55 protein-coding genes and 6 pseudogenes (1 of these 61 running past the window's edge) are annotated in these 56951 nt (G+C 59.1%); 39 read left to right on the top strand and 22 right to left on the bottom strand.

Annotated features, from left to right (window positions below; genetic code table 11):
• The first annotated feature begins 337 nt into the window (after positions 1–337).
• Positions 338–727: a DUF7344 domain-containing protein gene (locus ACFR99_RS01220; RefSeq protein WP_390283537.1), complete on the top strand. Its 390-nt coding sequence runs from the start codon at positions 338–340 to the stop codon at positions 725–727.
• 150 nt (positions 728–877) lie between these two features.
• Here the strand turns inward: ACFR99_RS01220 and ACFR99_RS01215 are convergent, their stop codons facing one another.
• On the bottom strand, positions 878–1675 hold the full coding sequence (locus ACFR99_RS01215) for a DUF429 domain-containing protein (RefSeq protein WP_390283534.1): 798 nt from the start codon (positions 1673–1675) through the stop codon (positions 878–880).
• Between the two features lie 393 nt (positions 1676–2068).
• On the opposite strand from ACFR99_RS01215, the pseudogene ACFR99_RS20285 reads away from it, so the two are divergent.
• Positions 2069–2198 (top strand): annotated as a pseudogene (locus ACFR99_RS20285) (DUF8053 family protein).
• Positions 2199–2279: 81 nt separating this feature from the next.
• A complete protein-coding gene (locus ACFR99_RS01205) occupies positions 2280–3236 on the top strand; it encodes a hypothetical protein (RefSeq protein WP_390283531.1) in 957 nt (318 codons plus the stop codon).
• Between the two features lie 125 nt (positions 3237–3361).
• Here ACFR99_RS01205 and ACFR99_RS01200 read toward each other — a convergent pair whose 3' ends face one another.
• Positions 3362–4675 (bottom strand): S8 family serine peptidase, encoded by a 1314-nt coding sequence (locus ACFR99_RS01200; RefSeq protein ID WP_390283528.1) that lies wholly within the window; start codon positions 4673–4675, stop codon positions 3362–3364.
• Between the two features lie 304 nt (positions 4676–4979).
• Between ACFR99_RS01200 and ACFR99_RS01195 the strand changes: the two genes are divergently transcribed.
• The 5 genes from ACFR99_RS01195 (at position 4980) to ACFR99_RS01175 (ending at position 8232) form a co-directional block, all read left to right on the top strand.
• Positions 4980–5789 (top strand): helix-turn-helix transcriptional regulator, encoded by an 810-nt coding sequence (locus tag ACFR99_RS01195; RefSeq protein ID WP_390283525.1) that lies wholly within the window; start codon positions 4980–4982, stop codon positions 5787–5789.
• 308 nt (positions 5790–6097) lie between these two features.
• Positions 6098–6661, top strand: a complete 564-nt coding sequence (locus tag ACFR99_RS01190; RefSeq protein WP_390283522.1) for an OsmC family protein — start codon at positions 6098–6100, stop codon at positions 6659–6661.
• On the top strand, positions 6661–7437 hold the full coding sequence (locus ACFR99_RS01185; RefSeq protein WP_390283519.1) for a methyltransferase domain-containing protein: 777 nt from the start codon (positions 6661–6663) through the stop codon (positions 7435–7437). Before ACFR99_RS01190 ends, ACFR99_RS01185 begins: the two co-directional genes overlap by 1 nt.
• A gap of 31 nt (positions 7438–7468) precedes the next feature.
• Entirely contained in the window at positions 7469–7633 is a 165-nt protein-coding gene (locus ACFR99_RS01180; protein WP_390283516.1) for a hypothetical protein, read from the top strand.
• Positions 7588–8232, top strand: a complete 645-nt coding sequence (locus ACFR99_RS01175; protein WP_390284161.1) for a class I SAM-dependent methyltransferase — start codon at positions 7588–7590, stop codon at positions 8230–8232. The genes ACFR99_RS01180 and ACFR99_RS01175 overlap by 46 nt, the downstream gene beginning before the upstream one ends.
• Positions 8233–8590: 358 nt before the next feature.
• Here ACFR99_RS01175 and ACFR99_RS01170 read toward each other — a convergent pair whose 3' ends face one another.
• The gene (locus ACFR99_RS01170; RefSeq protein ID WP_390283513.1) at positions 8591–9499 is read right to left on the bottom strand and encodes a helix-turn-helix transcriptional regulator; all 909 of its coding nucleotides are present in this window, start codon (positions 9497–9499) and stop codon (positions 8591–8593) included.
• Positions 9500–9648: 149 nt separating this feature from the next.
• Here ACFR99_RS01170 and ACFR99_RS01165 point away from each other — a divergent pair, with 149 nt between their 5' ends.
• The 5 genes and pseudogenes from ACFR99_RS01165 (at position 9649) to ACFR99_RS01150 (ending at position 14225) form a co-directional block, all read left to right on the top strand.
• Entirely contained in the window at positions 9649–11082 is a 1434-nt protein-coding gene (locus ACFR99_RS01165) for an FAD-binding oxidoreductase (RefSeq protein WP_390284159.1), read from the top strand.
• The gene (locus tag ACFR99_RS20280) at positions 11075–11320 is read left to right on the top strand and encodes a DUF7512 family protein (protein WP_465260882.1); all 246 of its coding nucleotides are present in this window, start codon (positions 11075–11077) and stop codon (positions 11318–11320) included. The genes ACFR99_RS01165 and ACFR99_RS20280 overlap by 8 nt, the downstream gene beginning before the upstream one ends.
• A gap of 2 nt (positions 11321–11322) precedes the next feature.
• Positions 11323–12312, top strand: a complete 990-nt coding sequence (locus ACFR99_RS01160) for a sulfite exporter TauE/SafE family protein (RefSeq protein WP_390283510.1) — start codon at positions 11323–11325, stop codon at positions 12310–12312.
• Between the two features lie 308 nt (positions 12313–12620).
• Positions 12621–13010 carry a hypothetical protein gene (locus tag ACFR99_RS01155; protein WP_390283508.1) on the top strand — a complete coding sequence of 130 codons (390 nt, stop codon included), beginning with the start codon at positions 12621–12623 and terminating at the stop codon, positions 13008–13010.
• 392 nt (positions 13011–13402) lie between these two features.
• A pseudogene (locus tag ACFR99_RS01150) lies at positions 13403–14225 on the top strand (IS5 family transposase).
• Positions 14226–14345: 120 nt separating this feature from the next.
• Here ACFR99_RS01150 and ACFR99_RS01145 read toward each other — a convergent pair.
• Complete coding sequence (locus tag ACFR99_RS01145; protein WP_390284157.1) at positions 14346–15122, bottom strand: formate/nitrite transporter family protein; 777 nt, start codon at positions 15120–15122, stop codon at positions 14346–14348.
• Between the two features lie 243 nt (positions 15123–15365).
• Here ACFR99_RS01145 and ACFR99_RS01140 point away from each other — a divergent pair, with 243 nt between their 5' ends.
• Positions 15366–15659 (top strand): hypothetical protein, encoded by a 294-nt coding sequence (locus tag ACFR99_RS01140; protein ID WP_390283505.1) that lies wholly within the window; start codon positions 15366–15368, stop codon positions 15657–15659.
• 71 nt (positions 15660–15730) lie between these two features.
• On the opposite strand, the pseudogene ACFR99_RS01135 reads toward ACFR99_RS01140, so the two are convergent.
• A pseudogene (locus tag ACFR99_RS01135) lies at positions 15731–16188 on the bottom strand (transposase); the annotation flags it as partial.
• Between the two features lie 202 nt (positions 16189–16390).
• Between ACFR99_RS01135 and ACFR99_RS01130 the strand changes: the two are divergent.
• Positions 16391–17785 (top strand): FAD-binding oxidoreductase, encoded by a 1395-nt coding sequence (locus tag ACFR99_RS01130; RefSeq protein ID WP_390283502.1) that lies wholly within the window; start codon positions 16391–16393, stop codon positions 17783–17785.
• 271 nt (positions 17786–18056) lie between these two features.
• Positions 18057–18691: pseudogene (locus ACFR99_RS01120) on the top strand (alpha/beta fold hydrolase).
• 234 nt (positions 18692–18925) lie between these two features.
• On the opposite strand, the gene ACFR99_RS01115 reads toward ACFR99_RS01120, so the two are convergent.
• Both ACFR99_RS01115 and ACFR99_RS01110 read right to left on the bottom strand, forming a co-directional pair.
• Positions 18926–19066 carry a BBE domain-containing protein gene (locus tag ACFR99_RS01115; RefSeq protein ID WP_390283493.1) on the bottom strand — a complete coding sequence of 47 codons (141 nt, stop codon included), beginning with the start codon at positions 19064–19066 and terminating at the stop codon, positions 18926–18928.
• 332 nt (positions 19067–19398) lie between these two features.
• A complete protein-coding gene (locus ACFR99_RS01110) occupies positions 19399–19692 on the bottom strand; it encodes an amphi-Trp domain-containing protein (RefSeq protein WP_390283491.1) in 294 nt (97 codons plus the stop codon).
• A 372-nt stretch (positions 19693–20064) separates the two neighbouring features.
• Between ACFR99_RS01110 and ACFR99_RS01105 the strand changes: the two genes are divergently transcribed.
• The 5 genes and pseudogenes from ACFR99_RS01105 to ACFR99_RS01085 form a co-directional block, all read left to right on the top strand.
• Entirely contained in the window at positions 20065–21072 is a 1008-nt protein-coding gene (locus tag ACFR99_RS01105) for a DMT family transporter (protein WP_390283489.1), read from the top strand.
• A 200-nt stretch (positions 21073–21272) separates the two neighbouring features.
• A complete protein-coding gene (locus tag ACFR99_RS01100) occupies positions 21273–21824 on the top strand; it encodes an HD domain-containing protein (RefSeq protein WP_390283486.1) in 552 nt (183 codons plus the stop codon).
• Between the two features lie 557 nt (positions 21825–22381).
• The gene (locus ACFR99_RS01095) at positions 22382–22999 is read left to right on the top strand and encodes a peptide-methionine (S)-S-oxide reductase MsrA (protein ID WP_390284156.1); all 618 of its coding nucleotides are present in this window, start codon (positions 22382–22384) and stop codon (positions 22997–22999) included.
• Between the two features lie 86 nt (positions 23000–23085).
• Complete coding sequence (locus tag ACFR99_RS01090) at positions 23086–23394, top strand: hypothetical protein (RefSeq protein WP_390283483.1); 309 nt, start codon at positions 23086–23088, stop codon at positions 23392–23394.
• A 259-nt stretch (positions 23395–23653) separates the two neighbouring features.
• Positions 23654–23758, top strand: a pseudogene (locus ACFR99_RS01085) (TRAM domain-containing protein); the annotation flags it as partial.
• A 44-nt stretch (positions 23759–23802) separates the two neighbouring features.
• On the opposite strand, the gene ACFR99_RS01080 reads toward ACFR99_RS01085, so the two are convergent.
• The gene (locus ACFR99_RS01080; protein WP_390284154.1) at positions 23803–24066 is read right to left on the bottom strand and encodes a hypothetical protein; all 264 of its coding nucleotides are present in this window, start codon (positions 24064–24066) and stop codon (positions 23803–23805) included.
• A gap of 251 nt (positions 24067–24317) precedes the next feature.
• On the opposite strand from ACFR99_RS01080, the gene ACFR99_RS01075 reads away from it, so the two are divergent.
• Positions 24318–24593, top strand: a complete 276-nt coding sequence (locus tag ACFR99_RS01075; protein WP_390283480.1) for a PadR family transcriptional regulator — start codon at positions 24318–24320, stop codon at positions 24591–24593.
• 45 nt (positions 24594–24638) lie between these two features.
• On the opposite strand, the gene ACFR99_RS01070 is transcribed toward ACFR99_RS01075, so the two are convergent.
• The 5 genes from ACFR99_RS01070 to ACFR99_RS01050 form a co-directional block, all read right to left on the bottom strand.
• A complete protein-coding gene (locus tag ACFR99_RS01070) occupies positions 24639–25313 on the bottom strand; it encodes an ABC transporter permease (RefSeq protein ID WP_390283477.1) in 675 nt (224 codons plus the stop codon).
• 2 nt (positions 25314–25315) lie between these two features.
• Entirely contained in the window at positions 25316–26389 is a 1074-nt protein-coding gene (locus ACFR99_RS01065) for an ABC transporter ATP-binding protein (RefSeq protein WP_390283473.1), read from the bottom strand.
• Positions 26386–27096 carry an ABC transporter permease gene (locus ACFR99_RS01060; protein WP_390284152.1) on the bottom strand — a complete coding sequence of 237 codons (711 nt, stop codon included), beginning with the start codon at positions 27094–27096 and terminating at the stop codon, positions 26386–26388. The genes ACFR99_RS01065 and ACFR99_RS01060 overlap by 4 nt, the downstream gene beginning before the upstream one ends.
• A 2-nt stretch (positions 27097–27098) precedes the next feature.
• Complete coding sequence (locus ACFR99_RS01055) at positions 27099–27983, bottom strand: glycine betaine ABC transporter substrate-binding protein (protein WP_390283470.1); 885 nt, start codon at positions 27981–27983, stop codon at positions 27099–27101.
• A 440-nt stretch (positions 27984–28423) separates the two neighbouring features.
• Positions 28424–29194, bottom strand: coding sequence for a carbon-nitrogen hydrolase family protein (locus ACFR99_RS01050; protein ID WP_390283467.1), 771 nt, complete (start codon positions 29192–29194; stop codon positions 28424–28426).
• A gap of 477 nt (positions 29195–29671) precedes the next feature.
• Here ACFR99_RS01050 and ACFR99_RS01045 point away from each other — a divergent pair, with 477 nt between their 5' ends.
• The 4 genes from ACFR99_RS01045 to ACFR99_RS01030 are packed head-to-tail and all read left to right on the top strand — an operon-like array spanning position 29672 to position 33288.
• Complete coding sequence (locus tag ACFR99_RS01045) at positions 29672–30754, top strand: amidohydrolase family protein (protein ID WP_390283464.1); 1083 nt, start codon at positions 29672–29674, stop codon at positions 30752–30754.
• 4 nt (positions 30755–30758) lie between these two features.
• Complete coding sequence (locus ACFR99_RS01040; protein WP_390283461.1) at positions 30759–31226, top strand: Rieske (2Fe-2S) protein; 468 nt, start codon at positions 30759–30761, stop codon at positions 31224–31226.
• Positions 31226–32536 carry an MmgE/PrpD family protein gene (locus ACFR99_RS01035; RefSeq protein ID WP_390283458.1) on the top strand — a complete coding sequence of 437 codons (1311 nt, stop codon included), beginning with the start codon at positions 31226–31228 and terminating at the stop codon, positions 32534–32536. The genes ACFR99_RS01040 and ACFR99_RS01035 overlap by 1 nt, the downstream gene beginning before the upstream one ends.
• A 56-nt stretch (positions 32537–32592) precedes the next feature.
• Entirely contained in the window at positions 32593–33288 is a 696-nt protein-coding gene (locus ACFR99_RS01030; protein ID WP_390283456.1) for a helix-turn-helix domain-containing protein, read from the top strand.
• A 300-nt stretch (positions 33289–33588) separates the two neighbouring features.
• Here ACFR99_RS01030 and ACFR99_RS01025 read toward each other — a convergent pair whose 3' ends face one another.
• Positions 33589–33885, bottom strand: a complete 297-nt coding sequence (locus ACFR99_RS01025) for a VOC family protein (protein ID WP_390284150.1) — start codon at positions 33883–33885, stop codon at positions 33589–33591.
• A 113-nt stretch (positions 33886–33998) separates the two neighbouring features.
• Positions 33999–35639: an MFS transporter gene (locus ACFR99_RS01020; protein WP_390283453.1), complete on the bottom strand. Its 1641-nt coding sequence runs from the start codon at positions 35637–35639 to the stop codon at positions 33999–34001.
• Positions 35640–36042: 403 nt separating this feature from the next.
• Here ACFR99_RS01020 and ACFR99_RS01015 point away from each other — a divergent pair, with 403 nt between their 5' ends.
• Positions 36043–36588: a DUF1684 domain-containing protein gene (locus ACFR99_RS01015; RefSeq protein WP_390283451.1), complete on the top strand. Its 546-nt coding sequence runs from the start codon at positions 36043–36045 to the stop codon at positions 36586–36588.
• 102 nt (positions 36589–36690) lie between these two features.
• Here the strand turns inward: ACFR99_RS01015 and ACFR99_RS01010 are convergent, their stop codons facing one another.
• From ACFR99_RS01010 to ACFR99_RS01000, 3 genes are all read right to left on the bottom strand, one after another.
• Positions 36691–37260, bottom strand: a complete 570-nt coding sequence (locus ACFR99_RS01010; RefSeq protein WP_390283448.1) for a VIT1/CCC1 transporter family protein — start codon at positions 37258–37260, stop codon at positions 36691–36693.
• Positions 37261–37271: 11 nt separating this feature from the next.
• Positions 37272–37565: a DUF211 domain-containing protein gene (locus ACFR99_RS01005; RefSeq protein WP_390283445.1), complete on the bottom strand. Its 294-nt coding sequence runs from the start codon at positions 37563–37565 to the stop codon at positions 37272–37274.
• A 269-nt stretch (positions 37566–37834) separates the two neighbouring features.
• Positions 37835–40411: a calcium-translocating P-type ATPase, PMCA-type gene (locus tag ACFR99_RS01000; protein WP_390283442.1), complete on the bottom strand. Its 2577-nt coding sequence runs from the start codon at positions 40409–40411 to the stop codon at positions 37835–37837.
• 149 nt (positions 40412–40560) lie between these two features.
• Between ACFR99_RS01000 and ACFR99_RS00995 the strand changes: the two are divergent.
• Positions 40561–41620: pseudogene (locus ACFR99_RS00995) on the top strand (CNNM domain-containing protein).
• A gap of 172 nt (positions 41621–41792) precedes the next feature.
• Here ACFR99_RS00995 and ACFR99_RS00990 read toward each other — a convergent pair.
• Positions 41793–42986 carry an MBL fold metallo-hydrolase gene (locus ACFR99_RS00990; RefSeq protein ID WP_390283440.1) on the bottom strand — a complete coding sequence of 398 codons (1194 nt, stop codon included), beginning with the start codon at positions 42984–42986 and terminating at the stop codon, positions 41793–41795.
• Positions 42987–43217: 231 nt separating this feature from the next.
• Between ACFR99_RS00990 and ACFR99_RS00985 the strand changes: the two genes are divergently transcribed.
• From ACFR99_RS00985 to ACFR99_RS00960, 6 genes are all read left to right on the top strand, one after another.
• Entirely contained in the window at positions 43218–43463 is a 246-nt protein-coding gene (locus ACFR99_RS00985; protein ID WP_390283438.1) for a sulfurtransferase TusA family protein, read from the top strand.
• 220 nt (positions 43464–43683) lie between these two features.
• Entirely contained in the window at positions 43684–44103 is a 420-nt protein-coding gene (locus tag ACFR99_RS00980; protein WP_390283435.1) for a hypothetical protein, read from the top strand.
• A 342-nt stretch (positions 44104–44445) separates the two neighbouring features.
• On the top strand, positions 44446–44682 hold the full coding sequence (locus ACFR99_RS00975) for a DUF1641 domain-containing protein (RefSeq protein WP_390283432.1): 237 nt from the start codon (positions 44446–44448) through the stop codon (positions 44680–44682).
• A gap of 122 nt (positions 44683–44804) precedes the next feature.
• Positions 44805–46229 carry a cytochrome ubiquinol oxidase subunit I gene (locus tag ACFR99_RS00970; protein ID WP_390283430.1) on the top strand — a complete coding sequence of 475 codons (1425 nt, stop codon included), beginning with the start codon at positions 44805–44807 and terminating at the stop codon, positions 46227–46229.
• On the top strand, positions 46222–47223 hold the full coding sequence (locus tag ACFR99_RS00965) for a cytochrome d ubiquinol oxidase subunit II (RefSeq protein ID WP_390283427.1): 1002 nt from the start codon (positions 46222–46224) through the stop codon (positions 47221–47223). The genes ACFR99_RS00970 and ACFR99_RS00965 overlap by 8 nt, the downstream gene beginning before the upstream one ends.
• Positions 47223–47558 carry a hypothetical protein gene (locus ACFR99_RS00960; protein ID WP_390283425.1) on the top strand — a complete coding sequence of 112 codons (336 nt, stop codon included), beginning with the start codon at positions 47223–47225 and terminating at the stop codon, positions 47556–47558. The genes ACFR99_RS00965 and ACFR99_RS00960 overlap by 1 nt, the downstream gene beginning before the upstream one ends.
• A 153-nt stretch (positions 47559–47711) precedes the next feature.
• Here the strand turns inward: ACFR99_RS00960 and ACFR99_RS00955 are convergent, their stop codons facing one another.
• Complete coding sequence (locus tag ACFR99_RS00955) at positions 47712–47846, bottom strand: rubrerythrin-like domain-containing protein (protein ID WP_465260881.1); 135 nt, start codon at positions 47844–47846, stop codon at positions 47712–47714.
• A gap of 287 nt (positions 47847–48133) precedes the next feature.
• Between ACFR99_RS00955 and ACFR99_RS00950 the strand changes: the two genes are divergently transcribed.
• On the top strand, positions 48134–48763 hold the full coding sequence (locus tag ACFR99_RS00950; RefSeq protein WP_390283419.1) for a metal-dependent hydrolase: 630 nt from the start codon (positions 48134–48136) through the stop codon (positions 48761–48763).
• Between the two features lie 84 nt (positions 48764–48847).
• Positions 48848–49408 carry a DUF2238 domain-containing protein gene (locus tag ACFR99_RS00945; protein ID WP_390283416.1) on the top strand — a complete coding sequence of 187 codons (561 nt, stop codon included), beginning with the start codon at positions 48848–48850 and terminating at the stop codon, positions 49406–49408.
• 13 nt (positions 49409–49421) lie between these two features.
• On the opposite strand, the gene ACFR99_RS00940 is transcribed toward ACFR99_RS00945, so the two are convergent.
• Together ACFR99_RS00940 and rdfA are read right to left on the bottom strand one after the other, a co-directional pair.
• Positions 49422–51359, bottom strand: coding sequence for an archaea-specific SMC-related protein (locus tag ACFR99_RS00940; protein ID WP_390283413.1), 1938 nt, complete (start codon positions 51357–51359; stop codon positions 49422–49424).
• A 148-nt stretch (positions 51360–51507) separates the two neighbouring features.
• Complete coding sequence (rdfA, locus tag ACFR99_RS00935; protein ID WP_390283410.1) at positions 51508–52134, bottom strand: rod-determining factor RdfA; 627 nt, start codon at positions 52132–52134, stop codon at positions 51508–51510.
• A 442-nt stretch (positions 52135–52576) separates the two neighbouring features.
• On the opposite strand from rdfA, the gene ACFR99_RS00930 reads away from it, so the two are divergent.
• From ACFR99_RS00930 to ACFR99_RS00920, 3 genes are all read left to right on the top strand, one after another.
• Entirely contained in the window at positions 52577–54832 is a 2256-nt protein-coding gene (locus ACFR99_RS00930) for an NADP-dependent malic enzyme (RefSeq protein ID WP_390283407.1), read from the top strand.
• Positions 54833–55411: 579 nt separating this feature from the next.
• Positions 55412–56422, top strand: coding sequence for a Gfo/Idh/MocA family protein (locus ACFR99_RS00925; RefSeq protein WP_390283404.1), 1011 nt, complete (start codon positions 55412–55414; stop codon positions 56420–56422).
• 360 nt (positions 56423–56782) lie between these two features.
• Positions 56783–56951, top strand: partial view of a hypothetical protein gene (locus ACFR99_RS00920; protein ID WP_390283401.1) — the 5' portion only. It continues 47 nt past the right edge of the window; 169 of the gene's 216 nt are visible here — the first part of the coding sequence; its start codon is at positions 56783–56785; its stop codon lies off the right edge, out of view.

The raw sequence follows: 56951 nt of genomic DNA, 5'->3' as shown, positions 1-56951 counted from the left end.
AGATCTCGATCGGCGAGTAAAATCCACTCGCATTTAGTTAGTACTTAGAAATACAAGCGCTTTTTATGATTAGTCACCCATCGAGAGGTAGCGCGGTCGTCCCAAAACGGGCCCGGCGCTTAGGACGCCGGAGCGCCGCGCTGCCAAACCATGACAGCAATCGAATCTACACAAGCCGAGAGTGATAACTCTGTCCGACTGGTGGATAGAGGACTACCGCTCGGCTTCGATGAAACCGAACAGACGATCCTGGATAGACTCGCATATCAGAACTCCGGAACGATCTCGGTCGGGCTTCGCCCGTCGACGATTCGCCCCGCAACTGGAGGTGCCAGTAATGAATAGCGATGTGGATGCTCTCCTGGACCTCCTGAAGGCAGAACGCCGCCGGATCGTGCTCGAACTGCTCCACGAAATCCAATGTGAGTACGACAGTGACGAGGTGACCGTTCAGGTGCCGGACCTGGTTCGACAGGTCGCGGCGATCGAAGCAGCCGTCGATTCTGCAACCGTCGGCCACACCGTCAAACAGTCATCGGAAGTCGATCTCCATCATACTCATTTGCCGATGCTCGATGACTACGGCGTCATCGAGTACGATACAGCTGCTAACGAAGTGTCGACGACGGACCGGACACGTCCCGTCGCACAGACAACGCGGAGCATCGTAGATACTGTTGAGGATGCGGAGATCGGGTTCGTCCAGTCACCGGGTCTGGATAGCTGACTCACCGCGTCCTCCCTAGGCAGCTACTTAACACCATTTCTCTGAAGAGAACCGATCAGACAAAGTCCACAGGAATATAGAGTGATTGGCTCATATCGTGACCATAGTCCAATGCAATGCATCTAAAGCAGTCTTACACGGAACCGTTGTCTACTTATAACTGAGTTCGTTCTCACTTCGGTAGACCATTTGCATCGGTAGCTCCTCCGCATCACGATAGAGGGAGTTCGAAGGGAGTCGATGGAGTTCTTCTTTCGGCGCACAGGCTGTGAGTGCAAGTGCAAACGCATCTAGCACGTCATCGAGACCGACTCTGTGCTCTTCTCTTCCAAGCTCTTGGGCAACCGTGCGCCAGTCGCCATGTGTGTATTCATCGACGTTCCGGAGTACAGCCAATCGCTCCGCAACTCCAGCTGCCGTGTGTTTGCTGTGCTCGAGTGGCGTTCCGCTCAGTGCACGAAAGCACACTTCCGGATGTCCCTCAACCAGAACCTCCGGGTCGCCATCGCTCTGGAGGAGGTTGTCTACCTCAACGATTCCCTCTGCGATACCGGCTGCCTGTTGCGTCAGCCGTTTCCCAGTCAGTTCTTCGTTCTTGTCGCTTATTTCGCTATGATCTGCACCGGCTGCGGCTAACTTCGCAGCCTCTCGTGCCGGCGCAGTAAACACCGACCTGTATTGCGATCCAATGACGTTCCTAGCGAGATCATCACATTGTCGAGAAAGTTCTCCGTCTTCCTCGACACACGAACACGCATCTGATTCGAGCGACTCACAGAGTCCGATCGGGACATCGACCACGATGCGGCGTGCGGATGTGCTGTAGTGATCCCAAACCTCCGTGATTTCCTCGAATACCGCAACTGATGGAGACTCCGACTCGTCTGTATACGCTATCGAAACCCACTCGCCGGACGACCAGTCAACCCCAACGTATTGTGAACACATCCGTAACCTGGTTTTAGGGCTAACTGACTTTTATCTATCGTGGAGCAACAATATCACTCAGATCAGTATAGACCTGGACCCGAATCCGCCGTGTTAACGGTACGACCTAGTTTCAAGCATGATAGGTTAGAATAGAGTGATGATGGACGAGGCGATCAATGGGGAGGATGAGACGACCGACATCATTGGTTGCACGGCGGACATGTGTTCGTTCGAGGGATCAATTTCGGAGGTTGCGGATCACGTAACAGAGAGCGACAAAGGACATACGTGGGAAGCGCTCGGTCACGAAAGTGCTGACGAGTTCTGTTATTTCTGTTATGACGCTCATTTCGCGGAAGGACAGCAGCTGGTGGGACTCTGTCAGCAACTCGGTGAGTCGCCGGTGTCACACTGCCGAAAGACGATCTCTGCCTCGAGGGCCTGCTCGACGAAGACGGTTGAGATCGACGGTGAACACCACATCCGCCACGTTGACGACGGTCAGTGGATACTTGGGCTCGTCGAGAGTATCGACACGTAATTGAAACCGTTGGGCGTGTTGAACACTCTATCCACTGGACACCTACACAAGACACTTATATTTCTCCTAACACTCGACGGTATGTACCGCCGAACGCTTCTCGCAAGTCTCCAAGTCGGAGCAGTGTCCACGGTTGCCGGTTGTTCTGACTGGACAACTTCCTATCACTCAGTTTCCCTCGATCCCGTAGATCACGCCGAGATTGCGGACGACGCAACGAAAACAGCAGCCGACCTCGTCCCATCTCTGCTCATTGACGATCTTATCGCTACTATCCTTGAGGGAGATGCAGTCGAACTCGAAACAATAACAGAACTCAAAATCCTCACTGATCCTTCTTCTAACGATGGATCGTTTTACTACCGAGATGAGAGTTCAGTCTATGAGATCTCCAGAGAGAGGCTCACAGCGGGGGGAATTACTGGGCCGGAATACAGAGCATCTCGGAAAACGAAGCTTCCAGACGATGTGTCGCCAACAGAGGAAGACGAGGTACTTCCATTTGCGGACCTCCCAGCACATGACCAATGGCGAATTCACGAGACGTTTGAATTTTACGAGGGTAGATTGATTTCCTTTGAGAATACGACTACTGTTGGATACTTGGAATCAGACCGGGAGACGGATTCACGTCTCTTCGGTGGTATTCGACAACGGTTCCTCGAGTACAACGGCAAATATATCGAACTTGCAAAACTGAAGGAAGGAACAGCAGTTGCCGAACACGTTCGTGTCTCAGCAGAGCAGATTGCATCGAATGAGAAGGCATTCGCAGAACACCTCCTCGACCGGCACGCTGTTGATGCGACATCACTGAACGAAGATACACGGGAACTGCTCAACGAAGTTCAGGAAAACGGCGGTTCAATCTCCGCTTCGGACGAAGATGACGGGTTCGAGGAACGCGAAACCGTTCTTGCGCAACTCCAAGCGGAACGTAGAGAAATGGATATGCCAATTGCAGGGGAGAATGAGATGTATATTTTATACGAGGACGACTACTATCGTTTCCATTGGTCATCCCATACGGCTCCGTAACCCGATTTCGTGTGTTGTTATCAGATCTAGACTAACAAATATAAGTGATATTTGTTCGAAGTTGAAGACACGTTGAGTCGGTTCAGACAAGGTTGAATAGCAAACGAGATCAAATCAGGTAGATTTCACTGGTCAAAAGCTGCTGCTGGATTTAGGAAGCCAGCCCCGTAGTACGTCTTATTGTACTCCTCGATAGACTCAGCCGTATTTTCCAACGTCTGACGGACCTGGTTCGCGTTGAACTCCGGGTTCTGGCTCTTAACAAGCGCCGCAGCCCCCACTACCTGTGGACAAGCCATTGATGTCCCGGCAGCCCACCCATAGTCGTAGTCTGCACCCTGATAATTGCCATCATCATCGAACACAGGTTCGGCGATAGTGTTGTAGACGAGGTCAAGGTACCATGGGACGCCGGTACCAATAGCCCCGAGGTCAGCGTCGCCGCCGGGCGCAGCGATGTTGATGGCGTTCGTCCCATAATTGGTGTAGAACGTTGGACTAGCGAAATCCTCTTCAAGCCCCTCATCTCCCCACCGATAGCCAATTGGTCCAGTGGCACTAATGGACATGACGTTCGCCGCCTCGTTAGGAAGACTGATAGCTGAGATGCATTCGTCCGTGCCATCGTCATCGAAGTCTCCGCAGATACGCCCGTCGTGCTGGAGGTCCGCACTGTCGTTACCTGCAGCTGCGATGAGCAACGTCCCATGGCTATTGGCGTAGGTCGTGACCCGGTTGAGAGCCATGCCGTAGAATTGGCCGAGCCTCTCGCGCGAGACTGGATACGCTCCAATACTCATGTTGGCGGCGTCGGCATCAATGCGGACACTGTAGACGATGGCTGCAAGAATATCCGCGAATGATGCCAGTGCGTCTGGTGAGAACACCCGGCAGTCGACGACCTCCGTCCCAGGGGCAGTACCAACGACACCCTCTTCATTCTGGTCGTTTGCGGCGATAATACCAGCGACGTGGGTACCGTGATAACCACCGTACGGACCACCAGCACCATAGTCATCATCGGTAAAATTCCGAGACAAGTCTTCGTTCACTGTATGCTCAAGATCCGGATGACCAGCGGCGACTCCTGTGTCAATAACGCTCACTCGAGTTCCTTCTCCGCGGGTAATCTCGTGGGCTTCTGGGATGTTCTGGGCCTGCTTATCCCATTGGTATCCGTATCCGGGTTGGTCAATTGTACTGGCTGTGATCGGTGTCTGTTCGCGGAGAGGACGATTAAGTGAGTAAGTACTATCCGGGGCGTACCATGCGTTTAGCGACTTCACTTCGTCCTCAGCTCCCTCTACGACCAATAGGTCAATCTCGTTGAGATTATGAACAATGTCAAGGTCTGCCGCTTTGACTCTTGCTCGAGAGGTTGCCTTAGTATCAACAAGGAATCTGTCGGTTGATGCTGCTATGATAACCGAACTTCCCATCGCAATTCCACCGAGCAGACTGCCACTCACCTTGAGGAACGTTCGACGTGTTCTATTTGACATACAGCTATGCCTATTAGTAGTTCTACTATTGTTATTCACAGTCTGATATTTCTATACTACCCTCGTCACCCCCTCATGGAATCCCGGGAAGTTCAGGTAGACCGAACGATCGGAGAACTGGCGCATATCGACTGAGGCAATCGCGTGCCCATTCGACGTTGACGTCGTCATTCTCTGGATTCTCAACGGCCCGGTATCCGGAGATACGAATAGTTATAGCTCCGACACACGTACATGTCCCATGTTACCAAAGGCCTCGATCACTCCCCTCGACGACATCGAGTTTCTCGCGCGGTCTGAACATCGCGTTACCGCGCTCGCAGCACTGGCCAGGCGGCCCCAGAGCCGAGCCACCCTCATAGAGATGACCGGGACTTCGAGGTCTACGATCGGGCGCACGTTGCGCGAGTTCGAACAACGACAGTGGATCGAGAAGGACGGCCACCAGTTCGAGGCCACACAACTGGGTGGATTCGTCGCGGCGAGCATGCGGGGTCTGATCGACCGGCTCGAAACGGAGCAACGGCTTCGGGACGTCTGGCAGTGGCTCCCGTCCGAGACAAGCGGCTTCACCATCGAAATGGCGTCCGATGCGGTTGTGACGGTTGCCGAGGCTGACGACCCGTATGGCCCGATGCGACGATTCGAGTCGCTTCTCCGGGACACCACTACGGTACGGTTTCTTCGCCCCGAAGTTGCGCTGATGGATCTCTGTTTCGACCTTCTCTACCAACGGGTCGAAGACGGCGTAGACATGACGCTGATCGACCGGCCGGAGTGCCACACATACTTTCTTTCGACGTACCCGAACCGCAGTTCGACGATGGTGCAGCGGGACAATTTCACGATTCTCGAGCATGACGACTTCCCTCCGTACGGAATCGGTCTTCTCGATGACTGCGTTGCGATCAGCTGTTACGAGCAGGGCAGCGGCACCGTACATGCCGTAATCGATACCGACGCACCGGCGGTCCGCGAGTGGGCAGAATCGACGTACGAATCCTACCGACGCGAGGCGCGACCACACGCCCTCGAATCAGTCGCGGAGTGACTGTACCGGTATTGTCGGTCGGACTATCGGCTGGCGCACGCCCTATCGAGTGGCCCATCTGTATCCGAGGGCGGCTCTTGCACTACCTGCACGGCGGTCAGTGATTGGGCGAGTTCCGCGGTATCGTCGATGCGATGCCGTAACTTGGACGACGCTGGGAACTACCGAATTTGACCGTTCCATGTCGAAGTGAAAACTGGTGAGACTGTTTCTGGTCATCGTCTGCAAGGCGGTCAGTGGGTGACTGAATGTTACGAGATGCCTACATAGCTCTCGCCTGCGTCTCTCCTCTTCGGGAGGAATACCTTATGAGCATCACTCACGGCGTAGATGTAGAGCAACTCAGCCAGGCGGTTGAAGCAATCACGGAGGAACCAGAAGGCGGCCAATTCCGGTTCCGCGCGGAAACCGAATGGACCGACGGCCTGCAATGTGTGACTACGATCGACGATTTCGATCAGGCCGGCGAACGAGTTCACACCCAGGAGTTCCACGTCGAGGGCGACGAACCGGAACAGATCCTCGGAAAGCGGTCGGCACCGAACGCGGTTGAGCTTCTGCTCGCCGCCCTCGGCTCGTGTCTGAGCGTCGGCTACGCGGCCAACGCCGCCGCCATGGGTATCGAACTCCACGATCTCCGGTTCGAACTGGAAGGAGATGTTGACCTCCGGGGATTCCTCGGCATCTCCGAGGATGTCCGCGCCGGTTACAACACGGTGACTTGCACCGCCTACATCGACGCAGACGCGTCGGAGGAGGAACTCGCCGAACTCCGGAAAAAGGTCGAAACCACCTCGCCGCTGCTAGACAACATCACGAATGCCGTCCCACTCGAAACCGACATCGTTCCCGTACAGAGGGGTGAGCAGTAATGTCGAAATCACTCGACGTCGATAAGCTAGAGCGAGAAGTCAAGACCGTCTACCGGAACGTCGCAGAGGCGCCGACCGACGAGCATCACTTCGAGATGGGACGCCCGCTGGCGGAGCGACTCGGCTATCCGGCATCTGATCTCGACCGAGTGCCAGCAGAGGCTATCGACTCCTTCGCTGGCGTCGGATATCACTTCGATCTCGTCGATCCTCAGGAGGGCAAGGACGTACTCGATCTCGGTAGCGGGTCGGGAATGGACGCTTTCGTCGCGGCGCTTCACGTCGGTGACGCCGGGAGTGTGACTGGGCTGGACATGACCGACGAGCAACTGGAGAAGGCACGGCGGCTCCGCGACGAGGCCGGGATGGAGAACGTCTCGTTCGAACAGGGGTACATCGAAGACCTCCCGTTCGCCGACGAGTCGTTCGACGTCGTTGTATCCAACGGCGTCATCAACCTCTCTGCCGAGAAAGAGCACGTCTTCGCGGAGGTGAATCGCGTACTCACGCCAGATGGCCGGTTGGCAGTCTCCGACATCATCAGCGAGACCCGGATGCCCGAGAGCATCAAATCCAACGCGGATCTCTGGGCGGCCTGCATCGGTGGTGCCGAACAGGTCACCGATTATACCGACATGATCGAAATGCCCGGCTTCAAAGACGTCGAAGTCCGGGAGAATCTACAGTACGAGTTCATCTCGGATCAAGCGACGAACGCGTGCCAGAAGTACGGCGTGAAGAGCATCTCGCTGGGCGCTCGGAAGACCGATCAATGAAAATCGTCGAACTCACAAGAAAGCGACCGAGATGAACGATGGGACCCAGTCCGTTGATTACGAGGGCATTACGGAGGGCCAACGGGAGACGTGGGCTAGCGGCGATTTCAACGAAATTGCCCGCCAAAACGTCGTCATGGCCGAAGCACTCTGCGAAGCCGTCGATCCCCACCCTGGACACGGGTTCTGGACGTAGCGTGTGGAAGCGGCACAGCGGCACTGGTCGCGGAGCGACGGTACTGTGATGTCACGGCCCTCGACTACGTGCCGAGATTGATCGAACGAGCGAAAACCCGGGCGCGGGCCAACGGGCAAGAGATCGACTTCCAGGTTGGTGAGGTACAGTTCGCACCCGATCAGGAACGGGTGGCACGTGAACTGCTCCGGGTATGCAAACCGGGCGGCAAGATCGGTCTGGCGGGTCCGATTCCCGACGGGTGGAGCGGCGACTGGTTCGCTGCTCATGCGGAGTACGTCCCTCCATCACCCGACGTACCGTCGCCCCTCCATTGGGGCACCGACGACGGGCTCGACCAGTTACTCGGCGCTAGCACTCGGTCGATCGAAAGTGACCGACGAACTGCGCTCCAGTACTATCGGTCGATCGACCATGCGGTGGACGTGTTCAGCACGTACTTCGGCCCGACGATCCAGGCGTTCAAGATGCTTGATACTAACTCGCAAGAGCGCCTCCGAACTGACCTCGGGCAAGTATTCGACCGCTATAACCGTGCGACGGATGGGACTGCAATCGTCGAGAACCAGTACCTACAGACCGTTGCAACTCCCGTGTAGTGCGGTGTATTTTCAACTAGAACCGTACTTTTTCAGACCCTCGAATTAGGCCGTCTCACGCCTCGAAGGTCGATTCGTTCGACAGTCGAACCGGAGCCTGCAGCGCCCATACATTTGTGCGGCGATAATCGCCATACTGCGTGGCAGTTATCGGTCGAACGACCTGATTTTGCTTTCGTTCGATAGTCGAACGGGCGAGTGGATGTCACGGGAATCCGCGTATAGCCAAACTGGCCACCATAGAGCAAATCAAGCGGTGATTGAGTACAGTCCTTCGGTTGTGATGAAGACGAGATCCAAGACGGTCATTTTTCGGGTTTCGTCAGAAGCGCCGCGCTGACTACGAAGAGCGTATCACTTAGTCAGATCCATCGTATGTATCGAGAGGATTGGAGTCAGCTCTAACCGACGCGTAGACGCGCTCGGCCCACTCACACGCGATCGGATCGTCCGTATCGACGAACACCTGCATAAGACCAGTCGTCTCATCGTAGCCGCCGATGCCGACCCGTTCGTCGAACAGCGCGAGACCGTACGGGAGTTCATCACGCGTTCGGAGGGCCAGGTGCCCACGATCGATCGCTTCCCGGGCGCGTTCGGGGTACGTCTCGAAGAGTTTCTCGACGATGTGCGGCAGGTAGATGATCTCAGTGTCGGCTTCGTCGAACACTCGATGGTGGAACTCACCGAGGACCAGCGGTGCCATGTGCGTCGTGTTGAACCCTCGGAAGGTCTCTGACTCGTTGACGAGCGCGAGGAATCGCTCGACTGGTCTGTAGGGGTCGTCGGGTTCGGCGACGGTGACCCTTGCGTCCACGAACGGTTCGAGGATGAAGTCCCGGTGATCCTCACAGACCGCGTCCAGAAGCGGCGTCATCCTGTGTGCGGTTCGCACGTTCGCCTCGAACCGAAGGACCTCCTCGGCGATGACTGCGCCGCGCCAGGTCAACTGGAATCGGCCATCGACCTTCTCGACGAAGCCCTTCTCGTCGAGCCACTGGGTATAGCGGTGGCTCGTCGCCCGCGAAACGTCGAGTCGTTGTTCGATCTCTCGGCGATCAAGCGGTTCTTTCAATAGGACTTCGAGAACCGGGCCGTGTCTGACGATGTCGCCGAGCAGGTCCGCATCGACGCGGTCGCCCGCGGCGTCAAGACGCTGGCCCAGGAAGCGACGGTTCCGTTCGTTTTCCAGAATCGCCTCCAGGACCGGCGAACCCGGTGGTGGACGACTATCCCCGTCCGATCGGTCGTCTTGGTCAGGCGCCATGTGACTCACTCACTCGATAGAGGCCGTCACTGATAGTAACTCTATCCCGTACACGCCCCGGAATTCGTCTCGCCACCTGAAACGGTACTCTCGACGCCGAACACTACTCGATGAGTGAGGCCAACACCCGTGAAGTCGTCCACTGTTGTATGGCACAACACGCCACCCCAGCCGACCAGATGGAACAGTTCGAAGCCGGATTCCACGGCGATTTGATTCGCCCCGACGACGCTGACTACGACGACGCTCGGGCGGTGTGGAACGGGATGATCGACAAGCATCCGGCCCTGATCGCCCGGTGCCGTGGCGTCCGCGACGTCATCAGTGCGGTGAACCTCGCCCGCAAGAACGACCTGCTGGTAGCGGTACGTGGCGGCGGCCACAACGTCGCCGGGACCGCCGTCTGCGACGACGGGCTCGTCATCGACCTCTCCGAGATGCGGGGCGTGCGGGTAGACCCTGACGAGCGGACGGCGTGGGTCCAGGCGGGTGCCACGTGGGCAGACGTGGATCACGAAACCCAGGCCTTCGGGCTAGCAACGCCTGGTGGGGCCGTCTCGGAGACGGGAGTCGCGGGACTGACGCTCGGTGGTGGTATCGGTCATCTCCGCTGCAAGTACGGCTTGACCTGTGACAACCTCACATCCATCGATCTGGTCACGGCAGACGGCGACTATCTGACCGCCAGCACCGACAGGCACGAGGAACTCTTCTGGGGGCTTCGCGGTGGCGGCGGCAACTTCGGGGTCGTCACCGGCTTCGAGTTCGATCTCCACCCGATCGGCCAGGACGTGGCGATCTGCCTCGTGTTCTATTCGGGTGACCGGATGGTTGAGGTGTTGGAAGCCTACCGCGACTACGTCGCGGATGCGCCCCCGGAAGTCAGCTTGCTCACCCTGTCAGGTGTGATGCCCGACGAGGAACTCTTCGCGGTGGATACTGTGGACGAACTCAAGATCGCAATCGCGGGCTGTTACGCGGGTTCGGTCGCGGACGGCGAACAGGTACTGGCACCCATGCGAGAGATCGCCGAACCGATCGCCGACTTTAGCGGGACGATGCCATACGTGGAGTTTCAGCAACTGTTCGACGAGGACTACCCCGACGGGATGCGCTACTACTGGAAGTCGCTGTACCTCGACGGCCTGTCGGAGTCCGCCATCGATCGGATCACCTACTGGACCGACGTGGCACCGTCACCGCTCTCGACGATCGATGTCTGGCAGTTGGGAGGCGCAATCGAATGGGTTGACGTCGAGGAGAGTGCGTTCGCAGGGCGACACGCGCCCTTCCTGCTTGGCGTCGAAGCGAACTGGGAGCGCCCGGAAGACGACGACGCCAACGTCGAGTGGGTACGCGACTGTCTCGACGACATGCGCCAGTTCTCGGACGGGTCGGTCTACTTGAACTTCCCGGGATTCCTCGAAGGGGGCGAGGACACGATGCGGACCACGTTTGGACCGACGTACGAGAGGTTGGTCGCGCTAAAGGACGAGTACGACCCGACGAACCTGTTCAGTCTTAACCAGAACATCACGCCGTCCGGAAGCGCTCAAACTGACGGCGAAGCATGCCATGAGTAATCGGAACGACGGATTCGTGGCGGTCGGGTGGTGGTTATCGACAGCCCGAGTCGTTCCGTCGAGCATATTTGTGGTGCCGCTGAGCGTCCTGCTGGTCGCTTCAGTATTCGGTGAATTTGGACAGGCTGCTGCCACGGTCGGTTTCGTCTTGGCAGAGGCGCTCGTGCTGTACGTCGGATACGGGATATTGATGCACGTTGCTAGTCCGGCCGCCCGCGAAATACTCGTGAGTGCTTGACCGTGGAGATCCTCGGCCTTGGTATCGTGAGTGTCAGCCTCTTCGTCGGATTCGGCCTGCTCGTCGGCATCCTCTTCGGGTTCTTCGGGATGGGGGGCTCGTTCTTCGTGACGCCAGCGCTGCTGGTGATCGGATATCCGGCACCGGTGGCTGTCGGGAGCGGACTCGCGTTCGTCTTCGGCACCAGTGTCATCGGTGCGCTCAGACACCGCGATCACGGCCAGGTCTGCTACACGCTGGCGGCGGTGATGATCCTCGGGATGACGTTCGGCATCGAGGTCGGCACCCGGGTCGTATTCCTCCTCGCGGACCTCGGTAGCGCTGACGTCGTCATCGGCGCGGTGTACGTTGGCCTTCTTGGACTTACCGGACTCTTCGTCCTCCGAGATGCTCGTACTGACGGTACCGATGTGAGAACTGGCCGAATCGCTACCGAAGTTCGGGCCATCGAGCTCCCACCGATGGTGTCGTTACCCGGCGGTGCGACCGTCTCAGCGTGGGTTATCCTCGTTTTCGGGTCGGGTATCGGCGTTCTCTCCGGATGTCTCGGCGTCGGTGGAGGATTCCTTCTGCTCCCCGTCACGGTCTACGGGTTCGGCATTCCCACTGGAATCGCTGCTGGGACCAGCATCTTCCAGATCATGATTCCGGGTGCATTCGGGACGTTCGTCTACGCCCAGTCGAACGCCGTCGATATCCCTGTCGTCGCCGCGTTGCTCGTCGGGAGCGCTCTCGGCGCTCGCATCGGTGCAAGCGCGACGCGTCTCGTAAACGAGGCTGACACCAAAGGATACTTCGCAGTGATGCTACTCGCGGGGGCTGTCGCCACCGCGAGTAAGCAGGTGAGTATCGTATACGGGGTCGAGACGTTCGAGACGGTGAGTGCAGTTCTCATCTTTGGAACTTCAGTTCTGGTCAGTGGTGCGATTGTCCATCTGTGGATCGACTCGCTCAGGAAGAATCGCCAACGGAGGTCACCACGGACCCACTAACGACTGGTGTGACTTCGACTGATACTACTATGAAGTCTAAACGGCAGGCTGCTCGTCGGTCTGCCGTGGTTTCGGCAGCGATATCGCTGTGTGTTTTCATCAGGATTGAAGTAACTACTGTCTGCCCTATGGTAACGGCTAACGCCATACGCGTCGTAACGGCCAATAGCGCCTGCTTCGGCGTCCTGGTACTGAAGGAGACTTCGCTGTGTTGGGCGCAACGACTAGAGGTGTTCTATGGAAACAACAGTAGCGATCAACACGGAAGCAACACGACGCGGTTACAGCGTCAAACACGGGGGAGCGAGATGACGGTCTCCATCGTGTATATCGACCGGTCTGTGGTGCGCGACGGGAAGTTTGGCGAACTCAAACCGGCGATGGCGGAGTTGGTGGACTTCGTTGAGGCCAACGAGCCGGAGATACTGGCGTACGACGTCTACTTCAGCGCCGACGGGGACCGGATGACCGTGATGCATATGCACGCTGACCAGGACTCGTTGGAATTTCATATGGAGGTCGCGGGCCCGAAGTTCCCCCCGATCGGCGAGTTCATCGACCTCGAATCTATCGACGTGTACGGCCACCTACGTGAGGATCTCATCGAACGATTGAGAGATAAAGCGACGGAGTTGGGAACTGGACGTGTATCTGTCCACGACCATCACCGAGGTGTCGATCGCGTTCCGGACGATTGAGTCGAAGAAGGGACGGTCGGTGAGATACGGTTCGAGTGCGGGGTTGGGTGACGAGTTCGCTCCTCACGGATGTATCCAATCCCTAACAGAACCATCGTTTTGAGACGGCCAATATTGGCCGTCTCGTGCTTCAGAGGACGATTCGTTCCCGCATTCGCGCTCAACGATCAATAGGCGGGTGAACGAAGCAGCCGAGTCACTGCCCAGAAATACATCCGGATTTCTGGCACAGCGACCGCAGATGCACTCCGGCAAGCGCATCATCACTAACTAACAGGCCACTTGTTACTCTTGCAACCTCTGCTGAATAGATGGCGCGGGCCGTGTTTAGACGCTAGTAATATTGCCTCTATGTCTGGATTTTCTAGGAAATGAAGCGAGCACAGGTGGATGTGCACTCCGAATTGGCCCGCTTCACCGAACGATGCGTCGAATTATCTCAAAAGCTGTCGGAAGCGATCTGTGAAAACCCTTCAGCAAAGGAAAAGATGGCTATGCTGATTGGGTGATCGCGGCGATTTACGGCCTTCGAGAATACCTCGATCACTTCTACCGACAACTGTTAGATGTGCTTCGGGAAATGCCTGCTATTGTCGCTAAACTTGGTCTTTCGTCAGATGAGCTACCGGATTTCACCACTGTTTGTGCTCGAAAGCAAGATCTCAAGATGCCTATCTGGCGAATGCTGTTGCAGCCGACTGCGGAACTATTCGATACTGGAGAGGCACAGGCAATCGACTCGACTAGTATGGCTTGTCGAGTCACAACTACGCAAAGCGCATCAAAGGGACGTTTGAGTCGGTCAAAACCACTATTCTTGTAGACTGTTCTACGCGGGCTACTCTCGATGTACACTGCTCGATGAACCTACCACACGACACGCAGATTGCGTGGCAAGTTCTGAAAAGAAATCTCAGTACCGTGGAAACTATCGTCGCTGATAAAGGGTTTGACTGGGACGAACTCCGCCACATGCTGCGAAAAGAGGGAATTAGACCGGTCATCAAGCATCGTGAGTTCTACTCGCTCGATGTAGCACACAATGCTCGGATTGATGATGAAACCTACCATCAACGGTCTATCGCAGAATCGATATTTTTCGCGCTGCGCAAACGTTTTGATTCAACACTTAAGTCAAGAACGTGGTTTGGACAGTTCCGAGAACTCGTTCTTAAGGCCGCCGTTAGAAACATCGAACAATCTCTCAGGGCCTAACTCAGATGATATCGACCGTCTAAACAAGACCGAGGGCGCATATCCAGCAGAACACCGAGCGATTGATCAGAATCGCGGAGGCTTCAACTCAACCCCACGTGCGCGCGGCCGCTTTTATTCTTACTTTGCGCCACGAACGACATGTCCGTATTTCAATATGGCCACAAAGATTGTGCCGCCTACAGCGTTGCCGGCTGTGGCCAGCACCTGGAACGCCAGATAATCACTCACCGATACGGCCGAGGACGTGAAGAGGCCGAAAAGGACTTCCACATTTCCGGCAATAGCGTGAGGGAGATGAAGGATACCGATCGTTGCGGCCACGAGCCAGATGATAAATATTCGGCTTATCGTTTCTTGGGCGGCAGTGATCAGCCAGGCCATCAGCCCCATCAACCATCCCGCGAAGATGCCAGCGACGAACAGCCAGGAGAGGTCGTGGCTGACGAGTTTATGTGCGATAGTTCCGAACGCCTCAGGCGAAACCACGCCGAGGCCTGGCATGAGTAACACCGCCAAGAACGTGAAGACAGCCCCACCGACGATATTGCCCACGTAGACGAGGCCCCACAGTCGTCCCAATTGGCCGATAGAAGCCTGTCGGTCGAGCACCGGAATCACAGCGAGGGTGGTGTGCTCGGTGAACAGTTCTGACCGCCCAAGGATGACGAACATGAACCCGACAGCGTACACACTGGCCAGAAGAATTTCCGTCGAGAGGTCCCCGAAAGTTCCCGCCGACAGAGTCAGTACGACTGCCATGAGAAGGGGCCCGAAGCCAATGTCGAGTCCGGCCGAAAACCCGGAGAGCAACAACCCCGACCGTTCTCGCTCCATCTCGTGCAGCCCGCTTTCAATCAGCGAATCTAGCACCGCCGCTGACGGCATCTGTTCCATGTGGGCCAACGTCTCTTGTTCCTCGACTTCGAAACGGTCTTCCTCTGGCATCGGTTCGAGCTATATCGTTGAGTTGAATACGAGTTATGGGTGTTACTGCGGAACTCATCCTCTTTATCTCGCACGCAGTTCCTGACAGGATTCTGGTAGAAGTCTCAGCCGCTGCTGAATCCATAGCGCGAATGCGGCACGAGATCACGAACGACCACAGCATTATTTCGCTTGCTTCCCTAGGGGACAAGGATGGCAGACACGGAAAACGGACGAGAGAAGCAAACAGACGACGAGAACCGACGCGAAGACAGAGTTCCGGACTCGCTTCCCGAGTGCCACCGTCGCGGCTGCACCGAGAGGGCGACGTTTGTCGTCCTCGAACGATATCAGGAAGAAACCGGGCACGGTGCCGTTGAGGCAGAGGCCGTTCTCTGTCAAGAGCATGCCGACGAAGAGAGTCCCACGAATCTTGATGGCAGTTACGCGGATTACGTGTTTCGTGTCGAGCCTCTCCAAGAGACGCTGGACATGGACACAGCATGATCACACGGATGTAGTTCGATCACTCCTGTCGTGCTGAATCCATGCTCTGGGCGTTGTTTAGACGACTGAATTCAGCGATTTAACTCCTCGATTGCGTGTTCGATGTTTCGCACCGCTGATTTCATGACGAGTTCTCGGAACTGTCCAAACCACGTTCTCGCCCACAGCGTCTCACCGTATCGCTGTCGCAATCCGAAAAACACCGACTCAGCGTTCGAGCGCTGGTGATACGTCCGATCGTAGATGAGTAGGTTCCTTGCCCACCCCCGCAAACCTGGACCGCGTTGCGGAATCAGCGGTGTGACACCTTCGGCACGTAATTTCGTCCGAAGTGCTTCCCAGTCGTATCCTTTATCCGCCGCCACAGCCGTCAGATCATTAAGATTCCGGACTAACACCTGCCAGCCGACCTGTGTATCGTACGGTTGTTTCATCGAACAGTGTATATGTAATATCGAACTGGTTCCGCAATCGATGAGCAGTGTGGTCTTCACGTCTCAAACGTGTAGCCTGTCCGTTTCGCGTAGTGCGTATTCAGCAGACTAATCTTGGCAGTGGTTTGATAACCCAATTCAGAAATTTACTCTATTGATCCATCGACCCGAAGAAAACTGCCTTTCTTGTGCACCGTGGTGTGCTCTTGCAACAGTTGCATGACCAGCAATGCCTGCCAGATTATCACTAGATGCCTATCTATTCCCTGTGATCGTACCTCGCTTGAGGCGTAACTCATGACGATCACCGCTCCGATCGACGAACCCGAATACGAAACGCTTGCGCAAGAAACCCACGGCAAGGTGCTCCGGCCTGGAGACGACGGCTACGACGAGGCCCGATCGATCTGGAATGCGATGATCGACCGGGAACCGGCCGTCATCGTCCGCCCCGCCGGGGCAGCCGATGTGATGACCGCCGTGGAGTTTGCCCGCGATCGCGATCTCCCGCTCTCCGTCAAAGGCGGCGGCCATAACGTCGCTGGTAACGCCATCTGTGACAACGGTCTCACGATCGATCTATCCTCAATCGCATTAGTACGAGTTGATCCCTCATCCCGAACCGCCCGCGTCGGGCCCGGGGCGACGATGGCTGACCTCGACCACGAGACGCAGGCGTTCGGCCTCGCGACGCCCGGTGGCGTCATCTCGACGACCGGCGTCGCCGGGGTTACACTCGGCGGTGGGATCGGCTGGCTCAGCCGTAAATACGGCCTTTCGATCGACAACCTTCGATCAGTCGATGTCGTCACCGCGGACGGGGAACTTGTAACCGCAACTGAAGACGAGAACCCGGACCTCTTCTGGGCGATCCGCGGCGGAAGCGGTAACTTCGGGATCATCACGTCGTTCGAATTCGATCTCCACGAAGTCGGCCCGGAAGTGCTCTTCGGGCCGATTGTCTACCCGTACGAGGACGCACCTGACGTGCTCGCCCGCTACGAGGAGTTTACTCGAGGCGCACCACGGGAGTGCACTGTCTGGGCGAACAGCGTCGCTGCGCCGCCGCTTCCGTTCCTTCCTGAAGCGATCCACGGAACTACGGTTCTCATACTGATGGGATTCTACGCCGGTGATCTCGATGAGGGCAAGGCGGTGCTCGAACCGCTCCGCGAGTACGGCGATCCCATCGCCGACGCCGTCGGACCGATGCGCTATACCGAGGTCCAGAGCCTGCTGGACGAGCTGTACGCTGAGGGTGCCCGAAACTACTGGAAGGCGCCCAATTTCACGGCCCTCACCGAAGAGACGATCAACACCATAATCGACTCCGCTGAACGGTCCCCGACCCCGCAATCCGAGGTACTTATCCATCAGGTCGGCGGGGCTGTCAACGATGTCGCGTCGGATGCGACCGCATACCCACACCGGGACACGGAGTACATCGTAACCGTCGGCGCACGCTGGGAGGATCCAGCGAAAGACGACGAGTGCATCGCGTGGGTGCGAGAGTGTCACGATGTGCTCGCTGAAGGTGCGACGGGCGGGACGTACGTCAACTTCGAGGGCGACCGCGAGGGCCGTGAGCGGAACGCATACGGCGAGAACTACGACCGACTCGTCGAGTCGAAAAACGAGTACGACCCGGAGAACCGCTTCCAGCTGAATCAAAACGTGAAGCCAGCGGACTAGGAGGGAAGTGGTTCATACATTCTTTGTATCCAGCACGCCTCTCCTCTCTTGACAGCGACTCGGGAGTTTGGACAGGGTCTGCTGAATAGAAGGCGCGAATCGTTTCTCGGTGGACTGACCCAGGAGATGTCTCGGCCCGTCCAGACCCTGGAAATGTTTCAGACGGTAATGCTATGTGGTTAAATAGCATTACTACATAGGGTGAATCATCAGATTGTGGGACGCGTTGGAACTCCGTTCTCCCCTCGCGGAGCATTTCACGGTCTACGCGATGGATCGTCGTGGTCACGGCGAGAGCGGCGATAATGAACTGTATGAAATCGAACGGGTATTCGAAGACGTGGTTGCAGTCGTCGATGTGATTGGCGAACCAGTGACACTCTTGGGATTTCCACGGGTGGGCTCTACGCATTAGAGGCGGCTCGACGAACCGACAACGTCCGCAGGTTAATTCTATACGAACCAATGGTGGTTATGGATGAAGGCGAGGAGGCTGAACAGTCATTCACTGACGTGATGGCACTGCTGGACAACGGGAAGGAAGGGGAAGCACTCGTCTTGTTCTTACAGGATGTCGTTCACCTCTTGCCTGAAGAATTTGACTTGCTTCGGGCGAGCCCATACTGGCAGGATCAGGTGAAGCTGATGCAGACTGTGCCGCTAGAGATGCAAGCGGTTGCAAGGTACGAGTTCGAGCCAGCCCAGTTTGAAAACATGACCACGCCGGCCCTATTATTGGGTGGTAGCGAAAGTTCCCAGCCATTCAGAGAGGGAATAGACCTGCTCGATGACATGCACCCGAATAGTGAAGTCGCTATAATGGACGGGGGCGGGCACATCAGGTTGGCTACTGCGCCAGAGCAGTTCCTCGACGAAGTCCTCGGATTCATTCGGGAACCAAACTAACGACTCGGCGCCCGGTCTCCTCCTTTGCTGACCTCTGTTCGACAACTCCTCCAAGCGGCTAGTAGCCTCGGCTCAACTCTTACTGAAGTACGCAAACTCGCCGTGGTGCATACTCCCTCAGAGTCGGTCACATCGTTTTTGACAAGAATCGGGTAGATCATCTAGTATGTGCTGAACACAGAGCGCATATTCAGCAACAAACGAAATAACCGAATGCCTACGAATAGCAGTCGTTCAGTTGGCGGGCTTGATGTTCTGGTTCGTCTGGAACAGGTTGTCGGGGTCCCACTCGCGTTTGAGGGCGTGGAGGCGTTCGTACCGCTCCCCGTACGCTTCGGGAACTCGTTCGGACTCGTCGTCACTGAGATAGTTCACGTAGACACCGTCGGCCGCCTACGGTTCCAACGACTGATGGAACTCACGCGCCCAGCGGATATGTTCGTCGTCCCGCTCTGAATCGGTCCACTTCGGCGCAACGGTGAAGGCGGCGACACTTGTCTTACCAGGGTATCCGATTCTTTGAATCTCTCCTTGGGTTATAATAAACAAAACCGCCGGTGCACGTGACCGTGACTGGGTTGAACTCTCTGTTGACCGAGCCTGGTGCTCTCTGGGTAGGTAGTTATCCGGTCAGTCAAACACTCATATCGATGAATAAACGGATACGATTTTCCCACGATTGGCTGCAATAGACACCGTCAACCGTGTCATTCGTCCGCCGATACCGGTTCGCCGTCTTCCATCTGCCATTCGAGTTCAACTTCGAACTCGGCCTCGTCGTCGGTAACCTCGTACTCGACTTCCAACTCGACGTGCTCTGGAACCGCCACCGTGAAGCCGTTCTTTCCTTCGATGTCGATTGTCCCGTTCTCGACACCATCAGCGACTTCACGGATGATCCTCGCACCGTCTGCCCGACTCATCACTCGCTCACCTTCACGCTCCGTCTCATCAGCTGCCGATTCCGCCTCAGTTTCGGATTCTTGTTTGTCGTTTGCCATAGCAGGCCTACAACGACTGCTAACAAAATATCTCGGCCTTCATATCCGCCCAGTTTGATCGGCGGTAGTCACCACTTTTACCGAGGCATCACCGGGAGGAACCTTACTATGGTGAGTGAAACGTATCTCTCCGATACTGATCAAAAGGGGCTGAGAACTGCCAACGGCTAAGGATTTCACCTCTGCCGTCGCAAACGGCTCGATACTGTTGAACGCAATCACTCATTCGGGAAAAGAAGTGTGTTCGGTGAACGACTCACACGGCTCTACAGCCGTTGAGTTGTGTTATCACGGTCCTCGCAAATCGTTTAGTTGAGCCGCTGATAGACAGTACACCGACTTTGAAGCAGTCACATATTACGCAATGATAACATGACAAAGGTAGAAGACGTGCTGTTGTTTGGCGCGCTCGCACTCGTCTGGGGAACAGCCTTCACAGCAATCGAGATCGGGCTAGAAACCCTGCCACCGCTCGTCTTCGCAGCGGCCCGATTAGACGTTGCTGCGTTTATCTTCATCGGAGCAGTGCTACTCAGCCGACTCCAGTGGCTCCCCCGGACGAAAGCGGATCTCGCGCTCATTCTCTCGAACGGTATCCTCGTCATTGGAGCGCACTTTGCGTTCTCGTTCATCGGCCAGAGCTACGTCACGAGTGGTATCGCCGCGATCGTCATCAGTTTCACACCGATTATCACGCCGATCATCGCCATTCGTGTCCTTTCAACAGAACGGATCTACATCACTGACGTCATTGGCCTCTGTACTGGACTCGCGGGGGTAATCGCTATTGCAGTTGCTGGTGGGTCCTTTGACGGGCAACTCATCGGTGTTGGACTTCTCGTGGCGTCCGCAGTCGTCTTTGCGCTCGGGTCCGTGCTGACAGAACGCTGGACGGCGGTTCTCCCAACGATGTCCCTCCACGCGTGGTCGATGGGTACCGGCGCGATATTTCTCCACGCGACAGCCTACGCCTATTCAGGAGCATCGTTCCGAGATGTGACGTGGACGCCGTCAGCGGCAGCCGCGCTCATTTACCTCGGTATCGTCGCGACAGCAGGCGGGTTCCTCCTGTATTTCACCTTGCTGAATCGAATCGGTGCAACGAACGTCAGCCTCATCAACTACGCATCACCTGTTGTGGCGACGATCTTCGGTGCGGCATTCCTCGGGGAGCAAATCACCATGGCGACCGTCGCCGGATTCACGCTCATCGTTATCGGATTTGCGCTTTGCAATATTCGGCCGCTCTGGCGGCTGACCCGGTCCAGTTGGAACAGGAGCGGACGTGATCGGTTGCTCGAGCGCGATGAAGTCCGCATCCAAGGTGACGTGTACAAGACAGAAACCAACTCACAACACTCTCTGCAACCAGACGATTAACTGTCATTTTGATCCACTTTCACCATATTCCCACTTTTGGTGGGACTATCCACAACCGTTCTGCTTAGGGCACTGGTTTCATCACCCACTCTGAATAAAGAAATCGTATTACCAACTAAGCAGCAGGTGAGGGCGCAAGCTGCGAAGTGAGCATCACTGCACAGCGGGTATTTTTATTGATCAATACTGATGCCAGAGGCATGAGTGAGGACGTAGTCAGGGCCGCGTTTCCCGAACTCGAGGTGATCGAAGACGACGACCTTCGAGCGGGCGTCGCCAGTGCGTGGGCGATGGCTATCGAAGAGAACGACATCGACGACCTCACCGAGGTACCGTGGCTGCCCCCAACACAGCGTGCGTTAGGGTTGGAGAACGAACGGCTGGTAAGTCACGTTCGGGACGTAACTGCCTGTGCCGTCACGCTCGCAGAGACGCTTCTCGAGCGGCGTGAGGTCACGCTCTCAGTGGATACGGTGGTTGCTGGTGCACTCATCCACGACGTGAGCAAGCTCGCCGAATTCGACGGGATGACCGAGACGCCGGTCTACAACCTGCTCGGACATCCCTACTACGGTGTCTACGTCGTTGCAGCGGTGGACCTACCAGTCGAACTGGCACATATCGTGCTCTCCCATACGAGTCGAACGACGGTCGAGCCGGCGACGATCGAAGCAGAACTCATCAGGCGGGCCGACGAAGTTGCGGCAGCTGCCATCCGGTCACAGGCGACAGACGACCTTCGGACCGTATAACCGCTGCACCGAACGGGAGATGCTTCCCTTGTACGTACATGAAACAGGAGAAAGTCCACGACTTCAGCCGTGTGGACGACGTCGACCGAGGAAGTTTAGCAATTGGGTGACGTGGGTGCTGTTCCTCCAACTTCGGTGTGGACTAATCGTTGCCAGCAGCTTTCACGCCTCTGCATGAGTCATCTGCCCGGAACGAGCGTAGTCACAGATGAGTCGCGGCGTCGAGGTCGACACGGGGACTGCAGAAGTGACGCGTGACGTCACTCTGGTGGTCGGCGACGATCCAGAGCTCGTGGACAGTCGTACTGTGACGGTTCCTGCCGGTGGAACGAAACGATTCGAGCTCGTGTTCGAGACGTATCCTGTAGCTCAGGACGGTTCGTTCCCGTATGCGTCGAAACCTGGGACAGCACAGATCAGCGTACCGTCCGCGTGCACGGAACGGAGACATAGCTATCCATATTGGCTGCTCTGTTGAAGCAGGCGTGAAGCGAAGACAGGGTTAATTGACCGCGACACGAGAGTCGATGTACGCGCCGAATCCTCACTACGTCTCGATTATGCTCACACCGACAGTCGTCACAGAGTTCGATAGCCAGGTACCGGAAGATACGAAGACGGCAACGTTCGGCCTCGGTTGTTTCTGGGGACCCGATGCGGCGTTCGGCGCCATTGACGGTGTCGTGCGGACGCGCGTCGGGTATGCTGGTGGGACGAAATCTGACCCGTCCTATGAGGTTCTTGGCGATCACACGGAAGTTATCCAGGTCGAATACGATCCCGAACAGCTCTCGTTTACAGACCTCCTTGAGCGAGCGTTTGCGGAACATACTCCGTATCAGCAGCCCCAGAAACGCCAGTATCAGAATATCGTGTTCACCGAGACGGCTGCCCAACACGACCAGTTGCTGACGGTTCTGGACGAGAGTGATCTCAACCGCGACCGGATCGAAACACGTCTCGAATCACTCGATCGGCTCTATCTGGCAGAGGCGTACCACCAGAAGTTCAACCTCCGCGGGAAGCGATGGATCACCGACGTATTCACCGAGGCGGGCTATGACGAGGTGGCTGTTAGGGAGTCGCCGGCGGCGGCAAAACTGAACGCGCACGTTGCTGGCTACGATGTCAGTGCTCCATTTATCCACCAGCCGTCCGATCCGCGGTCACGGTAACAACTCCACACCGTCCGACATGTGGACACAGCAGCCTAACGTGGTGAGCCCGAGTTGTTTTGCTTGAGTCGTTCGTACTTCCAGTAATGCCGACCACATGTGCACTCTGTCGGCGCATCATTCCTGATGAAAACATCAGTGATCCACAAGTCGTTCAGGAACACCACCTGCGACCGGAAGAGCGGGCGGACAGTCCGACAGTGATGCTGTGTCGCCCGTGCCACAAGCAGATCCACGCAGTGTTCACGAACGAAGAACTACGGGAAGACTACGACACGATCACCGCATTACGAGCAGCGGATCAGCTTCAGGGCTATCTCGACTGGATTCGCAGCACTGGGAAACTCGATATTCAGGTCTCGACCAGCAATCGAGTGAGAGAACGGATAGGATAGTGTCTGCTATGTTCTCTCGAAGTTATACTAGAGGTCAGGACAGGCCAGTAAGCAAAGTGGTTCCGAGCGAAAGGCCAGCGCATGCCACAGGTTCGCGTGTTGAGTACTCTTTGGAAATCAGGGACGGTAGGAATTGAGTCATAAAGAGGTTGAATCATGGTGTGAGCGACGAGGTAATTCCGGCCGAGACTCGGGTCCCACCCCTCGATTCCGCTCCAAACCGTTCCGAGAGTCCTCCTCCCGTGTGAGAACTGAAGACTATGTGACCATTGTGCCGGACACCAAACCAGGTGATCAAGTAGTGATCGAAATCGAGAACGTCCGGCAGAACGTAGCTTTTGCTGACGTTGTCGGACAGCAGTAACAGCAATCGCAAGCGACCTAATATCGGCTGATAGATTTGCGTTGCTACCGGTCAGGGGCGCCGTAATCGATGTGAATGGTTGGTGTGCTCGGAGACTCTCCACCTTCCACGCCGTTCCAATCGGTAACGTGGACATTTGCTAACTCGTCAGAGAATCGGAACCGTTGGCCACCGACATCAATCGCACCTTCAACAGCGTTCTTCGTAACGACAGTCGCCTCTTCTACAGGATCTTCGCTCATCATTTCGATGTCACCGGCAACGGAGAACTCGAAGTTCGACGGGACGCCGCGTCCGACAACAGTAATGCAGTTCGGAAGTTGCTCGGTATTTGACTCACTGGTTGCAGTTTGCCGTTGGTGCGTGTCATACCCCGATAATTCGAATACCTCTGTGTAGACCCTCCTATCTGGAAAAAGACATGATGGGGTGAATTTGTGGAAACTTGGAATTGAGACAGGGATGAGAGCTACGCTTAGGATGTGTTTGGTGGAATATAAGATATCTGAGTTGCATATACAAGCAGGGTAACAAATACGCTGTTTCTTGAAAACAGTGTATGCACGATTTGACCGGCTTCCAACGCGACCTCTTGTATGTGATCGCGAGTGCTGACCAGCCGTCCGGCCAGGACGTTAAAGAAGAAGTCGAGCAGTACTACAGTGCCGAGATCAATCATGGCCGACTGTATCCGAATTTGGATACACTTGTCAACAAGGAATTAGTGGAAAAAGGCCAGTTAGACCGCCGGACAAACTATTACGCGATCACGGATGCCGGGCGTGAGCAGATCCAAGAACGACGTGAATGGGAAGAACAGTACGTCGAAGTTTAATTCTCGTATTCATAATGATCCAGATGAGTTGGGAAACCGCCCCCACTACCCGGCCGCAGGTGACTGCGTAGCGTGTGTTTCGCCCGTGAGCTGTCTCTCAATGAAGGCAAAGAGCGAGTCGAGGCCAACTGCCAGTAGTGCTCCAGGGACTGCACCGGCGAGCAACTGGGGTGTATTGAACAGCGAGATTCCAGAGATGACCCAGACGCCGAGACCACCGCCACCAATGAAGAACGCAAGATAGGCGGTACCAACGCTGAGAACGGCACTGGTTCGAATCCCGGCGAATATAACGGGTATCGCCAGCGGAAGTTTGATTTTCCGCATGATCTGGCCTTCAGTCATACCCATACCACGGGCCGCTTCGACAGTGCTCTCGTTCACGTTCTCGAGGCCGGTGACCGTGTTGGTCAGAATCGGTAACAGCGCGTACGTGAACAGCCCGACCAATGAAGGGAGAAATCCCAGTCCGAGCAGGGGAAAGACTAACGCGATGATGGCCAACGTTGGTACCGTTTGAGATATATTACCAACACTCATAATTATCGCTTTTGCCCGGTCATGCCGTTCAGCGAGAATGCCAAGTGGAACGGCAATGGTGATGGCAAGTACGACTGCTACAAGAACGAGGGTCAAGTGCTCGGTCAGCAGGCCAAGGAACTCGTCGAAGTTGTCGACAAGATACTGATAGGATGCCACGAACGTATCGATAAGGGCCATCGTTAACGATCACCTCCAGCGGACTGATGAGCACGGATATCAGACTCCGAGATAATACCGACGAGTTCACCATCGTCAACGACTGGGATCGACGTTGCATCGATCTGGATCATCCGCGACAGCGCGATATCGACTGAGTCCGTCGGCGTCACATACTGCTCACCTGTGCCATCTGCAAGCACAAGTTCACCGCCGTCGGTTTTGACACCGGCCGTTATATCTGAGACAGACTCTTGAAGCCCGTCTCTCGCGGTGGCACAGTCTTGCATCACGTCGCGGACGGAGGTGATCTGCAGTTCCTTGAGTGTCCGGTCAGCCCCGATGAACTCTTCAACGAAGTCGTTAGCCGGCTCTCTGATGATCTCGGTGGGTGTTCCGTACTGGACGAGCTCACCCACGTCGAAGATGGCAATTTTGTCTCCCATCTTCAGCGCCTCGTTGATGTCGTGAGTAACGAACAGAATCGTCGTATCGATGCGCTCTTGAATGTCGAGGAACTCGTCCTGGAGTTCTTCGCGCGTGATGGGGTCAAGCGCGCCGAACGGTTCGTCCATCAGGATAACGTTGGGATCTGCAGCGAGAGCGCGAGCGACCCCCACACGCTGTTGTTGCCCACCAGACAACGCGGTTGGATGCTGGTCGCGGTACGTTTCCGGGGGAAGATTCATTAGCTCCAGTAACTCGTCGACGCGCTCGTCAATCCGATCTCGGTCCCATCCTTTGAGTTCGGGAACCGTCGCGATGTTCTCACCGACAGTCATGTGATCGAAGAGTCCGATCTCCTGAATGACGTAGCCGATATCGCGTCTGAGATCTACTTTGTCGTAGTCCTGTATGTCGGTACCGTCGTAGTAGACGGTGCCCTCGGTGGGGTCCTGCATTCGATTGACGAGCGTCATCGTCGTGGTTTTCCCACATCCAGAGGGGCCGACGAACACGGTCGTTGTGCCACGTTCGACCTCGAAACTGATGTCTTCTATCGCAACCGTCTGGTCGGGATAGATCTTCGTGACGCTGTCGAATTCGATCATCGTCTTCGATTCTTCAGTCGTGGATGTCGTGTTCGTGTCAGTCATGCTTTGGTCTGCTGGATTAGTCGCGTGCCGAGCGTTGGGTTGATGTCTTCACCATTTTGCAGTCTAAACAACTGTTCGAGAACGCGGAAGCCATAATCGAAGGCGAGCGCAAGCAATGAGACGATGATCGTCGAGACGACGATCGCAGCTGGGTAGGCTTCGCTAATCCCATTGAAGATGGGGTTGCCGAGATTGTTCGCCCCAATAAATGCGCCGATAGCAGCGATGCCGACGAGAATGACGACGGCGTTACGGACGCCCGCCATGATAACCGGAATCGCCTGTGGAAGTTGCAACCGCCAGAGGCGCTGCGTTTTGGTCATACCCATCCCACGTCCGGCCTCAATAGTCGCATCGTCGACCTGCGTGAGGCCGAGGTAGGTGTTTCGAATGATGGGCAACTGTGCGTAGAGGACGAGCGCGATAACGACCGGTATCTCACCGATACCGACGAGCGGAATCAACAGACCGAACAAGGCGACGCTCGGGATCGTCATCAGCATCCCAGCCGTCCAGAGGAGGACGCTCCCGAGACGGTCATTGTAGGTTGCAAGGATCCCAAGGGGAACTCCCACAAGGAGTGCAAGCCACACGGAATCGAGAACGACGATAACGTGGTTGACGAGCAGCTCCCAGAGGAGTGTCTGGTTCTTGTTGAAGTAGTCGATGGATTGCTCAACGATTAACGGAACGAATACGTCTCTCATCATTACACGAGTCCCTCCTGTGAGAGATACTCTTTCGCGACAGTTTGCGGGTTCACCTTATCGAGCGCGACCCGCTTGTTGAGCTTTCGCATCTGCTCGGTGGTGAGCGTCTCGCTCGTCGCATTCAACGGGTCACGGAGCGAGGGATTCTCCTCGAGTGTTGCAGTGCTGAGCATCGGTACGGCGTTGTATGCCGGAAAGAACTGCTCGTCGTCTTCAAGCACGCGTAGGTCGAACTGGATGATACGGGGATCGGTATTGAAGCCGACACCAATATCTGCCTCTCCGTTGCCGACGACCTGATACAAGAGACCAGAATCGATGTTCCTGACATCGAGTTGTTGTTTGTATCGATCCAGGCCGTAGTGCTCGAGTAGGCCCGGCCACCCGTCTGACCGGTTTTGGAACTCTGCGTTCAGTGCAACCGTGATCGTCTCCTCTGTGTCGGCGAGGAAAGACGCGAAGTCAGAGAGTGATTTGACTCCAGTGTCGCGGCCCCACTGTGGGTTGGTCATGATGACATAGGTGTTGTTGAGTGGAGCAAGCTGGAGGAGCGTCAGGTCGTGACGCGCTTCGAACTCCTGTCTGGCTTTCTCGGCGAGCGTCGCTGGGTCGCTAATGACAGTGTCGTGCTTTGGTGGGAGCGTTTGCCAGACGGTGCCAGTATACTCCCAGTACAACTGAACCTCATCGGACTCTAAGGCACGGAAGTTCGTCGTTGTGCCGCCGAGCCCAACTTGGTCACCCACATCGAGATCCGTATTCGCGTTAAGCACCTCGTATGCGAGATAGCCCAGCACCTCCTGTTCGGTAAATCGCTTCGAGCTGACGTTAATCGAGCCACTTTGAAACTGTGTCGCGAGCGTGAGGCACCCCGATGCCCCCACGAGCCCGGCCGTTGTGGCGACACCACCTCCTCTTCTGAGAAGTGCACGTCGTGTGTGTTGACCTGCCATAGCAAGTAGTTCTTCAGCAAAGACCCTGTATATTGACGCATATTAATACAACCTTTATATGAGGGGTTGTCAACAGCACCGGGCCATTCTGGTATCGACAGTAGCTGTGATCGTCACGGAACTCCGAACGGGAGACACGCGCCAATTCGTACCGAAAACACACCCTCCGTTTGAGGGATACGTAGCATATGAACCCGATGCTTTTCAGGGAGTAGAAAAGTCGCCTCGAGACGTCGAATGTCCCGTCATTCTGCAAAAGAATCCTCGCGCTTCATACGGACACCTGTCAGCGGGTTCTGGCACACTCGTGACCAGTCCTGCAGGTGCGCCGAGACAACGGGACAGCAGACCGTATCAGTGCGGGAACGATCTCAATCCATGTTTTTCCGTCGGGACTGGCGGACTGGATTGCGCTCACGGGCAACCGAGAGCGTTTCAGGGGTAACTGCCGTCGATGCAGTCGCGATGCCAGTCGTGGTCTGTGCGACGATCTCTCCCTGGGGACTTGCAATGAGGCTTGAGCCGGCGTGTCGACGTCCTCTCTGGCTGCCACAGTGATTCGAGCCGACGACGAAACACGTCTGATCGAGTGCGCGAGCACGACAGAGTACGCGCCAGTCGCGCTCGAACGATTCACGCCACGCTGCACTCACGATGAGGATATCACAATCTGCGTTGCTGTACTCGAGTGCGAGTTCGGGGAAGTTCAGGTCGTAACACAACAGGAAGCCAGCTCGTCCAACCGGCGTCTCGACAACTGTCGGCTCGGCCGCTGCGCTGAAAGAGTCGGCTTCAGCGCCCCACAGTCGTTGTTTTCGATAGACACCCTCAACACCGTCCGCCGAGAGATACACCAGCGAATTATAGATGGTGTCTCCATCAATTTCCGGAAGGCCGACGACGAGGTCGACGCCTGTTTCACGAACGATTGTTCGAAGACGGTCAGTGATTGGTCCTGGAACGGCTATCTGGGTCGACTGGACAAGGTCAACATCGTAGCCTGTGACACAGAGTTCGGGGAACACAGCAAGGGCGGTATTGTCGCAGACACTAGCGGCTAGTCGTTCGATGTGGTCGAGATTCGCGTCGATATTCCCGAGTTCCGGTTCAAACTGACAGGTTGCAATGCGTGGCTCAGTCATCGATAGTGCCCCGATTTGATGAATCGCACATACTTACTGATCGGAACGTAAGTGGCCTAAGATTTCACACCCACAATTCCAAGGGTTATATTGATACTGGTGAATTCCCAGACAGCTCCAACACAGTTCGGCACAACGAGAGAGCACGCAGCGATATGCGACGTGTTCGGCCGCGGAAACACGATCAACGTTCTCTGTCCGACCGAGAAGCGCCATGACACGCAGCTTGGCTACTAGCAACTTACCCGTGCTCGGCGGACGAGTTGCACAGCCCTGCCACAGACGAAGACTGTGATTGGCCCTGCTTACGTGACAAACTGCGTGAGGAGGGCGCGAGAGCGCTTATCTAGATTTTCGTCTCTACCAACCATACTTAAATACACGATACAAGTTTGCCCGGAAACTTACCCTCGTGTTGGTGTTTGGTGTTCTTGTGCAATGAGCAGACGACAGACTACGCAATCGACGTCGTCGGATGTGAATGGTCCGACACTTATCGACTGCGACATTCACCAGAAGTGGACAGATCCTGCAGAGATCGTCGAGTATCTCCCTGAACAGTATAAAGACCGTGGCGTCCAAGCGCCCGAGATACTCTACGACAATGTCGCAGAGTTCTCACGCCGCGATGCAGTGCCTGATGACGGCGGCCCTGCTGGTTCGAGCGTCGAGAAGATGAAAGAACATCATCTCGAGGAGTTCGGTGTCGACTACGCGATCCTGACTGGCAACTCCTATCTCAACCTCACTGCTCTGCCGAATCGCGATTACGCGGCTGAACTCGCCGTAGCTAACAACAAGTGGGTTATCGACACCTGGCTTTCGGAAGGCGGTCCATTCGTCGGGTCACTCCTGGCAGCCCCACAGAAACCCGAGCGAATGGCCGAGATGATTCGTGAATTGGGAGACCATCCGCGTATCGTTCAGGTTGTGATGCCGATGGCGGCGCAACTCCCCTATGGACACGAGTACTACTGGCCCATGTACGAAGCCGCCGAAGAGATGGGCTTGCCAATTGCGATGCACCCGTACACGGAGGGCCACGGCGCGACGCGTCCCGCGACGGGAGCCGGACATCCGAACACGTACTTCGAATGGCACGTCCTCCTCGGGACGTACGCGATGGGACAGCTCGTGAGTCTCGTCGCCGAGGGGGTCCTTCCGAAGTTCCCAGACCTCGAATTCGTCGTCATCGAAGGCGGCCTCAGTTGGGTTCCGCACTTCCTGTGGCGGATGGACAAGGATTGGAAGGCGCTTCGGGCACAGGTCCCGTACCTGCAGAAACCGCCGAGTGAGTACGTCCGTGACCAGGTTCGATTTACCACCCAACCGATTGAAGAACCGGACGACCCCGAACATCTCCTTCAGATTCTCGAGATGATGCACGCTGAAGACACGGTGATGTTCGCCAGCGACTACCCACACTGGGATACAGACTCACCACTGTACGCACTGCCACCGATGCCCGACGAAATGGAACACGCCGTAATGGCCGGTAACGCACAGGAACTTTACGACCTCCCGGACGACCCCGAGAGCCTCCCGACTGACTGGACGTGATTCGATGAGTGACAAACGATTTGAAATCTGCACCACTGACGAACTCCCGCCTGGGGACCGAATGATCGTCGAGTTAGATGGTCACTCGGTCGGTGTATTCAACGTTGACGGAGAGTACTACGCGCTCAAGAACGACTGTCCGCACCAGCGAGCGCCCCTGTGTGAGGGCAAGGTGACTGGCACGACAGCCGCCACTGAGCCCGGCGATATCGAGTGGAAAGACGCCGGCCACATCTTGCGGTGTCCGTGGCACGGCTGGGAGTTCGAGATCGAGACGGGCGAATCGGTGTTCAATCCCCACAAGGTTCGTGCTCGGTCGTTCGAGACAGCCGTCGAAGCATCGTCGACTGACGCGTCCACGGTGGACACCGATGGCGGCTGCGACTGTGGTGCATCTATCGAGGGTGACGAACCGCCGGTCGATACATACGAAGTCGACGTGGAAAACGAACAAGTCGTCGTCTACCTGTAATGGGTACACAGCAGGCTGTCGACTTCGTCCAGACGGCAGGGCTCGACGACGTTCCCGAGGTGGTAGCGAACGAGGTTCGTGTACGAACACTCGATACCCTCGCCGCGATAACAGCAGGCTACCGCCAAGCGGGTGTTGATATCACCCGAGAATACGCACTGACGCGCCTCGGTGGGCAGGCGGTCGCTGCCAAGGCTACCCTCCTCGACGACTCGGCGAGGACAGTCTCAGCAGAAGGTGCTGCGCTTGCCAACGGCATCGCAGCTAACGCTCTCGACGTTGACGACGGTCACCGCGAGGTCAAGGGCCATCCCGCCGCCGTCGTCGTACCACCGGCGCTCGCTGCCGCAGAAACCGTCGATGCTTCGATCGGTGACCTCCTCGACGCGATATTCGTCGGCTACGAACTCGCCGTGCGGGCCGGACTGGCGATCCACACCATCGATGACGTCTACACCGGAACTGGCTCGTGGGGCGCACTCGGAGCGGCGGCGGCAACCGCTCGGTTGTTTGATCTTTCGCCGACAGCGACGGCACACGCGCTGAGCGTCGCTGAGTACCATGCGCCGCGGACGCCGATCATGCGCGGCGTCGAGAATCCCGGCATGACCAAAGATGGTATCGGGTGGGGGGCGTACGTGGGGGTCGTCGCGACACATCTCGCTGCGTCTGGCTTTACCGGCTCGGGAACTGTGTTCGATGAAAGTGACGTCCTCGATACCCTTGACGATGTACATCACGTGACACGAGGGTATCTCAAGCCCTATCCATGCTGTCGATGGGCCCAACCCGGTGTCGAGGCTGTCTTGACACTCACCGACGAGTACGACATCGATCCAGATCTGGTGAACGCAATCCACGTAGCGACGTTTGAGGAGGCGACACACCTCCAGACACGTCAGCCGGAGAGTCCCGAAGCAGCGCAGTACTCCTACCCGTATCCAATCGCGGCCGCCCTCTCTCGAGGACGATTCACGCAGGCTGAACATACAACGGCGACACGAACTGATGCGGAGATACGTTCTCTCGAAGAATGTGTCAATCTCGTTGTCGACGACGATCTCGATCAGCGCTTCCCTAACGAGTGTCTCGCTCGCGTCGAAATTGAAACTGCCACGGAGACGTACGCATCGCCACTGACTCGACCACGTGGCTCCCGTGAACGGCCGCTAAGCGACCGAGAACGACGTGAAAAGGCCCGTCGCCTCGTCACTCCGACGGTAGCGCCAACCGTTATCGATGAGGGAGCCGACTACCTCACTACTCCAGCGACCCCCGTCGCAGAGCTCATCAACCTATGGTCACACTAACACTCTCTATTGCCGATACGAGGGGTTTTACCGACAGGTGCGAATCACTGTGAACGATGCTCACTGCGAAGGTTTGTGTCCAGTATGAAAACGACTGGACCGCAGAGTTGGCCAACCACGACGTCTTCGGCGAGTTTATCGCATCGACCTTCCGCAACAATCGATACATCGGGATGCTCGCAATCGAAGCTCGTGACTGCGATGCCGTCTTCGAAGTAATTCGCGAACACGACTCGGTAAACACACTCGACGTCATCGAACGCTATCAGACTCGAGACGGACGAGCAGCGGCGACAGTACTACTTCGCGGACGACTTCCCGAGGTGACTCCACTCCAAGCGCTCATGTACGAAGGCTACCTTCCGATCGGGCCAACTGAATTAGTCGACGGGTGTGAGTGCTTTGACCTGTTATTGAGGGATCGGAGTGAACTGTCCGAAGCGATCGACTTTCTCTCCGACTTTGGTGCTGTAACAGTTGAGCGAATCACACAAGACTTCCGGCGAGAAGTGATGCCAAGCCGCGCCGAGTGGCAGGAGCTGCTTGCCTCAATCCCGCCACGGCAGCGTGAATTTCTTAATAAGGCAGCCGAGCTGGGCTACTTCGAAATCCCCCGCGAGGTGACGCTCGAAGAAATCGCCGACGAAATGGAGATTACGAAGACGACCGCCTCGAATCACTTGCGAAAAGCCGAACGCCAACTCGTCGAATTTGTCCTCCCGTACATCAATCTCGCTGTGCAAGACGAATGACTGATTTATTTATGCACAACATATATTGATATGAAGTCGGTGGTGGTTCTCCTGAACGTCTTTCCCGTCGTGTTACCCCCTCGTGACGGATCGACCCAGTCACACTTCTAGCAAGGTCGTCACACCGCCGGGAGAAACGAATAACGACTCGGAGAGTGGTGACAGTCACGAACCAGATACTGACTAGAAAGCGGAGAAACGACAGCGGTGAAGCAAGCGGTTGCTCCTGATTGCTGTAGGTCTGCTGGTACCCATGGGTGTAGATTTCGATGATGTTCTCCCGCGGGTCCTTGCAGTAGGTCATCCGGTACTCTTGATCCGGAAAGAGATACCAGATGTCCGTATGATGGTTGCCTCCCGCATCCTCGATCTCAGCGGCGAACTCGCCGATATCTGGGTCGACAACAAAGACGTGGAAGAATTACCAGTCGCTGTGTGTGCGATTCTCACCGTGTCGAATTCGCCGAGGACATCTCGACAGAGTTCTGCCATTTGTGAGTCTTCGTCGCCGTCGACCTCTACTGGACCGAGGAGGCGCTGAAAGTCCAGAACCCCCTCGTACCAATCGAGCGCGGCATCGATGTCCGGAACCGGCACTCCAACGTGCGCAATCGGGATTCGCTCTCGATTCGTCCGTGGCTTGAATTCCGATACCGTCTGGCCCAACGCGCAACAGCCTACATCAGAGGTGTCCAGTGTGGTGTGTTCGGTTAGTCTTCCACGGCTGTTTCAGATGTCTCACGTGGTGAATCCTGGGATGATTCGGGGAGGTCGGTTCGATCGTCGGCGTCCGGTATCTGCCGTGGCAAGAACGTCGATGCGAGAAGCAGGAACAACACGACCAGCACGAGGAGGAGCAGCGCCGCCCGTTGTGCGTCGAACATCGCAGCCTCAAAGATCCCCTCGAGCAACTGTCGTTGCGTCGGTGTGAGCTGGTTCAGGAACTGTTGCTGTGTGGCGTCGGTCGCCGTCTCTGCTGCATCTTCGAGCGCGATCACCAGATCATTTCGTTGCTCGGCCGAAACGGTCTCGTGTTCCGCTCGGAGTACTCCATCGACGACACTCCCATAGAATCGGCCGAGAAAATACGAGCCGATCACTGCGGTCCCCAGAGAAAACCCGATCGAATAGCTGACGTTCAGGACGCCGGATGCCTCGGCGGAGTACGCGGTCGGAACGGCCGACATCGTCATATTGGTGATCTGTGCCAGTATGAGTCCGACGCCGGCCCCGTAAAGCGCCACCGGGAGTGCCATCCTGACGATCGTTTGACCGGGGCCTGTCTGTTCGTACAACAGCACCAGCGCAACGCCCATACACACGATACCGATCTGGATAAGGGTCTTTGGCGAGATGTACTTCCTCCAGTTGGGCGTAACCGTCGAGAAAAGGATCGACGCGAGTGAATACGGTAACAGCGCGACCCCAGTTTCAAAGGCAGTGTATCCGAGTACTGCCTGGAGATAGACCGGGAAGATAAAAAAGAAGCCAGCCGAGACGATCGAGCGCATGTTGTAGGTGAGAACGCCGGCCAAAAACGGGCGGTTCGTCAGGACGTGCAACGGAACGAGCGGCGACTTCCCAGCCCGTTCCAGTCGACGTTCGTACTGAACGAACGCGGCGAACCCGAGCAGTCCGACTCCGAGAAACCAGATCGCCGGCGACGTCCCGAACGGATTGAACTGCATCTCGCCGACGACAAACGGCCGCCGTTCGACTAACCATCCGTATTTCCCGCTCAGAAGGAATCCAGTGACGAGCGACGTCGAACCGACGATTGACAGTGCTGTCCCACCTTTATCCAGTGAACTGGGTGTTTCTGACAGTGGGTTCGTGCTCACATACTGCGCGAAGAAGAGAACGACTCCCACACCGACGAGTTGCAACGTAAATCCCCACCGCCAACTCGCGTACGTGGTGAGTGCGCCACCGATAATCGGTCCAATAGTTGAGCCAACCCCGCTCACGCCAGCCAACAGTCCGAATGCCGTCGCCCGGTCATCGTCTTCGTAACTGAGTATCAGTACAGTGAACGTCAGAGGAAATATCACAGCGGCCGCGGAACCCTGGATGAGCGACCAGCCGAGATAGAGGATCGTCGTATTCCAGCTAATCGACGCCACCAGCGTCCCACCGGCATAGACGATCAGTGCGACTGTCAGTACACGCCGAATACTATGCCGAGACGGCAGCGTCCCGGCTGGGAGAACCAGCGCAGCTGTCACCAGCGAGTAGAGTGCAACCGCCCCTTGAATCACGGTGACCGTGGTATCGAACTCGTCCACCATCGTGGGGATCGCCACGTTCATCAGGGATGCATTGAGGACCACGATGAACGTCGTCAGACTCACGGCGATTGCCGGGGCCCAGTACTGTACTCTCGTCTTTACGTCCGTAGAGAGACGAGTACTTCCGCTGGAAGTAGGGCCGCCTGAAGCCATGAGTGGTCTAACACGTTTGTGCCTCAAATAGCATGGACCGTGACGACACAGACGGTGCTGGCAGATACCTCAAAATCGCCGGTTCATATCCCCCCGTCACTGATACGGACTCCTGACAGTCAGTTGTAAACCATTACGGCAGACCGTATGAACCGCTGGTCAATACCGGAGAACCAACATCAACACCAACACTGGCGAGGGAACTCGAGCATAGCACCCGTTGTGAGCCGTTCGGCCTCGAAACGATTCGAGGACGATCCGAACGCTGTCGCCCGATGAACCATATGTGTCGAGTCCGTACCGAACAGTACAGATGGCATCCGACTGGCGTGACGCGATCGAGACCCAGCGCGAACAGAAGGATCAGTACTTCGGCGAGCATCCACACTCGCCGCTCTCGCCGGACGAACGCGAGTCGTTTGACGGCCTCGAGTACTATCCCATCGACGAGGACTACCGGTTCGAACTCCCCCTCGAGGAGTACGACGACCCAGAGCGGATCACCGTCGGGACGAGTACGGACGGCGAACAGGAGTACCTCGAATGGGGTGAGTTCCAGTTTACGGTCGACGGCGAGGACGTAACGTTGCAGGCCTACAAGTCCGAACCCGACGACGACCGGCTGTGGGTGCCCTTCCGCGACGCGACCAGCGGAAACGAGACCTACGGGGCTGGCCGGTATCTCGACCTCGAGGTCGACAGCCACCGGACGAGCGACGGCGACTGGATCCTCGATTTCAACGAGGCGTACAACCCGACGTGTGCCTACTCGGATCAGTACGAGTGTCCGCTGCCACCGATGGACAACTGGCTCGAGGTGCCGATCGAGGCCGGCGAGAAGGACTACGGAGATCACTGAGACGGGCCCGTCTCGCGTGTTCGAGTGCCCGGCGCACCCACAGGACGGCTCAGAACGATCGGGACTGACCGCAGTCCGATCAACTGTCGGATCGCGTTGTGATTAGCCGGGCAGGAACAGATTGAGAAACGCAACTACGATCCCCGCAAGGCCCATCCGAACGCCGGCGACGATCCAGTTCTGTTTCGAGATCGAACCGAGGTATGCCCCGAAGGTAAACAGGACGGTGACGCCGATTCCGACCGCGACCAGCGTCGCCTCGAGCAGCGAAAAGAGGACGTTGTGTGCGAGAAACGGCAACAACGGCAGGATGATCCCGATCAGCGGGCCGATGCCGCTCGCGACCGCGTTGATCTTTCGGGCACCCGTGCGTCGTTGCTGGATCGTCGTATCCTCTAGATCGGTCAGCATGGCCCGTTCGATCCGCAGCAGTTCGGCCTGTTTCTCGGCGCGTTCGATCTCCCAGACGCTCCAGACGCCGGAGGTCCCCAGCCCGACAGCCGCGCCGAGTCCAATGGTCACGACGGTCAGTCCATCGTCGATTCCCGACAGGTACGCACCGACGACGATACCGATGGCCGTCAGCGTGCCGTCGAACCCGTTGGAAATGAAGTAGCGCCGCGAGATCGATCTGACGTCTTCGTCCTCGATCAGTGTGCGGATAGATGTCACGGCTCGCTAGATCAGGGGTCCTGCGGCGTCTCGTGGTCGTCGACCATGCGCGTCCCGCAGACGACGGCATCGATCGAGTGGACGGTGCCACCGAGGTCACTGATGGCGTCCTCGACAGCGTCTGCGTCGATGTCTTCACCCTCGAGCGTTACCTTGAGGTTTTGAACGACGCGATCGGTTTCGATCAGCGCGACGTTAACGCCGGCGATTCCCTCCCGGTCGGCGACGGTCTGGGAGAACTCGAGAATGTCGGGGTCGTGTGGCTTCATCACGTCGAGAACGAGCCGTCGGATCGGGGCAGCCATGCTGTATCAGTCTCGCTCGATGCCCTTAGTGACGTGGGCCGAGGCGATCGGCGGCCAGCCGACGGAACCGGGACGGACTGCCCCAACGACAGCGAAGTCGCATGACAGATCGCCTTCAGGACCCGATCGTCGCGGAATCGGGTCGGAGTTCAGACCGATCCGAACGGCGATGTCATCAGGGGACGCCTCCTCGAGATGGTGATCGAAGCGTGCCGATCGCGATCGTGGCTCGCGTTCGATCGATGTGAAAACCGTGTTGCCCGTCAGTATCAGTCCTGCATGCGCTTGGCGAAGACGGCAACCCCGAGATACCCCGGCAGACAGACGGCGAGGACGGCGGCAATGAGGCCCCAGTCGGTCACGTCGAGTGGCACCGTTCCGAAATACTGTGAGAGCGGGGTATACAGCACCGAGAGGTGCAACAGGATCGAGACCGCGACGGACGCCGTGAGCCAGCCGTTCGACAGTATCGGCGTCTCACGCAACCACCGGATGACGTAGAGCCCGACGAGTTCGAGGAAGACGAAGCCGGTGAACACGAGCGTCATCGTACGCGGGGTGACGGCGGGTGCGCCCTCGAGGGTGTAGAACATGAGCGCGAGGAGGACGATCGTGGTCACGGCACCCATTCCGCCGATCATGACGAGCATCTCGCGACCGATGATCCCCTGGTCGCGGTCGCGTGGCGACCGGTCCATCACGCCCTCACTTTTCGGATCCGATCCGAGCGCCAGCGCCGGCAGCCCGTCGGTCACCAGGTTGATCCACAGCAACTGGACTGCGGGCAAGATGAGATAGCCGTACAGCGATGCGATGAAGACGAGCGCCACCTCGCCGACGTTCGCACTGAGGAGATAGGCGACGAACTTCCAGATGTTGTCGAAGATCGTTCGCCCGCGCTCGATGGCCTGCTCGATCGTCGCGTAGTTGTCGTCGAGCAATACCATATCCGAGGCCTGTCTGGCGACGTCCGTCCCGCGGATCCCCATCGCAACGCCGATATCGGCGTTTTTCAGCGCCGGTGCGTCGTTGACCCCGTCGCCGGTCATCGCCACGTCGTGACCCCGGTCCTGCAATGCCTGCAGGATGCGCACCTTGTGCTCCGGCGACGTGCGCGCGAAGACGTCGACGGTCTCGACGCGCTCGCGCAACTCCTCGTCGTCCATCCGTTCGATTTCTCGACCCTCGAGCACCTCGGTCCCGATCCCGAGCTCGTCGGCGATCGCGCTGGCCGTCCGGACGTTGTCGCCGGTTACCATCTTCACCTCGATGCCGGCGCGTTCAGTCGCTACGATCGCGTCGGCGACCTCTTCTCGCGGCGGATCGATCATTCCCGCCAGGCCGACGAACGTCAACTCGCCCGCGAGGTCGTCGGGATCGGCAGGGTCCTCGCGGTAGGCCATCGCCAGCACGCGTAACGCGTCGTCGCCGAACTCGCGCACCGTCGTCTTGATCCGGTCGCGACGGTCGTCGGTCAGCGCTACCGGTCCGTCGGCGGTCAGAATTCGGTCGCAGTGGTCGACGACGACCTCCGGCGCGCCCTTGACGTAGCCGACGTCGTCGTGAACGGTCCCCATCCACTTTCGATCCGAAGAAAACGGTACTTCGCCAGTCCGCGGATACTCGTCACAGAGTGCCTCGAGGTCGAGCCCACGACGGTCGGCCACCTCGAGCAGCGCCTGCTCGGTCGGATCACCCTCCTCGAGGGTCGAGTCGTTACAGAGCGTGCCGATCTTCAGGAGCAGTTCCTCGCGGTCTGTGTCCCGGTCGCCGGCGGCGTCGATCCGCTCGCTGTCGACGTCAACGATTGTGTCATTGATCCAGAGCCTGCTGACGGTCATCTGGCCTTTCGTGAGCGTGCCGGTCTTGTCCGTACAGATGACGTCGACGCCACCAAGCGCCTCCACTGCCGGAAGTCGGCGGACGAGCGCGTTCTCGTCGGACATTCGGCGGACGCCCAGCGCGAGCGTGAGCGTGACCACCGCCGGCAGTCCCTCAGGAATGGCGGCGACGGCAAGCGAGACGGCCGTGAGCGCGGCCTGGACAGCGTCCGTTCCACGGAGGATCAACAGCGGCGCGACCAGCGCAGAGAGAACGAGGACGCCGCCACCGAGCGTCCGTCCCAGTTGATCGAGTTCGGTCTGCAACGGCGTCTCCGTCTCCTCGGTCGCCGCGAGTTCGCTCGCGATCGACCCGACCGCCGTCTCCATTCCGGTTCCGGTGACGACGGCGACGCCCTTCCCGCGGGTGACGTTTGTCCCCTTGTAGACCATGCTCGTTCGCTCCGCAAGCGGCGTTTCCGGCTCGACCGGCTCGGTCGACTTCGAAACTGGCACGCTTTCTCCGGTTAACGCCGCCTCGTCGACCTCGAGATCGGTCTCCTCGAGCAGCCGGGCGTCGGCTGGGACGACGTCGCCGCCACGCAGGATGACGATATCGCCGGGGACGAGTGCTATCGCATCGACGTCGCTCGTGTCCCCGTTTCGCCGGACGGTTGCCGTCGGTGCGGCCAGTTCGCGCAGCGACTCGAGGCTCCGCTCGGCCCGATAATCCTGGACGAACCCGAAGATCCCGTTCGCGACGACGATGATTCCGATCAGGACCGCGTCGACGACGTGGCCAGCCCAGATCGAGAGGACGGCCGCCACGATCAGCACCCAGATCAGAACGCTGTCGAACTGGGCGACGAAGATGTCGACTGTCGACCGCCCGCCACCTTCGACGATATCGTTTTCCCCGTACTCCTCGCGTCGGCGCCGTACCTCATCGCTCGACAGCCCGTCTGAACTCGACTCGAGGGCCTCGAGAACGCGTGACCACGGGAGCTCGTGAGGCGGATCGGCCATCGCCTCGGTCTTCAAGCGCGACCCCTATAGGCGTATCCTGGAGACGGGGGAATCGTCAGTGCGACGGCCAAACTGGACAGCTGTGAGCCGATTCGACGGCAGAACCGGTAGTGACAAGCAGATGTCTAATCTCTGAGAACACACAACGAATGGACGCCATCGAGATCGGTCTGCGCTTGATTGCCGGCGTCGGACTCATCCTCGCGAACGCCTTTTTCGTCGCGATCGAATTCGCACTCACGCGTGTCCGACAGTACCCCGAATCGACGTTCGACAAGCCGGGCCTTCGCCGTGCATGGGAGATGACCGACGATCTCGAGATCTATCTCACGAGCTGTCAGGTCGGGATCAGCGCGACGAGCATCGCCGTCGGTATCGTCGCCGAACCGGCGCTCGCGACGATTATCGGGTCCGTCTTCGCGAACACTGCACTCGCCTCTGCGGGTGCCGGTGCGGTCCTCGCGTTCGTCATCATCAACCTTCTCCATCTCACACACGGCGAACAGACGCCGACCTACCTCGGCGTCGAGCGAACGAAGTTCGTCGCCAGATACGGGGCGACGCCGCTGTACTGGTTCGCGTGGCTGCTCTCACCTGTGATCTGGTTCGGCGACGCCGTCGCGAAATGGACGCTCCGGCGCTTCGGGATCGAGATGACCGGTGCCTGGCTCGAGACCGAAACTGAGGTCATCGAAACGCGTGCGGACCTCCGCAACCGACTCACGTCGGTCCTCGAGCGAGGCGACCTTCCCGAGGACCGTCGAGAGGAGATCCTCAACGCGTTTATGCTCGGTGACCGCCCGGTCGAGGACGAGATGACCCCCCGTCGAGGACGTGGTATTCCTCTCGACGGACGCATCGGTCGAGGAGAACATCGATCGGATCGGCACGAGCCCGCACACACGGTTTCCGCTGATCGACGGCACGCCCGAGGCGTTCGTCGGAATCGTCTACGCGCCGACGGTCATCGACCGGATCGACGAGCTTCGGGCTGGCGACGTGACGTTCGAGGACATCGCAACGCCGCCGATGACGCTTCCTGCCGAGACACACGTCAGCGACGCGATCGACGACCTTCAGGCTGCAAATCAAGAACTCGCACTCGTCGAAGCCGACGGCGACGTCGTCGGGTTACTGACGGCAACGGACGCTCTCGAGGCGCTGGTCGGCTCGTTCGAGGATCCCCTCGACGTCAACGATATTGTGTAGAACAGGTCGCAAGAACGGATCGACCACGAATCGACCGCGTCTCGTCAGTCAGTCACCGAACGACCGAGGCGATGAGTCGGCACTCACCTGGCCTCGGACACGCTCGAGGCGAGACGAGTTGCGCCGGCTAGCGACACTGCGAACCGACTGGCGATCGAGTTATCAGCCTCGATCAGTCGCCGGCGAGCGATTCCTGGCTGGCAGCACAGTTGTTCGGGCCGAGCTCGAGTTCGAATGCTTCGTCGTCGTCGGCTTCCTGCTGGCCGAGGTTGGTGGGGATGATGTCCTCGTAGTTGGCCGGCCGTGGGGGCATATCCGAGAGGATCAGTTCGACGAACTCGTCCTCGTCCATCGTCAGCGCGTCCATCTCCTCGACGAGCTGGCCAATCGGTGCCGTGTAGGTGCCGTCGGCGGCGGGTTCGGCCGCGTCGCTGAAGTGGGCGCCACCGATCAGCGTCTCGTCGGGCAGGGTCAGCACGCGTTCCTGCAGGCTCTCGTAGAGCTGGGCAGCAGCTTCGGGTGCGCCGTCGTCACCTTCCTCGAGGTCGGGGCGGGCGACGCTCTCGATGAACAGCCCGTCACCGGTGGCCAGCAGCGAGTCGTCGATCAGGTACGAGGTCATCCCGGAGGTGTGTCCGGGCGTGTAGACCGTCTCGATCGTGGCGTCGCCGACATGGAACTCGTCGCCATCCTCGGCCAGCGTCACATCGTCGGCGTAGGTAACTCCACGCTGGACCGACGCGTCGGGGATGACGCCCTCGACGCCGACGGCATCGAGTGCACGCACACCCGAGATGTGGTCGGCGTGAATGTGCGTGTCGATCGCATACTTCAGGTCGACGCCGAGTTCGTCAGCGTCATTGAGATAGCGATCCGTGAAGGCTCGGAGCGGATCGATGACTGCGGCCTCGTCGCCGTCGACGACGAGGTAGCCCAGACAGCCCGAGGAGGGACGCTGGTACTGGTAGAGCGTTCCCGCGCCGTCGTAGTCGGACACTTCGACGCGCTCGTAAATCCGCGCCCAGCCGTTCATCCCGTCCTCGAGCTGGTTCGCATCGTAGCCACGGTCTTTGAGCGTGGCCGCAACGAACTCGCTCGAGCCACCTTTGGCACATAGCACCGTCACTTCACGGTCGTCGGGAATCTGTGCAAGAACGTCTTCGTCGAGTTCGTCCTCGAGGAACTCGAAGTAGGGGATGTTAATCGACTCGACGGTGTCGCCGTCGATGTGCCACTCCTCGTACTCCGATTCTGCGCGCACGTCGAGGAGCGTCACGTCCTCGCCCGCGTCGATACGTTCTTTGAGCTCGCTTGGGGTGACCGATTCGACCTCGACGTCTGGCGTTGGGAAGTCCATGTCGTCCATTGTGTACACTGACGAGTACCGGCCCTTACCACATAAATCTTTGCATGGTCGTTCACCTATTGCACAATACAGCTATGTCGTGAGGGCGGATAAGGCCATTATTCGGGCGTTTGAGCTAACTATTGCGAATATGGGATGGTGCAGATGTTTGCATACTCTGCAAGAACCGATGGGCTTTTGAAATCGGAAATAATATTGTAGGATGGTTCCAATACAGAGCATAGATAGAACATGAGTACGGAATACGAGATTACGGAGACGCTCGACGTGAAAGGTGCATCGTGTCCCATGCCGGTCGTCAAAACGAAGTCCGCTATCGACGACCTCGCCGAAGGCGAGATTCTGGAAGTCGTCGCCACGGATTCGGGCAGCATGAGCGACCTCGATGGCTGGGCAACCGGGACCGACGGCGTCGAGTTGCTCGAACAGGTCGAGGACGGCGACGTGTACAAACACTACGTCCAGAAGACGGCCTGAGACGGCCCCTGTCATACGGTCTGCTGTACCGATGTACCGGCGCACCCGCGACCGTCCTGCAGGTGCGCCGGTACTGACTGACGGCGGTCCGTATGAGAGACGCGACGACGAGTCTGTTATTTTCAATGCGCAAGCGCGTGACGGCTACGCACGTCCGTAAGAGGCGGATACCGTTCCCGAAGGCGACGTTTGATGGGCCTCGGCACAGAACCTCGAGGTAATGACCGCCGACGATCGGTACAAGCTGTTCGGTGTCTACGTCTCCGAGGACGTGTTCGACGCGCTCGCCGACTACCTGTACGAGGCGGCCGGTGTCGTCGATTACGAGAGCTACTTCGACCCGGCAGAGTCGACGGTCCCCGTAGGCGATCCGGGCGCTGACGCGACCGACAAACTCGTCTCAGACATCGTGACCGAGTTCGCCGACCTGTACGACGAGGCGGCGTTCGAAACTGCCCGCGAGGTCGAGTCCGACGCGTTCGTCCTCGCGGATCTCGCCGCCGACCCACAGACGGTCGCGAACGCCCGCGAACGCTTTCAAGCGGCCGCAACGATTCAGGAGACGGATCTCCGGACGATCCATACCGCAATCCTGTCGGCGTACCTCTCGCGGGCGAGTGCACGCGAAATCGAACTCTGAGTCTCGTTTCCCGCCGATTGCGGGCTCCGATCTACTGTGCAGTACCGCTCAGTGACCACTGGGCGAGTGCTACCGTCGTGTCACGGCCGACCAACTCCACGTATGTGTCACACAGTCTCGTAGAGACGCTGCACTCGAGCCATGTCACAGCAATACAACCGACACGAACGGACGAGCGGGCCGGCCACGCTGATCGGAACCGATCTCTCGTCGGCGTGTCAGCGACCGAACTCGCCACGCAGTACGGATAGCCGGATGACAGACGCCCCGGTAGGGCCGAGCGGATCACGCCCTCCACGAGACGAGACAGTCGGACGCGACGACTGGAGACACTTCCGACCGGTGACCGGGACCAGCCCCGGCGAACTGGCTGACACGGCAGCCGACGACGACGTGGCTCGTACGCTCACGTCGTTGCTCGAGGCCGTCGGTGACGTGGCTGCCGAACCAGCGGAGCCACTCGGCGCACGAGAGGTGGTCCGTACCCTTCGTGACCCGGCCGTCCGGCGCGGGCTCGGATTCGTGGTTTCCGTCGCCCGCGAGACGGGCAACCAGTTGCCGGACGGTGACGAGCGGTAGAGACGGTCTGCCGTTCGATAGTTGCACCCAAATTGTTACTTCCGTCCGCCCCTTCTTTTCGCCCATACACGAGCCGCCGGTCGACGAGGTATCGAAACCAACCAGTTATCGATGGTCCCACCATGATCGACCCAGTTATCGGAAGCCGGCTGCAGTTCGCCCTCACGACGATCGTCCACATCATCTTTCCCGTAATGAGTATGGGGCTCGCCCCGTTTCTCATCTACTTCACGTGGAAAGAGATTCGCACTGGAAACGCCATCTACGAGCAGTTACGTCGGTTCTGGACTCGGATCTTCGCCGTCAGCTTCGTCGTCGGCACCGTGACGGGGATCGTCCTCGAGTTCGAGTTCGGCACCAATTTCGCGGCGTTTTCGACGGCCGCCGGTGAACTGTTCGGCGGCCCGCTCGCCCTCGAGGGGATGATGGCGTTCATGCTCGAGGCGACGTTTCTGGGTATCTTCGTCTTCGGCCGCGAGCGCGTCGGGAACGTCCTCTATATGATCTCAGCCGTCGCTGTCGGACTCGGGACGTGGCTGTCGGCGGTCTGGATCCTGATCGCCAACTCGTGGATGCAGACGCCACGGGGCTACGAACTGGCGACCGAGAACGGCCAGCCGATCGTCCAGCTGGTCGATCCGATCGCGGCCTACGCGAATCCCCGCTTCCCGTGGATGTTCGTCCACATGCAAAACGCCGCCGTCGAGTCCGTCGCACTGGTCATGGCCGGCCTCGGCGCCTACTTCGTCTTCAGACACCACGTCTGGGGGTATTCGGTCGAGCACGTCGATTTCTGGGAGACGACGCTCAAGTTCGGCCTCATCGCACTGCTCATCACGGCGCCGTTGCAGGTGCTCCACGGCGACCTGTACGCCCGCCACGTCTTCGAGACCCAACCACAGAAGTTCGCCGCGATGGAGGCCGTCTGGGAGACCGATTCCTACGTCCCCGAATACATCGTCGCGTTCCCGACGAGCATCCAGGATCTGCTCGATCCGCGGGCCAAGGAGATCTTCGGCATCGGTATTCCCGGCGGCGCGTCGTGGCTCGCCAGCGGCGGTGATCCACAGGCGACGATCCAGGGCCTCGAGCAGTTCCCCGGCCCCCAGCCGCCTGTCGCACTCGTCTTCTGGTCGTTCCGGCTCATGGTCGCGCTCGGCTTCTGGTTCATCCTGCTTGCCGTCTGGGGTGGCTACCGCTGGTGGCGGGGTCAGTTGCTCGAGGACGATCTCCTCCACAAGGCGCTGATGGCCTCGACGCCGCTCGGTATCCTCGCGGTCGAGTTAGGCTGGGTCGTCACGGAGGTCGGTCGACAGCCGTGGGTGATCCAGGGCGTGTTACAGACGAGCGACGGCGTCTCGCCGGGCCTGACGGGAGGCGAAGCGGCGGTGACGCTCGCCGGGTTCGCAGTCGTCTATTTCGGCCTGCTGGTGTTGTATACCTACGTCATCGTTCGACTCGTTCGGGCCGGTCCGCCGGACGGGGACGACCTCGTCGCCCAGGAACGGCCGGAGACGCCCACCACGGAGGTGAGCGTCGATGACTGAGGCCGGCGCGCTCGCGAGCGATCCCCTGTTCGGACTGCCGCTGGCCGAGCTCTGGTTCGGCCTGCTGTTTTTCATCTTCGCCATGTTCCTGTTTCTCGACGGGTTCGACTTCGGGGTTGGCGCGCTGTTCGCGACGCGGGCCGACGACGACGAGCGCGAACAGTTGCTGGCCGCGATCGGGCCGTTCTGGGACGGCAACGAGGTGTGGCTCGTCGTCTTCGGCGGGGCCATGTTCGCGGCCTTTCCGTCCGTCTACGCCAACCTGTTCAGCCGGCACTATCTGCTGATGTTCGCGATTCTGGGCGCGCTCATCGTTCGGGGGCTCGCACCCGAGATGTACGAACAGCGTCACGACGAGGCGTGGCAGCGCTGGTGGGGACGCGCGTTCGTCGTCGGCAGCCTCACCGCTCCGTTCTTCCTGGGGATGTTTACGGCGAACTGGCTGCTCGGCGCGACGACGATCCTGACGCTGCCCGGCGTCGTCGTCGGACTGGCCGTCGTCGCGCTGACCGTCGTCGACGGCGTGGCCTTTCTTCGGGTGAAAACGCGGGGCGATCTGCGTGCGGACCTCCGAACTGCCGGCTACCGTGCCCTCGGTGCGTACCTCGGTTTGCTCGTGGTGGTGCTTGGCTACGTCTACGCGACGGAACCCGAGCTTCGGTCGGCGCTTGGTTCCCTCCCCGTCATGGCGCTCGTCGGTGGGACGATCGTTCTCGCCGGCGTCTACGCCGCAGCGACGCGGGCGGATCGCTACTACGTGGCGTTCGCCAGCGCTGCAGGACTCGTCTTTGCGCTGGTCGGCGTCGTCGCCGGGCTGATGTATCCCGAAATCGATCGCGCCAGCGGACTGACGGTCGAGACGGCTATCGTGTCGACGCTCCCGCTCAATCTCATGTCCATTGGGGCAGCGATCTTGCTCCCGCTGATATTCGTCTACTTCGGCGTCCTCTACTCGGCGTTCAGCGGACCGATCGAAGCGGGTGAGTCGTACTGATGACACTCGACAGCGACGGCGGTCACACAGACGACGGTCGGCCACCAGTCCGTGACGCGGACGCCGCTGAGCAGTCCACAAACCAGCCGACGACCGAACAGGATACGTCGGCGCCATCACCACCTCGACTCGGCTCTCGGATCCTGGTCACGTGGATCGAGCTCACGGTCGTCGGCATCACGGGCGGGATCCTCGGTGCGTCGGTCGGCGGCCCGCCCGGCTTCGTGATCTACCTGGCGACGACACTGCTCACTGTCGCCATCATCTTCCACAACGTCAACGAACTCGTCAAGGCGTGGCTCCGGGCGGAACAACACGGTTGGCCGTCGGAATAGTCCATCGCTATCCGACGGGGCGGACGGAGCCGCATGTGCGCATAGGCGTGACGTGAGTGCATCGAGCTCCGATCGGCGGGAGAAAACGATGTCTGGAGTGAACAAGCGCGGGACCGCGGATCACGCACCGGACGACGAGCGATCGCTCAGACCTCACTCCCGCGTATTGCTGAGGTTCTGCATCTCTCCCGAGCAGTTCGTACAGGCGGATTGATTATGTGCTTTCGTTCGTACCCCACATACCATACATTCGTATAGGTTTCTTCGTGTTTGTGCAGTTGATTCCACGATTATCGTAACTATAGTACCATATACAAGCAGATAAAGGCTGCGTCAGTCGTTCTGTCAGGTTACGCTGACCGCCAGTAGCCACAAACCGGTGGCTCGAGCCTCTAACAGGGCCAAACCCAATTGATTATGGTCTGCTGAGCTGCTTACGGTCGACCGATTCACGAGCCCCAACGATTACTGCCATGCCGGCATGTCGACAGCGATGTGGGCGCCCGTACGGTTCGTGTCGACATAGCAAGGTAACCGACATACTCAAAGGGTTGTGTCGCCTGTAATGTAACACAATGATGCTGCCAACGCACGTGCTCGTCGGGCTGGTGCTCGCCCTTCCCGTCGCGGTCGCCGCTCCCGAGCACGCCGACGTCGCGCTCGTGGCGGGGCTGCTCGGCGGCCTCGTTCCGGACCTGGATATGTACGTCGGCCACCGGAAGACGCTCCACTACCCGGTCTACTATTCGGCACTCGCTGCCGTGGCAGCGCCGCTTGCCGTGCTCGTCCCGACGACGGCGACGATCGCCGCAGCGGTGGCGGTACTCGGCGCGGCCGCCCACAGCGTGATGGACGTCTTCGGCGGCGGGCTCGAGCTCCGGCCCTGGGAAGCCACCTCGAGCCGAGCTGTCTACAACCATTACCACGATCGGTGGCTCGCGCCACGGCGGTGGGTCCGATACGACGGCGCACCCGAGGATCTCGCCCTCTCGATCGCCCTCGCCGGCCCGCTCCTGATCACGCTCGACGGCGTGCTCCGCACGGTCGTCGGCGCGGCCGTCCTGGTCGCGGTCGTCTACACCGCCGTGCGGCGGCTGCTCCCGACGATCGCGGAGGTACTGATCACGGGCTACCTGCTCGAGACGCTTCCGAACCGCATGCTGGCGCGGCTGCCAACCCGATACGTCCCCGAACACCTCGAGTAAGCGCTCATCGGCACTCGAGGTGAGCCCGGACTCGTTTCGTGTCGGTACCGTTATCAGAGTTCCCTGTAACCTGTGAGCAAACGCATGCAGACGTCAGTCTCGCGGGAGGCCGAACGTGGGATCCGATATGCGCTGCTCGCCGTGGCACTCGTCGGCTATCGACGGCGCGATCCGGGAGCGGTCGTCAACGCGCTCATCGCGCTCGTGGCGACGTACCTGCCCGGACGCATCAAACAGCGATACGACGTGTCCTTCCGGCCGTGGCAGCGCGTGTACCTCGACACCGCGATGCTCACCCACGCCGTCGGCATGCTCGGTCCCTACGACGATGTCTGGTGGTGGGACCATATGACACACACCCACTCGGCGACGCTTCTCGGCGGCCTCACCTTCGCTGTGGCCCGCCGAACCGATCGCGAACCCGGCCCTCGAGTCATCGGCGTCGTCGCCGTTGCCGGCGTCCTGTGGGAAATCGTCGAGTACATAATCCACAGGACGGCGAACCACCTCGGCTACGAGCCGCTTCTCGTGTCCTACGGGAAGGTCGATACCGCCCTCGACCTCGTGTTCGATCTCGTCGGTGCAGGGCTCGTGGTCCTCCTCGGCGACACCTTCCTTGCAAACCTGACGGACGCAGACGAGTAACACAGTATCGCTTCTAGATCTCTCGTACGTACGAATACGAGTCGGAGAGCGCTTCGGCGTCCTCGCGGAGCAAGGCGACGACGAGACAGTCGGCGTACTCCGCGAGATACTCGACGAGGGCGGCGATCCGGTTCGAGTCGATCGCCTCGAGCGAATCTAACAGCATGAACGGGACGACGTCGTAGACGTCGTGGACCAGATAGCCGGCGAGTGCGACGACCAGCCCCGTGACCTCTCGTTCGCTCTCCGAGAGGTGTGTGACGGTGTCCTCGTAGGTCGTCCCGTCGGCTGTCGAGCGGACGATATGCAGGTCGAACGCCGTCCGCGTGACCGTCCGCCGACCCTCGCGGACCGTCTTCTCGCGGCGTTCGATCCAGATTCGCTCTATGTTGCGGTACTCGAGTAGCGACAGGATCGAGTCCATGTGCTCGTTGAACGCGTCGACGGCGGTTTCCTCGAGTCGGTCGACGCGGGTCCGACACTCGGTGAGCCTCGTTTCGACGGTGTCGCGTTGTGCTTCGAGGTCGCTTCGGGCCGCGAGTTGCGACTCGATTTCGTCGATTCGGGCCTGCACCTCGTCGCGCTCGGCCTCGCAGTCCTCGCGTTCGAGTTCGAGCCGGTTCAGTTCACGGTGGGTCTCGATGACGTCGTCGTACGCCGCGTGCTCGAACGCGTCGGTGTCCGCCTCGAGGTCCGCGATGCGTGCCTGCTGGTCGTCGTGGTCGGCCTCGAGGTCCGCGATGCGTTGCTGTCGGTGCTCGAGGTCGTCCTCGATCGCCGAGAGCCGTGTTTCGAGTTCCCCCCGTTTCTGCGACCGCTCGCGAAGCTCCGTTCGGCGGGTCGCGAGCTCGTCGATCTGCGATTGCAAGTCGCGCCGTTCGTCGATTTTTCGCTGCCGAAGGGACCGAAGTCGCTCGAGGGTCGACTCGATCCGTCCGCGGTCGACGTGCGAGCCACAGGTCCAACAGACGACGTCGTCGGTGAGGAGTTGTTCGGTGATGTCGCCACCATCGGTCCCCGAATCCGCAAGTTCGAGCTCGACGCCGTCGTCTTCGAGTCGATCCTCGTTGAACCGGATAACGCTCTGGAGTTCGCTGACGGTGGCATCGAGCGAGCGCTTGCGGGCACGAAGCTCCTGAATACGTCCCTCGAGCCGATCCGGCGAGTCGTGATCGTCGTCGAGGGCGGCCAGTTCCGCCTGCAGTTCGTCGCGTTCGGCCTCGAGTTCGGCGTAGCTCTCTCGTTCGGTCTCGAGGTCGTATTCGATGGACTCGAGTTCCGTTCGTGCCGCCTGCAGGTCGGCGAACCCCGACTCGATCGCGGCCTTCCGGTCACGGCTCGCCTCGATGTCGAGTTCGAACGCGTCGAGGTCGGCCTCGAGGGCGGTGATTCGCTCGGCTAGTGACTCGAGCTCGTCGTTGAGGGCGGCCCGCTCGTCCTCGAGACCGGGAAGTTCGGCCTCGAGCCGTTCGAGTTGTTCGAGGCGGTCGTCGAGGTCACGTTTGTCGGCCTCGAGCGACGCGATTTCGGCCTCGATCTCGTCCGTATCGACCGGGCGCATGATGAGTTCGCGGAGGTCGTCACCGCTCCTGACGGCGCGGCGCGCTTCGTTGGACTCGAGTTGAAAGGCAAACAGGTCGGCCAGCTCCGGCTCGTCGAGATAGGGGTCGCCGCCGAAGACGACCTCGCCGTCGCGGCGTTCGAGCACGCGCGTGTACTGGTTGCCGTCGACTGCCAGTTCGACGCGACCGGTGTCCGCGTCACCTTTCAGCGAGGCCTGCCGGCTCCCCAGCGCCGCCATGATCGTCTGGAGAAACGACGTGCGGTTCGTCGCGTTCCGGCCAGTCAGCACGTTCACGCCGGGCTCGAGCGTTACCTCGGTCCTGTCGATACCGCCGATATTCTCCGCCAGAACGGTGATCGAGGAGGAAACTGACGCTGGAGATGACACGATGGGTGGTTCTCGCCGCCGAATATAAATGTTAGTTGGTAATGGCTGTCAGCGGTGTCTCAGACAGCCGGTTTCCGTCCTTCTGTGTCCACCGAACTCGCGACATCTGGGGATGTACGGATAAACAGCGACAGCAGACCGCCCCACGCTACGAGCCGTCGACGACGTCACAGTCACAGCCGCCCTCTTCGAGAAGCGTCGCGATCGGGTAATCGGCTCCGCAGTTGCCACAGATCGCCCGAACGTCGACGAACACCTCGTACTCCCGGTCCGCGATCTCCCCCGCCTTGCCCAACTCCTCGAGCGTCGATTCGGTGATGACTTGCGTGCGGCCGGCGAGTCGCTGGACGGTCTCGGTCTTTCGCTCGAGTCGATCGTTGCCGTCTTCGTCGGGAAGCGAGACGTCGCGGACGTTCGTCAAATACGTATAGATCGTCTGATGGGTGACGAAGGCCGAACTCACGGCATCGACGTCGACGCCCGATCGTTCCAGTTCGCGGCGTTTTCTGACCGCGTCCGACCGGGAGACGTCGTCGTCGGTCAGCGTCCGATAGAGGACGTCGACGTCGGAGTCGACCACCGAACCGCCGGCGTCGCGGATCGCTGCTCGAAGGACGGCCTTGTTGAACTCGGCCGCGAGATCGCGAAGACTCGTCCGTTCCGTCCCATCGCCGACCCACGCTGCCTCGAGACGGTTCCCCCACGACTCGAGGCCGTACTCGGCGATCACGCGCTCGACTTTGGAACGACGGCGGCTCCTCGAGTCGTCAGTCATACGGAATGGCAGTAACGGCTGTCGTACAAATGTTGTGGTCGGAATGTCGGTCGACAGTGGCTCATACTGTTGGATAGAAGTCAATACGAAGTCGGTCGCGAATTCGCGGCCGTCTCCACCGGTGACGGCCGCAACAGAGCGACCGGTCGTCACGTCGTTCTGTCCGGCAGTACATACGGTCTGCTGTCCCGAGTGACCGGTAGGCCCGCAGGACGGGTCGCGGGCGCGCCGGCACCCACTGACAGGAGTCCGTCTCAGACCCGTGGTGTCCCCGGATAGTCCCCGCCGAGCCGATCGCGTAACGCATGGGACGAGTGCGCTCTACCTACGGCTGATACTCGACAGTACCTGACGATTCCGCTGGCGTATATTTTCGATTGGCGGGAAATTCGACCACAACCGTGCACTTTTACCGGTGCAGCGGCGACACACGGATAGATCAATGGACGAAGACGCGCTCGAGTACCACCGGCGTGAGCCACCGGGCAAGATCGAGATCGAGACGACCAAGCCGACGAACACGCAGCGTGACCTCTCACTTGCGTACTCGCCGGGTGTCGCCGCGCCGTGTCGGGAGATCGACGCGGATGCTGACGCAGCCTACCAGTATACCACGAAGAGCAACCTCGTCGGTGTCGTCTCGAACGGGTCGGCCGTCCTTGGACTCGGCGACATCGGCGCACAGGCCTCGAAACCCGTCATGGAGGGCAAAGGCGTCCTGTTCAAGCGGTTCGCCGATATCGACGTCTTCGACATCGAGCTCGACCACGACGACCCCGACGCGTTCGTCGAGTCGGTCGCCGCCATGGAGCCGACGTTCGGCGGCATCAATCTCGAGGACATCAAAGCGCCCGAGTGTTTCGCCATCGAGGAACGGCTCCGCGAGCGCCTCTCGATTCCCGTCTTCCACGACGACCAGCACGGCACCGCGATCATCTCCGGCGCGGCGCTGCTCAACGCCGTCGAGATCTCGGGGAAAGACCTCGCCGACCTCGAGGTGACGTTCGCCGGCGCGGGTGCGGCCGCGGTCGCGACGGCACGGTTCTACGTCTCGCTGGGCGTCAACCGAGAGAACATCACGATGTGCGACATCGACGGGATCCTGACGACAGCGCGGGCCGAAGCCGGCGATCTCGACCCGTACAACCGGATGTTCGCACAGGATCGCCCCGAGGGAGACCTTACAGACGCGATGGTCGGCGCGGACGTATTCGTCGGCCTGTCGGCCGGCGGTATCGTCGATCAGGAGATGGTTCGCTCGATGGCCGACGATCCGATCGTCTTCGCGATGGCCAACCCCGAGCCCGAAATCGGCTACGAGGCGGCCAAGGCGGCCCGCGACGACACCGTCATCATGGCCACCGGCCGGTCGGATTACCCCAATCAGGTTAACAACGTCCTCGGCTTTCCCTTCATCTTCCGTGGCGCGCTCGACGTCCGCGCCACCGAGATCAACGAGGAGATGAAGGTCGCGGCGGCGACGGCGCTGGCCGACCTCGCGAAGCAGGACGTCCCCGACGCGGTCGTCAAGGCCTACGGCGACGAGCCGCTGCAGTTCGGCCCCGACTACATCATTCCGAAGCCACTCGACGCGCGCGTCCTCTTCGAAGTCGCTCCCGCAGTAGCCCGCGCAGCGGTCGAGTCGGGTGCCGCCCGCGTCGACCTCGATCTCGAGGCGTACGTCGAACGACTCGAGGCCCGCCTCGGGAAATCCCGCGAGATGATGCGTGTCGTGCTCAACAAGGCAAAATCGAATCCCAAACGGATCGCGCTGGCCGAGGGGACCGACGAGACGATCGTTCGCGCGGCCTCTCAGATGGTCGACCGCGGGATCGCGGAGCCGATCCTGATCGGTGACGAAGCCGCGATCCACGAGACGGTCGCAGCTCTCGGGCTCGAGTTCGACCCCGATGTCGTCGACCCCGCGAGCGGCGACTACGAGGCCTACGTCGACCACCTCTACGAGCGACGGCGGCGCAACGGGATCACCCGCCGCGAGGCCGACGCGATGATCCGCGACGACACCAACTACTTCGGGAGCGTGATGGTCGACCAGGGTGACGCCGACGCGATGCTGACGGGGCTAACGAACCACTACCCGTCGGCGCTGCGGCCGCCGCTGCAAGTGATCGGCACGGCTGACGACGCCGACTACGCGGCCGGCGTCTACATGCTGACCTTCAAGAACCGCGTCGTCTTCGTCGCCGACGCGACGGTCAATCAGGCCCCCGACGAAGACGTCCTCGCGGAGGTCACCCGCCATACCGCCGAACTGGCCCGCCGGTTCGACGTCGAGCCACGTGCGGCGTTGCTCTCGTACTCCGATTTCGGCAGCGTCGACAACGAGGGGACCCGCAAGCCACGTGAGGCAGCCCGCCGACTGCGCGAGGACCCGGCGATCGACTTCCCCGTCGACGGCGAGATGCAGGCCGACACCGCCGTCGTCGAGGAGATGCTGACTGGAACCTATGAGTTCGCAGACCTCGAGCAACCGGCGAACGTATTGGTCTTCCCGAACCTCGAGGCCGGCAACATCGGCTACAAGCTCCTCCAGCGGCTCGGCGGAGCCGAAGCGATCGGCCCGATGCTCGTCGGTATGGACAGGCCGGTACACGTCCTCCAGCGCGGCGACGAAGTCAAGGACATCGTGAACCTCGCGGCCGTCGCGACGGTCGACGCCCAGAGCGACGATTCCTGACCGCCGAACTCGCTGCAACCAGCCCGTGGCTCATACAGTCTGCTGTCACTGTGTCCCGACGGGCCTCAGAGCGTGTCGCGGGCCCGCCGGCACGGACTGACAGTAGTCTGCCCACTCGTTAGAGCAGATTGTACGAGGTGTCGGCACGATCGCGAGCCGGTAGACTCCGGTTCGTGTATTGGAAACCCGGGCGGAGCGGGGGGCCGCCCTGGGCGTGAGAGACATGAGCGTACTCGAAGCGGGGGCGAGTCCACGTCCGAGCGATCCGGGCACGAACGCACGCAATCGGCTATCAGCGCGTCGATTGGGCCGAGCGTGTACCCGGCGGGGGTTTGCAACCCCGCACGTCTTTCGACGCGCGTTTCACCAATAGTTATGCAGCCGCTTGGCACGCCGTAGCGACACCAAACCACACGCAGGCAGCGTATAACAGCGTATAGCATCTTGCTACTGGCAGGCGTTGGACCCGATCCCGGGCATCTCGAGTTCCCCGGACAGTCACGAGACGATCCTGAACGACCAGCGACTGCTTGCTTGCGACGCCTCCAGAAGGATAATGCTACGGTCCATGTAGGCTGTATGAGCAACGAGAGTCGATACCGGCCACTTCGAATCGGTATCGTCGGACTCGGGTATATCGGGACGACCGTCGGCGGACAGTTTCACCGCCACTCGGACGCGACTGTCACCGCGATCTGTGATCTCGACGAGACCGTTCGCGACGAGGTGGGCCATCAGTTCGACGTGTCCGCCGGCCGGCAGTACACCGAGTACGAGGCGATGCTCGCGGAGGCGCCACTCGACGCAGTGCTCGTCGGGACTCCCCATACGCTCCACTACGAGCAGATCCTCGCTGCCCTCGATCGGGACTGTCACGTCTACTGTGATAAGCCACTGACGACCGATTTAGAACGGGCGCGCGACCTCGCGGCACGAGCCGCCAGAAGCAACCGAACCGTGATGGTCGGCTACCAGCGCCATCTGCAGACGGCGTTTCGAACGGCCCGCGAACGGTTCGCCGACCGCGACCCGCGGTGGCTGACTGCCTCGATCACGCAGGGATGGATCGACGACGCGCGAGGGACCTGGCGACTCGAGCCCGACCTGTCCGGTGGCGGGTTCCTCTACGATACGGGTAGTCACGTCCTGGACGGGATTCTCTGGACCACTGGTCTCGAGCCGGCGTCGGTCGCCGCGAGCATGGATTTCCACGACGACGAACGGCGAGTCGATCGTCGCGCACACCTCGATATCAGGTTCGAAAACGGTGCGACCGGAACCTGTTCGTTTCACGGCGACGCCCCATCGGTTCGCGAACATATCCATCTCTGGGACGACGAGGGTGCAGTCTACCTCGAGGGAACCCAGTGGGGCCCACGGGAGGTCATCGAAGTCGACGCCGACGCCGGGGAGTACGTCCCCTATATCGATCCTCGCCGCGAGCAGACCCGGGCGGACGCGTTCCTCGAGAGCGTCAGGGAGGGTGTCGAGCCGCCGGCGACGGTCCGGGACGCATTCCGGGTGACGGCGCTGACCGAAGCGGCATACGAGGCGGCGAGGACTGGCGATCGGATTGCCGTCGAACGGTGACGGCTACTCGAGAACTGCACCGGTGTGGACTCGGTCACAGGAGTGCCGATCGACCAGCCATTGTCGGGATGGATTAGTCCAGAGAATCTGACTAATCGGGAATCTAACGATCTCGTTTCGTCCCGAAAGACGGTTTTTCGAGAGCGTAATCCGTTCACGAATCGTCGATACGAAACCCGATTCAGTCTTGCGATTATGCTGTTATTACTCGCGTTCGATCCGGCTCGAGCGACCCCCCATGCCGGACGAGGCGATCCGAATCTTCGTCGGCAACTGCGACCCGGGTAAGAACCCTATAGTCTCGCATCCCTTTCGGTTACAAGCCGGATAACTACAACCGGTGGAGGCCATCGAACGGATATGATCACCTGCACTAACTGCGAAACCGCCCAGTTTCTGCAGATCACGCAGAGTCGCGTCTACTTCGAGGACGGCGAGATGATCAACGAGATTTCCGAGACCTACGAGTGTACCCTCTGTGGTGCGACCGGGCAGTACGTCTACGACGAGGACAGCGACGAGGAGACCG

Source organism: Haloarchaeobius amylolyticus (assembly GCF_042678045.1).
In the GTDB taxonomy this organism is placed as follows: Archaea; Halobacteriota; Halobacteria; order Halobacteriales; family Natrialbaceae; genus Natrinema; species Natrinema amylolyticus_A.
Note: the sequence above shows the minus strand (reverse complement) of the source record. Positions and strands in the feature narration are given on the sequence as shown.

Bases quoted from the DNA above. Each gene is read 5' to 3' on its own strand.
- ACFR99_RS01220 (WP_390283537.1), top strand. From the start codon at position 338: ATGAATAGCGATGTGGATGCTCTCCTGGACCTCCTGAAGGCAGAACGC.
- ACFR99_RS01215 (WP_390283534.1), bottom strand. From the start codon at position 1,675: ATGTGTTCACAATACGTTGGGGTTGACTGGTCGTCCGGCGAGTGGGTT.
- ACFR99_RS01205 (WP_390283531.1), top strand. From the start codon at position 2,280: ATGTACCGCCGAACGCTTCTCGCAAGTCTCCAAGTCGGAGCAGTGTCC.
- ACFR99_RS01200 (WP_390283528.1), bottom strand. From the start codon at position 4,675: ATGGGAAGTTCGGTTATCATAGCAGCATCAACCGACAGATTCCTTGTT.
- ACFR99_RS01195 (WP_390283525.1), top strand. From the start codon at position 4,980: ATGTTACCAAAGGCCTCGATCACTCCCCTCGACGACATCGAGTTTCTC.
- ACFR99_RS01190 (WP_390283522.1), top strand. From the start codon at position 6,098: ATGAGCATCACTCACGGCGTAGATGTAGAGCAACTCAGCCAGGCGGTT.
- ACFR99_RS01185 (WP_390283519.1), top strand. From the start codon at position 6,661: ATGTCGAAATCACTCGACGTCGATAAGCTAGAGCGAGAAGTCAAGACC.
- ACFR99_RS01180 (WP_390283516.1), top strand. From the start codon at position 7,469: ATGAACGATGGGACCCAGTCCGTTGATTACGAGGGCATTACGGAGGGC.
- ACFR99_RS01170 (WP_390283513.1), bottom strand. From the start codon at position 9,499: ATGGCGCCTGACCAAGACGACCGATCGGACGGGGATAGTCGTCCACCA.
- ACFR99_RS01165 (WP_390284159.1), top strand. From the start codon at position 9,649: ATGGCACAACACGCCACCCCAGCCGACCAGATGGAACAGTTCGAAGCC.
- ACFR99_RS20280 (WP_465260882.1), top strand. From the start codon at position 11,075: ATGAGTAATCGGAACGACGGATTCGTGGCGGTCGGGTGGTGGTTATCG.
- ACFR99_RS01155 (WP_390283508.1), top strand. From the start codon at position 12,621: ATGACGGTCTCCATCGTGTATATCGACCGGTCTGTGGTGCGCGACGGG.
- ACFR99_RS01145 (WP_390284157.1), bottom strand. From the start codon at position 15,122: ATGGAACAGATGCCGTCAGCGGCGGTGCTAGATTCGCTGATTGAAAGC.
- ACFR99_RS01140 (WP_390283505.1), top strand. From the start codon at position 15,366: ATGGCAGACACGGAAAACGGACGAGAGAAGCAAACAGACGACGAGAAC.
- ACFR99_RS01130 (WP_390283502.1), top strand. From the start codon at position 16,391: ATGACGATCACCGCTCCGATCGACGAACCCGAATACGAAACGCTTGCG.
- ACFR99_RS01110 (WP_390283491.1), bottom strand. From the start codon at position 19,692: ATGGCAAACGACAAACAAGAATCCGAAACTGAGGCGGAATCGGCAGCT.
- ACFR99_RS01105 (WP_390283489.1), top strand. From the start codon at position 20,065: ATGACAAAGGTAGAAGACGTGCTGTTGTTTGGCGCGCTCGCACTCGTC.
- ACFR99_RS01100 (WP_390283486.1), top strand. From the start codon at position 21,273: ATGAGTGAGGACGTAGTCAGGGCCGCGTTTCCCGAACTCGAGGTGATC.
- ACFR99_RS01090 (WP_390283483.1), top strand. From the start codon at position 23,086: ATGCCGACCACATGTGCACTCTGTCGGCGCATCATTCCTGATGAAAAC.
- ACFR99_RS01075 (WP_390283480.1), top strand. From the start codon at position 24,318: ATGCACGATTTGACCGGCTTCCAACGCGACCTCTTGTATGTGATCGCG.
- ACFR99_RS01070 (WP_390283477.1), bottom strand. From the start codon at position 25,313: ATGGCCCTTATCGATACGTTCGTGGCATCCTATCAGTATCTTGTCGAC.
- ACFR99_RS01065 (WP_390283473.1), bottom strand. From the start codon at position 26,389: ATGACTGACACGAACACGACATCCACGACTGAAGAATCGAAGACGATG.
- ACFR99_RS01060 (WP_390284152.1), bottom strand. From the start codon at position 27,096: ATGAGAGACGTATTCGTTCCGTTAATCGTTGAGCAATCCATCGACTAC.
- ACFR99_RS01050 (WP_390283467.1), bottom strand. From the start codon at position 29,194: ATGACTGAGCCACGCATTGCAACCTGTCAGTTTGAACCGGAACTCGGG.
- ACFR99_RS01040 (WP_390283461.1), top strand. From the start codon at position 30,759: ATGAGTGACAAACGATTTGAAATCTGCACCACTGACGAACTCCCGCCT.
- ACFR99_RS01035 (WP_390283458.1), top strand. From the start codon at position 31,226: ATGGGTACACAGCAGGCTGTCGACTTCGTCCAGACGGCAGGGCTCGAC.
- ACFR99_RS01030 (WP_390283456.1), top strand. From the start codon at position 32,593: ATGCTCACTGCGAAGGTTTGTGTCCAGTATGAAAACGACTGGACCGCA.
- ACFR99_RS01015 (WP_390283451.1), top strand. From the start codon at position 36,043: ATGGCATCCGACTGGCGTGACGCGATCGAGACCCAGCGCGAACAGAAG.
- ACFR99_RS01005 (WP_390283445.1), bottom strand. From the start codon at position 37,565: ATGGCTGCCCCGATCCGACGGCTCGTTCTCGACGTGATGAAGCCACAC.
- ACFR99_RS01000 (WP_390283442.1), bottom strand. From the start codon at position 40,411: ATGGCCGATCCGCCTCACGAGCTCCCGTGGTCACGCGTTCTCGAGGCC.
- ACFR99_RS00990 (WP_390283440.1), bottom strand. From the start codon at position 42,986: ATGGACGACATGGACTTCCCAACGCCAGACGTCGAGGTCGAATCGGTC.
- ACFR99_RS00985 (WP_390283438.1), top strand. From the start codon at position 43,218: ATGAGTACGGAATACGAGATTACGGAGACGCTCGACGTGAAAGGTGCA.
- ACFR99_RS00980 (WP_390283435.1), top strand. From the start codon at position 43,684: ATGACCGCCGACGATCGGTACAAGCTGTTCGGTGTCTACGTCTCCGAG.
- ACFR99_RS00970 (WP_390283430.1), top strand. From the start codon at position 44,805: ATGATCGACCCAGTTATCGGAAGCCGGCTGCAGTTCGCCCTCACGACG.
- ACFR99_RS00965 (WP_390283427.1), top strand. From the start codon at position 46,222: ATGACTGAGGCCGGCGCGCTCGCGAGCGATCCCCTGTTCGGACTGCCG.
- ACFR99_RS00960 (WP_390283425.1), top strand. From the start codon at position 47,223: ATGACACTCGACAGCGACGGCGGTCACACAGACGACGGTCGGCCACCA.
- ACFR99_RS00950 (WP_390283419.1), top strand. From the start codon at position 48,134: ATGATGCTGCCAACGCACGTGCTCGTCGGGCTGGTGCTCGCCCTTCCC.
- ACFR99_RS00945 (WP_390283416.1), top strand. From the start codon at position 48,848: ATGCAGACGTCAGTCTCGCGGGAGGCCGAACGTGGGATCCGATATGCG.
- rdfA (WP_390283410.1), bottom strand. From the start codon at position 52,134: ATGACTGACGACTCGAGGAGCCGCCGTCGTTCCAAAGTCGAGCGCGTG.
- ACFR99_RS00930 (WP_390283407.1), top strand. From the start codon at position 52,577: ATGGACGAAGACGCGCTCGAGTACCACCGGCGTGAGCCACCGGGCAAG.
- ACFR99_RS00925 (WP_390283404.1), top strand. From the start codon at position 55,412: ATGAGCAACGAGAGTCGATACCGGCCACTTCGAATCGGTATCGTCGGA.